This is a genomic window from Aurantimonas sp. NFXS3 (assembly GCF_049132005.1).
Lineage (GTDB): Bacteria > Pseudomonadota > Alphaproteobacteria > Rhizobiales > Rhizobiaceae > Aurantimonas > Aurantimonas coralicida.
Genome location: NZ_JAGDDZ010000003.1, coordinates 113029 through 169583, shown reverse-complemented (window position 1 = coordinate 169583; position 56555 = coordinate 113029). Strand labels below are relative to the sequence as shown.

Here is a 56555-nt window from a genome sequence, read left to right as displayed (position 1 = left end):
GCCGACGATGTCGGGGGCCGGTTCGGGAAGCTCCACCTGCGGATCTGCTGCGGTGTCCGGCTCACCCGGTTTACCCGGTTCGGGCGCCACGACGCGCACGGTCTCGCCGGCCGCGACGAAGCCCTGGCCCACCGAGATGATGCGCAGCTCGTCCGGCAGTCCGCTCACCCAGATGCCGTCGGTCTCGGCGCGCACCAGTTCGATCGGGTGGAAGCTGACGACGTCATCTTCGCCGACCGCCTTGACGCCGAGCGTGCCGTCCGGGCCGAGCGCCAGGAGGGCCGCCGAGATGAAATGCGCCGGCGTCTCGCCGGTGGGGATGCGGACCTGCGCCGAAATGCCGGCCGGGATGTCGCGGTCGGGATTTTCGACCACGACCTCCACCGGGAAGGTCCGGGTGGCGGTATCGGCATTGGCCGCGATGTAGCGCACCGTGCCCTCGCGCGCCTCGCCGGTAATGAAGGTGACGGCGGCCGGCTGGCCGACCCGGACCTTGCCGACATTCTGCTGGGCGATCTGCACGTCGACGGTCAGGGGATCGATGTCGATCTGCTGGCCGACCTCAGCGCTGGCGGCGACGAATTCGCCGAGATCGAGGTCGAAGGCGTCGAGCACGCCGGTGATCGGCGCGCGGATCTCGGTGTCGCCGGTGGTCTGCCGGATCGCTGCAAGCGCCGCCTTGGCGCTGGCGAGTTCGGCCTGCGCGGCCTCGACTTCGGCGGCGGTCGAATAGCCGCGATCGGCCAGGCCCGAGACCCGGTCGTACTCGCCCTGGCGGCGCGACAGCTCGGCCTCGGCCTGGGCAACCTGGGCGCTGCGATCGTCGAGCGCGATCCGGGCGATCAGCGTGCCTTCCTCGAGGAAATCGCCCTTGGCGACGAGCACCTCTTCCACCGTGCCGCCGACCTTGGCGCGCACCGGAGTGATGCGGTCGGGCGAGACCTGACCCTCGGCGGCGACGAACTGGGTCACCGCCGTGGCGTTCGAGGCGAAGGCCTCGACGGTGAAGGGCTGCTGCTGGCGCGCCTGCGGCGCCGTGGCGGTGTCCTCGGCAGGGTAGAGATAGCCTGAGCCCATCCACGCCACGAGGGCGAGAACGAAGAGGGTCGCCAGCCAGCCGGCATAGGACCTTGGTTCCCTGGCGGGGCGCGCGGTGTCGGCGGCCGGTGTCTGCGTCCGGTTTTCGTCGGTGCTGGTCATCGGTCGTCCGGGGTTTGCGCGGGCACAGGCTGATCGGCCAGGCGCGCGGCGATGTCGGCAAAGGCGGAGACCGACGTTTCGAAGAACTGGCGTGCCTCCTCGAGCCGGGCACGCTCGACGGCGGCGTCGCCGGGCAGGGCATCGGCGGTCTCGGCAAGGGTGGCGAGCATGTCCTGCATCCGCGCGATGATGCCGCGCATCATGTTCGCATAAGGGCGCTCGGCGAGGCGGAAGAAGTCCTGGCGCTCGCCCGGCACGGCCATCCGCTCGATCAGCCCCTTGCTTTCGAGGAGCCGGGCATTGGTCGAGATCGAACCGCGGCTGACGCCGAGCGTTTCGGCCAGCGCGCCGAAGCTCACCGGTTCGGGCGCAAGGATCAGATAGCCGAACAGACGGCCCGCAATCCGCGGCAGGCCTTCCACTTCGAGATGGTGGCCCATGCGGTCGACGAAATGCGCGCGTACGGCGCTGCCGTCGTCGGCCGGGACGGACTGGTGATCGAGGACGATGTTCATCCGGCGCAGATACGTGCGCCGGGCCGTTCAATCAAGACTGAACGAAGACAAATCGTTCAGCTATGGCTGAATGTCACAGAAGGGTGCCGATCAGCCTACGGCGGGCTTGCCCGGCCCTGCGGGCACGACCGGAGCGGGCGGCTGGAAGCTCTTCTTCAGCCGCGCGCTCAGATCCTCGAAGGGCTGCTTGCAGGGCCCTTCCTCCGGATGCTGGACAAGATGCTCGTAGACATGCGGCACCAGATCGACGGCCTGGTCCAGCGTCTGGTCGCTGCCCCGCTGATAACCGCCGAGGAGACGCAGATCCCGCGTGTCCTCGTATCGCGAGATCATGCTGCGCAGGCGGCTGACGAGCTCGCGCTCCTGCGGGTTCCAGGCCCGGTCGGCGAGGCGCGAGATCGATTTCAGGACGTCCACCGCCGGGAAACGGCCCTGTTCGGCAATCGCGCGGTCCAGCACGATATGGCCGTCCAGAGTACCGCGGATGGCGTCGGCGATGGGATCGTTGTGATCGTCGCCGTCGACCAGCACCGAGAAGATGCCGGTGATCGAGCCGGAGCCTTCGAGCCCCGGTCCGGCGCGCTCCAGGAGCTGCGGCAGTTCGGAGAAGACGCTCGGCGGATAGCCGCGCGCAACCGGCGGCTCGCCGGCGGCAAGGGCCACGTCGCGGGCGGCATGGGCGAGGCGGGTGACGCTGTCGACGATCAAGAGGACGCTGTCGCCCCGGTCGCGGAAATATTCGGCGACGCTGGTGGCGGTGCGCGGCGCCAGGCGCCGCATCATCGGGCTCTCGTCGCCGGTGGCGACGATGGTGACGACCTTGGACAGATTGCCGGCCATGGTCTCTTCGAGGAATTCGCGCACTTCGCGGCCACGCTCGCCGACCAGGGCGACCACCACGGTGTCGAAGCCCTTGGCGCGCGCCAGCATGCTCATCAGCGTCGACTTGCCGACGCCGGAACCGGCGAAGATGCCTATGCGCTGGCCGCGGACGAGCGGCGTGAAGATGTCGAGGGCGCGCACGCCCGTGGCGACGGGCTTGCCGGTGCGGCCACGCTGCATGGCGGGAAGCGGCGGCGCGTCGGCGCGGCGCGGATCGTCGCCTTCGGTTACCGGGCCCTTGCCGTCGGTCGGCCGGCCGAAGGCGTCGAGAACGCGGCCTTTCCAGCTGCGCGAGGGCGAGACCATGAAGGGCCCGATCTGACGGGCCGGCGCCTTGACGCCGCGCACGAAGCGGTTGGCGAAGGGTTTGACGGTCAGGCTGCCCTGCTCGATGCGCACCACTTCGCCGATCGCATCGCCATCATTGCCCGGGCAGGCGATGCGGTCGCCCAGCCGCACGAATGGCGAGAGGCCCGCGACGCGGAAGGCCTGCGGCGACACGTCGATGATGTGGCCGGTGATCGACAGGCAATGATCGTCGAGCCGGGTCTGGCCGGAACCGGAGGTCGGCGCAGCCGTCACGAGTTCGTCCCGAGCGTCTTGACCGCGTCATCCAGCGTGCGCTCCGAGCTCTGCACGAGGTTGGACGCGTTCTCGAAGGCGCGCTGCAGCGAGATCAGCCGGCTGATCTCGAGCATCGGATTGACGTTCGAGCCTTCCTGGAAGCCCTGAATCACACCGACATCGGCGAATTCGACGATCGGCACGGCGGCGCGATCCGGGATCAGGCCGGAATTCTCGAAGCGCGTCAGCTTGGCGCCGGCCGGCAGCTGGAACAGGCCGACAGCACCCGCCTGGGCGCCGTTCTGGGTGATCATGCCGTCGCGGGTGATGGTCACCGGGCCGGCATTCGGATCGACCTGCAGCGGCGCGCCGCCGACATCGACGAGCGGATAGCCGCTGATCGTCTCGACCATGCCCTGGGCATTGATCCGCATGCGACCGTCGCGGGTGTAGACCGGCCCGTTCGGTCCCTGGAAGGCGAAGAAGGCGTCGCCGTCCACGGCCATGTCCAGCGGGTTGCCGGTCTGGGTCATCTCGCCGGAGCGGGTGGAGAAATAGGTGGTGCCCTCGGAGGCGAAGGAGACCGGCTCGGGCGCGCTGAGCGAGATCAGCTCCTCGAACTTGATCTCCTCGGCGCGAAAGCCCGTCGTGCGCGAATTGGCGACGTTGTGGGCAATGGTGTCGAGGCGCTTCGACATGGCGAGCTGCGCCGACAGGGCGACTGGGAGAGCAGTTTCCATCGTCAGATATCCCGACTGTCTTGGAGGAGACCGGAAGTGGGGGCCGAACCGGCGGACAGGGCCGACCGGTCAAGAACGCGCTCGATGCGGGCCCGTCCGGCCATGCGGACGATGGCGCCGGCCATATCGCGGCGCTTGAGGGTCGATCGGTTGGTTGCGGCCGGCATACGGGCCTCCGGTAGAAGAATGTATGCCGTGAAAATCCGGTCTCACCCTTGCGCCAGCCTGTCGCCACGCGTCGTTCCAGCCCGATCCGCCCGCCAGCGCCGCCGGATTGGTGCGGGGGCAAGGCTCGCACAAGCGGTACTTCCTACCGGTGGTCTGCAACATTCGCATTCGGGGGCCGCATGGGCATTGTAGTCGGACTGATCGTCACCTTGAGCTGCCTTCTCGGCGGCTTCGTCGCCATGGGTGGCCATCTCGGCGTTCTCGTGCAGCCGTTCGAGTACGTCATCATTCTCGGGTCTTCGATCGGAACCTTCCTGGTCGCCAACCCCACCAAGGTGGTCAAGGACACCGGCAAGGCGGTCAAGGAAGCCTTCGCCAACAAGGTGCCCACGCAGAACGACTATCTGAAGGTGCTGGCCCTCCTGCATCAGCTGATGCGCGAGATGCGCTCCAAGTCGCGCGGCGAGGTCGAGGCGCATATCGACGAGCCGAAGGAGTCGCCGATCTTCCAGGCCTATCCGGAGCTGATGAAGGACGAGTCGCTCGTCCACTTCATCTGCGACTATTGCCGCCTCATCATCATCGGCAACGCCCGTCCGCACGAGATCGAGGCGCTGATGGAAGAAGAGATCCAGACGATCTCCTCGGACCGGCTCAAGCCCAAACACGCCCTCCAGGACATGGCCGACGGCCTGCCGGCACTGGGCATCGTCGCCGCCGTTCTCGGCGTCATCAAGGCCATGGGCGCGCTCGACCAGTCGCCGGAAGTGCTCGGCCACCTGATCGGCGCCGCCCTCGTCGGCACCTTCGCCGGCATCTTCTTCTCCTATGGCGTGGTCGGCCCGGTCGCCACCAAGGTGAAGTCGGTGCGTGAGAAGAACATCCGCGTCTTCGTCATCGTGCGCTCCACCCTGATCGCCTACATGAACGGCGCCATTCCGCAGGTCGCCCTCGAATACGGCCGCAAGACCATCTCTGCCTATGACCGCCCGTCCATCGACCAGGTCGAGACCGAGACCATCGGCGGTGGAGCCTGATCCGATGAGCCAGACCGAACAGATCAGCGGTGCGGATGTCGGCGAACGCCTTCGCAATGCCGCCGAATTCGAACCCCGGCGCCTGCCGCGCCTCAAGCACATGGCCGAGACCTGGGCCGCCTCGGCCGCGACCAAGATCTCCGCGATCGCCGGCGCGAGCCTCGACCTGACGCTTCGCGAGGTGGAGTCGGATTTCGGTCCCGAGCTCGACGAGGCCGAAGACGACGGCACCATGTACGCGCCATTGTCTTCGCCGCGTTTTCGCAGCCCCGGCTATGCGATGCTCGACCACGAGGCGCTGGAGGCCCTGATCTCCGCGCTCTTCGCCGCCGAGCCGTCACCGCCGGGAACCCCGCCGCGCACGCCGACCGATCTTGACCGCAGCATCGTCAAGCTGGGGCTGGCGACGATCGCCGACTCCGCATTGTCGGTGTTCGAGATGATCGGCGAGTTGCGTCTGTCGGTGGGCAACATCATCAACGCGGCCGAACTCGGCGAGCAGCTGGCCGGCGAGACCGACCGGTTCATCCTGTTCCGCTTCGATCTGACGGTCGCCTCGCTGTCGACGACGATCACCTTCGCCCTGCCGGGCGCGCTCTTTGCGCCGCATCTCCGCTTCCTGCGCGAGCCGCCGAAGATGCCGCCGCCGGATCGCGAGGAAAGCTGGTCGAACGCCATCAAGGAAAGCTTCGCCAAGAGCGATCTTCGTCTCAGTGCCATCGTCACCAAGAAGAAGATCGACCTGGGAACGATAGCCGGCTTCGCCGTTGGCGACACCATTCCGCTGGATGTCAGCGCCAACAGCCTGATCGCCATCGAATGCGAGGACCAGCCGCTGTTCCGTGCCCATATGGGCCGCTCGCGCGATTCCTACGTCGTCCGCATCGAAGAGCGCATCGACCCCGCCGAGGAGTTTATTGATGATATCCTATCTGCTTGATTTCGCTCTCGTCGTGGCGCTGGTCGTGACGGCGTTCCGCTGCACCCGCATGCAGCGCGAGCTGCGGACCCTGCGCTCCTCGGAAAGCGCGCTTTCCGCCTCGCTGGCTCAGGCCGATGCCTCGATCACCCGCGCCGCCGAAGTGGTCGTCGGGCTGAAGCACGAGGGCGTCGAGACGCTGCGCCGCCTGGAATTCCGGATTGCCGAAGCCGACGACGCCACCGACCGGCTCGACCGGCTGGTCGCCGAGGCGGACGCGCTGCCGCGCCGTGCGGAGGCTAGCCGCGTCCATCGCGTCCTGCCGCCGGCAGGCGAATGGACCGATCGCAGGCTTCACGCCAGTCTGGCCGGTTAAATCGGATTGATCACTCCCGTGTGACACGGCCCTCGCATGATGCGGACGGCTGAAGACCCAAGGACGAAAACGCCATGACCGACGACAACTTCGCCACCAGCAGCGCTGACCTGGGCACCGGCCGGATGGATCTGGACCTGGTGAAGGATCTGCAGGTCACGATGCACATCGTGCTCGGCTCGACCAGCATGACCGTCGCCGAAGTGCTCGACCTGGGTCGTGGCGCGGTGGTCAAGCTGGAGAGCAAGGTCGGAGATCCGGTCGACGTGATCATCAACGGTCGTGTCATCGCCCGCGGCGAGATCGTCGTCCTCGACAACGAGGAGCAGCGCTTCGGCGTTACCCTCACCGAGGTCGCCAAGCCGGGCGCGCGCATTGCCGCCAAGAACCAGCGGGCAGCCTGACGATCATGTCGATGATCGCCGCTTTTCAGGATAACGTTCCGGAACTGCCGGCAAGCGGCAAGGCCCGCGTGGCTGTTCTGCTCCTTACCCTCGGAGCACCCGGCACGTCCCGGTTGCTCAAGCATTTCTCCGCCAGCGAAATCAAGCTTCTGAAGGAAAGCGCGGCCGGTCTGCAATCGGTCACGCCCGAACAGATCGCCGAGCTGGTCGACGAGTTCCAGGACGCCTTCAAGAAGGCGCCGGGGCTGGACGCGCCATCCCAGCAGATGACCAATCTGCTCAAGGAATCGCTGTCGGAAGAAGAATTCGAGACGATCTTCTCGGTGTCGCCCGGCGAAGGCGACGACGGCGCGAAGGCTGCCGAGCGCGATTCCCGCAATGTCTGGGATTCGGTCGCCGAGCTGCAGGGCGAGATCCTCGCGCCGCGGCTGTCGCGCGAGCACCCGCATGTCGTGGCCGTGCTCCTGTCGAAGATCCGGCCCGATACGGCGGCGACCGTCGCCCGCGAGTTCGATCCGGCCTTCCGGCATGACGTCATGCGCCGGGTGCTAACGCTGAAGTCGCTGACGCGGCCGGTGCAGCGCCTGCTCGAGGTCCATCTGCGGCAGGCCTATCTGGCGTCGCCGGACAGGGGCGAGCAGCAGAGCAGCCACACGATCCTCGCCGACATCGTCAACCGCATGTCGAAGAGCCATGCCGACGACCTGATCGTGATGCTCGACCAGACCTCGCCGAAGGATGCCGAGAAGCTCCGCAACCTGCTCTTCGCCTTCGACGACATCGTGGCGCTCGACAAGCGCGCCCGCATGGTGCTGTTCGATGCGATCGACACGGAGGTGATCATCACCGCCTTCGTCAGCGCCAGCGAAGAGCTGAAGGAGGCCGCACTGTCCTCGCTCAGCGCCCGTTCGCGGCGCATGGTCGAGGCCGAGTTCAAGCGCGGCGACGAAAAGCCGGCGGCCGACATCGATCGCGCCCGCCGCCAGGTGGCCAGCACGGCGCTCGAGCTGTGGAGCCAGGGCAAGCTGGATCTGCACGGCGAATCCGAAGCATAGCGGCGCGAAAGCGCCGCGTGTCCTCCACGGCTTTCCCGTCATCGGCCGGGAAAGCCGTTCTCTTCACTGAACGTCAACACCTGCGGAGCTTAATCGCCAGTGTCGGATAGCGAGGACAAATCCTCAAAAACAGAGTTCCCGACCGAGAAGAAGATCAGCGACGCGGTCGAGAAGGGCAACCTTCCGGTTTCGCGGGAAGCGCCTATTCTGGCCTCGCTTCTGGCCATCATGGCGTTCATCGCGCTGCAGGCCCGTGAGGGCGTCCAGCGCCTCCTGCTGTCGCTGCAGACGACGTTCGAGAACCCGCTCCAGTGGGATTTGGATACGAGTGCCGATGCTCTACACGTCCTGCACATGCTGGCCCGCGAGGCCGTCTGGTTCATCCTGCCGGCCGCAGGGCTCTTCGTCGCCGGCGGCGTCATCTCTTCCGTCCTGCAGAATCCGCCCCAGATCAATATCGAGCGCATTCGGCCGAAATGGTCGAACGTGTCGCCGGCATCCGGCTTCACGCGCATTTTCGGCCTGCGCGGGCTGACGGAGTTCGGCAAGGCGGTGTTCAAGTTCATCACCATCGGCGTCGTCGTCAGCATGTTGCTCGTGTCGAGCTTCCCGACGATGATGCAGGCCATGTTCGCGGACCCCGTGCTGGTGCCCGAGCTGATCCTGCAGATGGCGATGAAGCTCTTGTCGGGCATCTCGATCGCCACCATCGTGCTCGTCGCCGCCGACCTGGCCATGACCCGGTTCCACTGGCGCCGCGACCTGATGATGTCGAAGCAGGAAATCAAGGACGAGAACAAGCAGGCGGAGGGCGACCCGCAGATCAAGGCGCGCCAGCGCCAGATCGGTCGCGACCGGGTGCGCCGCCGCATGATGGCCGACGTGCCGCTGGCCACCCTGGTGATCGCCAACCCGACCCATTACGCGATCGCGCTGCGCTACAATCGCGAAGAGGGCGGCGCTCCGATGGTCGTCGCCAAGGGCGCCGATCTGGTCGCGCTGAAAATTCGTGAAATCGCCGAAGCCAACGATGTTCCGGTAATCGAAGACAAGCTCTTGGCAAGGTCGATGTACGATCATGTCGAAATCGATCAGATGATTCCGCCCCAGTTCTTCAAGGCGATCGCTGAGATCATCTATTTCCTCCACTCCCGCACGGGATCCAAGGTAGGAGTTGCTACAGCGTAGCCATGCTGGATATTCGCAAGCACAGGACCTTGTCCCGGGAGCGCGCGCTCGCCGAAGGCATCAAGGAAGTCGCCGCCGAGCTGCGGCTGGTCGAAGTGGTCGATTACATCGCCTTCCTGCGACTGGAGCGCTACGGCAATCTGTCCGACATCGTGACCTCCTCGGCGGAGCTGTTTCTCAAGCCGGGTGTCCTGCGCTTCGCCAATTCCGGCCATGTCCGGGTGTCGTGGGGCACGGTGCCGATCGTCTGCCTGGCGCTGGAATTCGTCTATGACGGCGTGACCGCGCATTTCCAGCTCGAGCTGGGCGCCGCCACCGCGGCCGTCGACATCACCTACATCTCCTTCGACAGCCCGGCCTGCCCCGACGAGGGCGTCGAGCGTCTGGAAAACGCCATCCACGACGCGCATCTGAAGCCGCGCGCGTCCTGATCCGGGCTGTCCGGCGGACCGCTCCGATCCCCCTCCGCAAGTCCCGCACCAGCCCCGCTCCGCGCGCCATGCCGCGGATGCGGGATTATGGCCTCCTGCGGGCAATACTTTCCCCCTGCCGTTTCATTCCAAGTCGTTCCTGCCGATCCATCAAGCTTCGGACAAGCGCCTCGTCCTAAGGCTGGACCCGTCGCAAGTTTTCAGCGCGGATCGTCATGGATAGTCTCTACATCTTCGGGCTCGCATCGCAGCGCACCGCCTATCTGGCCCAGCGCCAGACGGTGGTCGCCGAGAACGTCGCCAATGTCGACACGCCCGGCTACACCTCCAAGGATCTCTCGTCCTTCACCGAGGCGCTCGACGCCACGGCGCTGCGCATGTCGCGGTCGCAGTCCATGCATCTGGCCTCAATGGACAGTGCGGGCGGCAGTTCCGACGTTGTCAACGAGATGCCCTGGAGCGTCAAGCATTCGGGCAACTCCGTCAGCCTGCCGCAGGAAATGCTGAAGGCCGGCGAAGTATCGCGCGAATACGCCCTCGGCACGTCGGTGGTGAAGTCGTTCCACCGCATGCTCATCATGTCCGCGAAGGGATAATCCGATGGCCGATCCACTGCTCTCGTCTCTGAAGATCGCCGCCAGCGGCCTGCAGGCGCAGTCGACGCGCATGCGCATCGTCTCCGAGAACATCGCCAATGCGCAGACCACCGGCACGACGCCCGGCAGCGACCCGTATCAGCGCAAGATGGTCAGCTTCCAGAGCGAGCTCGACCGGGTCTCGGGCGCCCAGATGGTCTCGGTCGACAAGGTCGGCCGCGACGACACGCCGTTCATCCTGGAAAGCGATCCCGGCAATCCGGCCGCCAATGCCGACGGCTACGTGAAGATGCCGAATGTGCGGATGCTGGTCGAGATGGCCGACATGCGCGAAGCCAACCGCTCCTACGAAGCCAATATCCAGGTGGTGAAGCAGGCGCGTGAAATCATCAACATGACCATCGACCTGCTGAGGAGCTGACCATGATTCCTGCTATCGGAGCGAGCCTGCCCCGCATCCAGACCGGCAGCGTGGATGCCGGCCTCGCCACCACCGGCGCAACCGCGACCCCGCAGGGCGCCGGCGCCGATTTCAGCGCCGTCCTGTCGCAGATCGCCAAGGACGCCGTCACCACCGTCCAGTCCGCCGAGGCCACCTCGATCCGGGGAATCAACGGCCAGGCGACCACCCAGGCCGTCGTCGAGGCGGTCATGGAAGCCGAGCGGACGCTGCAGACCGCAGTCTCGATCCGCGACAAGGCGGTCAGCGCCTACATGGAACTGTCGCGGATGGCGATCTGATCCGGCGGTCTCCGCCACCTGAAACTTTCCACGGCGCCCCGTATCGACGGGGACCGGGTACACCGTCCTGAAGGAAGCATCCGATGCGAGCCCTTGCGATCGCCGCGACCGGCATGAATGCGCAGCAGACCAATGTCGAGGTCATTGCCAACAACATCGCGAACATCAACACGACCGGCTTCAAGCGGGCCCGTGCCGAGTTCACCGATCTGCTCTACCAGGTCGAGCGCGCACAGGGCGTCGCAGCCCGCGGCGGACAGGGCGTGGTGCCCGAGGGCGCCCAGCTCGGCCTCGGTACGCGGCTTGCGGCCATCCGCAACCTTCATATCCAGGGCACGCTCAACCAGACCGGCAACAAGCTTGATCTCGCCCTGAACGGTGAAGGCTGGTTCCAGGTCCAGGGGCCGGGCGGCGAGATCCTCTACACCCGCGACGGTGCCTTCAACACCAATGGCGACGGCCAGCTCGTGACCCTCGACGGCCTGCTGGTCGATCCGGCGATCACCGTGCCGGCCAACACCAGCGAGGTCATCGTCAACGAGAGCGGCCAGGTCTTCGCCCGCGTCGGCGGTGCCGCCGATCTGGAAGAGCTCGGCCAGCTGACCCTCGCCACCTTCGCCAACAATGCCGGCCTTGCCGCGCAGGGCGGCAATCTGTTCCGCGAGACCATCGCATCGGGTGCCCCGACGGCCGGCGTGCCGGGCGACGAGGGCTACGCCACCATCCAGCAGGGCTATCTGGAAGATTCCAACGTCGATCCGGTGAAGGAAATCTCCGAGCTGATCTCGGCCCAGCGCGCCTACGAGATGAACTCCAAGGTGATCTCGGCCGCCGACGAGATGGCGAGCGTCGTCTCGAAGGGGATTCGCTGAATCATGGGCGGCGGTACGCGCGATCCCGGCCGGGTCATGGCCGTACTCTACGCCGTGGCGCTGGCGCTCGCGGCCCTCGTCATCCTGTCGGTTCCGGTTCGTGCCCTGGCGGCCGAACTCGAACTGCCGGTGCCCACGACGGTCATCTATCCCGGCCAGAGCGTCACCGCGCCGGGGCTCAACCACAAGGCCTTCTACGTCAAGGACGACAAGATCGGGCTCTATGCCGTCGATGACAGCGCGCTGATCGGTCGGGTCGCCCGCCGCACCCTTCTGCCGGGCAAGGCGATCCGCCTGTCCGACCTGAAGGAGCCGGATCTGGTGCGCGCCGGAGCCGCCGTCACCCTCGTCTACAGCGAGGCGGGCCTCGTCATCACCGGCCAGGGCACCGCGCTGCGCTCCGCTGGCGCCGGCGAGACCATACGCGTCCGCAATGCCGACAGCGGCATCATCGTCTCCGGCATCGTGTCGGCGGACGGCAGCATCAGGATATCGGGATGATCCGCAAGCGTCTGATCCTCGTCGCCGGCCTGGTCGCCGCATTGGTGAACAGCAGTCTGGCGGCCGATTATCCGGGCTCGGGCGGCGGCGTGCCGTCGCTGCCGGCGCCGGTCATCGGCGATGCGGCGAGCGCCCGCGGCAGCGTGCGCATCAAGGACATCGTCGACATCCGCGGCGTGCGCCCCAACCAGCTCGTCGGCTACGGTCTCGTCATCGGCCTGCAGGGCACCGGCGATTCCATGCGTAACTCGCCCTTCACCGAACAGTCGATGCAGTCGATGCTCGACCGCATGGGCGTCAACATCCGCTCGCAGAATTCGCGCAGCAAGAACGTCGCCGCCGTCACCGTGACCAGCGAGCTGCCGGCCTTCATCGGTACCGGCTCGCGCATCGACGTGACCGTGTCCTCGCTCGGCGACGCCACCTCGCTGATGGGCGGCACGCTGGTGATGACGCCGCTCTACGGCGCCGATGGCGAGATCTATGCGGTTGCGCAGGGGTCGCTCGCCGTCAGCGGCTTCGCATCCGAAGGCGACAGCGAGAAGCTGACCCAGGGCGTGCCGACCACCGGCCGCGTGCCCAATGGCGCGCTGGTCGAGCGTGAGGTGCCCGGCGGCTTCAACGACGACGGCAAGCTGGCGATCGAGCTACGCAATCCCGATTTCCGCACCTCGATCCGCGTCGTCGACGTGATCAACGATTATGCCCGCAGCCGCTGGGGCCAGCCCGTGGCGCGCGAGGAGGATTTCCGCACGGTGCATCTCAAGCGCCCGTCCGAGGTCTCCAGCACGCGCTTCATCGCCGAGATCGGCGAGTTGCGGATCGCACCGGACCAGCCGGCACGCGTGGTGATCGACGAGCGCACCGGCACCGTCATCATCGGCAAGGACGTGCAGATCTCCCTCGTCGCCGTGACCCACGGCAATCTGACGGTGCGGATCAGCGAGATGCCGTCGGTGTCGCAGCCGGCCCCGCTCTCGGACGGCCAGACGGTCGTCACGTCGGAGACCATCATCGACGCTCGCGAGGATGGCGGCAATTTCGCCTTCGTCGGCGGCGCGGATCTCGAAACAGTCGTCCGCGGTCTCAACCGCATCGGACTCAAGCCGACCGGGATCATCGCGATCCTGCAGGCGATCAAGACGGCCGGCGCCCTTCAGGCCGAACTCGTGGTGCAATGATGATCCAGGCTTTCCATCCCCGCTGGCGGTGCCTCGCCCTGTTCCTGACCGTCTCCCTTGCCGCGGGTACCGCCCATGCGGTCGAAGCCAAGAAGCCGGTGCAGCCGGACGAACTGCCGCCGCAGGAAGTGCGGGTCGTCGGGCCGAAGGGGGAGGTGATCACGCCGCCCAAGCCCTCGACCGAGGTCGAGGCCTATTGCCTGAGCATCGCCGACAAGGCCCAGGACGCGCGCTATGCCCTCGAGCAGAAGCAGCTGACCGAACTGGAAGCGGCGGTCTCCGAGCAGATCGACGAATTGCAGGCCAAGCGCGAGGACTACAACGCCTGGCTCGCCGAGCGTCAGCGCTTTCTCGACGACGCCTCCAAGATCGTCGTCGACATCTACACCAACATGGATTCCGTCGCCGCCGCGTCGCAGCTTGCGATCGTCTCGCGCAGCGATGCCGCGTCGGTGCTGGTGCGCCTGAAATCGCGCCTGGCGAGCGACATCCTCAGCGAGATGGAACCGAAGGTGGCCGCCGAGATCGCCTCGCTCATCGTCGCCAAGACGTCGGCAGGCAGCACGCAGGGCGCCGAGCAGGTTGCGGAGAAGCGCACGTGAAGCCCTTGATCCTTCTCGCCGTCGCGGCACTCGCCGGCTGTTCGACAGCCGGCAATGACGCGCTGCGCGAGCCGTCGCTCTCGCCGGTCGGCGCAGGGCTCTACGAATATCCGCCGATCATCGCCCAGCCGGCGTCCTTCCCGGCCAGCAAGCCGCATACGTCGCACTCGCTGTGGTCCGACGCCCGGGCCGATTTCTACCAGGACCCGCGGGCCCTCAGTGAAGGCGACATCGTCACCGTCAAGATCCGCATCCGCGACCAGGCCTCGATCGACAACAATTCCGAACGCTCGCGCAAGTCCGGCATCGCCGCCGGTCTCGATCTGGCCGGCAATCTCGGCCAGTACACGCTGCCGACGGTGGGCGCCCAGCTCGGCTCGGACAACAGCTCCGACATGACCGGCAAGGGCAAGATCAAACGCTCCGAGGACATCGACCTGTCGGTCGCAGCGGTCGTCGGCCAGAAGCTGCCGAACGGCAATCTGTTCATCTCGGGCCAGCAGGAAGTGCGGGTCAATTTCGAGGTGCGCGTGCTGTCGATCGCCGGCATCATCCGGCCGCGCGACATCCTGCCCGACAACACGATCAACTACGACAAGATCGCCGAGGCGCGGATTTCCTACGGCGGCCGCGGGCGGATCACCGATGTCCAGCAACCCGGCTGGGGGCAGCAGATCTACGACGCCGTCGCCATCCAGTAGGGGACGCTGCCGTCAAGGCAAGTCTCGCGACAGGCTGAACCGTTAACGCTCGATCGTCGGGCAGGGCTGGACCATGAGGGTCCGTCCGTCGACGAAACAGCGGAAGGGTTCGGCGCATGGCCAGCATTGGCGCATCGGACGAAGAGACCGAAAAGGCAGGGGGTCTGATCCCCACGGCGATCGCAGTGGCGATACTGACGCTCGTGGGCGGCGGCGGCGGCGCGGTGCTGGGCATGATGCTCGCTTCGCCGGAACCCGCAGCGGCCACGACGGCGCCGGCCGAGGCGCCCGGCGCCGAGATCGTCGACATCGAGGCCGGCGATCTGGCCGAGAGCGCGGACAAGCTGCCGCTCAAGCTGATGCCGCTCAAGCCGGTCCTCACCAACATCTATTCGCCGCCCCAGACCTGGCTCCGCGTCGAGGCGGCCCTGGTCTATCGCGACGACGGCTCGGCCGATCCCGAGGTGCTGGCTGCCCAGATCGAGGCCGACACGCTGGCCTTCCTGCGCTCGGTGCAATTGTCCCAGGTCGAGGGCACCCGCGGCCTGATGCATCTGCGCGAGGATCTGCGCCAGCGCGCCAAGCTGCGCTCGCCCGCCGTTGTCGACTACCTCATCCAGACGATGATCGCCGAATGAGAACGCTCCTCTTTCTGGCGGCGCTGCTGTTTGCCGGACCGGCGCTCGCACAGACCGCCCAGACCTCGGGACTGCCCGATCTCGCCAGCCTCCTGCCGGCCGGCGACTCGACCGCCTCCGGCCGCATCGTCCAGCTCTTCGGCATCGTTACCATCCTGTCGATCGCGCCGGGCCTCCTGGTCATGGTCACGTCCTTCACGCGCATCGTCATCGCGCTGTCGATCCTGCGCACCGGTCTCGGCCTGCAGACGACGCCGGCCAACCTGATCCTGATCTCGCTGTCCTTGTTCATGACCTTCTTCGTCATGGCGCCGACCTTCGACCGGGCCTGGAACGACGGCCTGCAGCCGCTGCTGAACAACGAGATCACCGAGGAAGAGGCGTTCTACCGGATCAGCGAGCCGTTCAAGGACTTCATGCTGACGCAGGTGCGGCCGGAAGACCTGACCTTGTTCGGCGACATCGCGGCGGCCACCAGCCGCGAGCGGGTCGAGCCGGAAGAGCAGGGCGCTGCCGACGAACGTGATGTCGATCTGCGGGAGCTGATCCCGGCCTTCATGATCTCCGAGCTGCGCCGCGGTTTCGAGATCGGCTTCCTCATCGTTCTGCCGTTCCTGGTGATCGACATGATCGTCGCCACGCTGACCATGTCGATGGGCATGATGATGCTGCCGCCGACAATCATCTCGCTGCCGTTCAAGATCCTGTTCTTCATCCTGATCGACGGCTGGAACATGCTGGTCGGATCCCTGGTCCGATCCTTCTTCTGACGACGCGATTTTCCGGGCGCGTTCCGCCTGCCGCGTCGTCAGCCTTAACTCCCCATTAAGGTTAACAAACTACCTTCACGACCAATGGGGGCGAGCGCAGGCGGGCCTCCGTGCGTCGCCTTAGCGGAATGCGGGCGAAGTTAGCACCGAGGGTAGAGTGTCATGACCAGCATCAATACCAATATCGCGGCCATGGCGGCCTTGCAGACGCTGCAGGCAACCAACCGGTCGATGGATGCGACCCAGAACCGCATCTCGACGGGCTACCGTGTCGCCGAAGCCAAGGACAATGCCGCCTATTGGTCGATCGCCACGACCATGCGCTCGGACAACAAGGCCCTGTCGGCAGTCGAGGACTCGCTGGGTCTCGGCGCCGCCAAGGTCGACATCGCCTACACCGCGCTGGAAAGCGCCATCGACGTCGTCGACGAGATCAAGGCCAAGCTGGTCGCGGCCAGCGAGCCGGGTGTCGACAAGACCAAGATCCAGTCGGAAATCAGCGAGCTGAAGAAGCAGCTGCAGAGCATCGCGTCCTCTGCCTCGTTCTCCGGCGAGAACTGGCTGCAGAACGACGCCGCGGCCGCCGCCGGCTCCAAGGACATCGTCGCCTCCTTCAACCGCGACTCCACCGGCTCGGTCTCGATCGGCACGATCACCGTCGACGTGTCGGCGATGACCCTGATCGGAACGGACAACGAGACCACCGGCGTTCTGACCAAGACCTATGATTCCGACGCGCTGCTCGCCACGCCAACCGGCACTCCCGTGAACTACCGGCTGATCGACGTGCCGGGCGAGACCACGGCCGCGGCCGGTACGGTGATCGAACTCGATAGCGCGACGACCCCGGCCGAAGTGAACGCCATGGTTCGCGTCGTGGACAAGATTCTGACCGACATGACCAATGTCGCCGCCAATCTCGGCGCGGCCAAGTCACGCATCGAGCTGCAGCAGAACTTCGTCTCCAGCCTGACCGACTCCATTTCGTCGGGCATCGGCGCGCTGGTGGATGCGGACATGACCGAGGAATCGACCCGGCTGAAGGCACTGCAGACGCAGCAGCAGCTCGGCGTGCAGGCGCTGTCGATCGCCAATTCCTCGAGCCAGGCGATCCTGCAGCTCTTCCAGAACTAATCGAAGCAACATTTCGGCGGCGCCCCTCGCGGTACGCCGGCGTGACGAACGAAAGCCGCCCCCTGGGGCGGCTTTTTGCGTTCTGAAGTACGGCGCAGGCGGGCGAGGGGAGGCGGCCTGAAAGCCTCTGTTAACCATGAAAGACAACGGGGCGTTACCGTTAACGCCTCGGAAGGAGCCTGCCGCGATAGTCGTCCTCATAGCGATGCGTTCCACCTTGCAGGTCGGGAACGTAGGGCATGATGCCGTCTCGCTATGCCGGCCAACCCGGACTGTCCCCCCATTCAGTTTTCCGCGTTACGGGACATCATCATGACCTCGATCAACACCAACGTGTCGGCAATGACGGCTCTCCAGAGCCTGTCGATGATCAACAGCAACCTCAACGAGACGCAGAGCCGCATCTCGACCGGCTACCGCGTCAACGCGGCGTCCGACAACGCCGCCTACTGGTCGATCGCCACGACCATGCGATCGGACAACAAGGCGCTTGGCGCCGTCGAGGACGCGCTCGGCCTCGGCCAGGCCAAGCTGGACACCGCCTATACCGGCATGAAGGCCGCCATCGACGTGGTCGACGAGATCAAGGCGAAGCTGGTTGCCGCGCGCGAGCCGGGCGTCGACAAGACCAAGATCCAGGCGGAAATCACCGAGTTGCAGGGCCAGCTCACCTCGATCGCGACCTCGGCCTCCTTCTCGGGCGAGAACTGGCTGTCGATCGGCACCGGCATCGTGGCCGGCACCAAGACGATCGTGTCCTCGTTCAACCGCGCGGCCGACGCCTCGGTTTCAGTCAGCACCATCGGCGTCGACACCACCAAGACCAAGCTGTTCGATACCGACAACACCGATGGCATTCTGGACGTGGGACGCACCAACGGCACCGTCGTCTCCACCTTCACGATCACCGCTGCGACGACGGATCCTCAGGTCTCCGCCATGATCTCGGACGTGGACGAGGCGCTGCAGGCCATGACGACGGCCGCCTCGAACCTCGGCGCCGCCAAGAACCGCGTCGACATCCAGTCGGAATTCGTCTCGACCCTGCGCGACTCCATCGAGAAGGGCGTCGGCACGCTGGTCGATGCGGACATGACCGAGGAGTCGACCCGGCTGAAGGCGCTGCAGACGCAGCAGCAGCTCGGCGTCCAGGCCCTGTCCATCGCCAATTCCTCCTCGGAATCGCTGCTGGCGCTCTTCCGCTAAGACATCACACAGCACTACTGAGACAGACGGGTCCGGCCGCAAGGCCGGGCCCGCTTTACGTTCTGGGGCGGTTGTCCTTCGGGCAGGCAGGGGAATCGGTCGCCTCTCGTTCCGATATCGCGGCTTTCCGAATGCAATCGGATTTCGTAGAAAACAGAAAGCGTTAACCACCTTCCTTAGGTGCTTGGTAGCCAGCTACTGGCATAGTGTCCCTATAGCGAGGTGGCCATTTGTTCTTCGGCCACGGGCATGATGCCGTTTCGTTATACCGGCCGATCCGGACTGTCCCCCTGTTCATTTTACCGCGTTACGGGACACCATCATGACCTCGATCAACACCAATACGTCGGCGATGACGGCTCTCCAGAGCCTCTCGATGATCAACAGCAACCTCGACGAGACCCAGAACCGCATCTCGACCGGCTTCCGCGTCGGTGCGGCATCCGACAACGCCGCCTATTGGTCGATCGCCACCACGATGCGCTCGGACAACAAGGCCCTCGGCGCCGTCGAGGACGCGCTCGGCCTCGGCCAGGCGAAGGTCGATACCGCCTACACCGGCATGAAGGCCGCCATCGACGTCGTCGACGAGATGAAGGCCAAGCTCGTCGCGGCCCGCGAGCCGGGCGTCGACAAGACCAAGATCCAGGCCGAAATCACCGAGTTGCAGGGTCAGCTGACCTCGATCGCGACCTCGGCATCCTTCTCGGGCGAGAACTGGCTGTCGGTCGATTCCACGGCACCGGCCAACGCCACCAAGTCAGTCGTCGCCTCCTTCAACCGTGACAGCGCAGGCGCCGTCTCGGTCGGCACGATCGAGGTCGACACCTCGAAGACTAAGCTGTTCGACGCCGCTACCGATGCTGCTACCGCGGGTACGGGCATCCTCGATGGCGTGTACTCGTCGACGACCGGCGTCTATCAGGCGAACCAGACGACCGCCGGCGGCTTCACGGTCTCGACCCTTGACATCTCGGCCCTGACGGACGCTGCCGCCGACGTGACGACGCTGAACTCCTACATCAGCGGTGTCGACGATGCCCTGCAGCGGATGACGACGGCCGCTTCGAACCTTGGTGCCGCCAAGAGCCGCATGGATATCCAGTCGGAGTTCGTCTCCAACCTGCGTGACTCCATCGAGAAGGGTGTCGGCACGCTGGTGGATGCGGACATGACCGAGGAGTCGACCCGCCTGAAGGCACTGCAGACCCAGCAGCAGCTGGGCGTCCAGGCGCTGTCGATCGCCAACTCCTCCTCGCAGTCGCTGCTGTCGCTCTTCCGCTAAGAGCAGCCACTTCGACACTGAGACAGACGGGTCCGGCCGCAAGGCCGGGCCCGTTTTTGCATGCGCGGACGGGCGGTCAACGGGGCCGGTCGGGATGACGGCTATCGGCGGGAAGATGGTTGTAACTCGCTACGATTTCAAATTCGTTTTCAAAAAGAATATGTTAACCACTTTTTTTAGGCGCTTGGTAGCCAGCCGCTGGCATGTTGCGGGCATAGCGAGGTGGCCGATTGGGCCACGGGCATGAAGCCGTTTCGCTATCCCGGCCAGCCCGGACTGTCCCCCCTGTTCATTTTCCGCGTTACGGGACACCAACATGACCTCGATCAATACCAACGTGTCGGCAATGACGGCTCTCCAGAGCCTGTCGATGATCAACAGCAATCTCGACGAGACCCAGAACCGCATCTCGACCGGCTTCCGCGTTGGTGCGGCGTCGGACAACGCCGCCTACTGGTCGATCGCCACCACGATGCGGTCCGACAACAAGGCCCTCGGCGCCGTCGAGGACGCGCTCGGTCTCGGCCAGGCGAAGGTCGACACCGCCTACACAGGCATGAAAGCCGCCATCGACGTCGTCGATGAGATGAAGTCGAAGCTCGTCGCAGCGCGCGAGCCGGGCGTCGACAAGTCGAAGATCCAGGCGGAACTCAAGGAACTGCAGGGTCAGCTGAGCTCGATCGCGACCTCGGCATCCTTCTCGGGCGAGAACTGGCTGTCCTTCGACGGTGCCGCAGGTACCTCGAAGAGCGTCGTGGCATCGTTCAACCGTAGCGCGGCCGGTGCCGTGTCGGTCGGCACGATCGACATCGTTATCGGCGGTACGAAGCTGTTCGGTGACGACACGGTCGGCGGCGGCGGTGCCAACAACGGCATCCTGAACACCGCCTTCACCACCACGGGCGCCGGCGCTGTCACCGTATCGGTGAGCACGCTCGACATCACCGCGGCGAACATCGACGACACCGACATCAGCGAGATGATCTCGGCCGTCGACGGTGCCATCCAGTCGATGACTACCGGTGCCTCGAACCTTGGTGCCGCCAAGAGCCGCATGGACATCCAGTCGGAGTTCGTCTCCAACCTGCGCGATTCCATCGAGAAGGGCGTCGGCACGCTGGTCGATGCGGACATGACCGAAGAATCGACCCGCCTGAAGGCCCTGCAGACGCAGCAGCAGCTGGGCGTGCAGGCGCTGTCGATCGCCAACTCCTCCTCGCAGTCGCTGCTGTCGCTCTTCCGCTAAGACACGACACCTCGATATTGAGACAGACGGGTCCGGCCGCAAGGCCGGGCCCGTTTTCGTTTGGCCCGGGAAGACGCCTGCGTGACGTTGTCCATCTCCCCATGCGGCAGCAGGAAGCGCTCCGAAGTAAAGCATTAACCATTCTACTTAAGCGAAACGTAGCGATAAGCTGACAGCCTGACGGTATAGCGAAGTGGTCTGCCAGAGTTCCGGCCACAGGCATGATGCCGTTTCGTTATGCCGGCCAACCCGGACTGTCCCCCTGTTCATTTTTCCGCGTTACGGGACACATCATGACCTCGATCAATACCAACGTGTCGGCGATGACGGCTCTGCAGAGCCTGTCGATGATCAACAACAACCTCGACGAGACGCAGAACCGCATCTCGACCGGCTACCGCGTCGGTGCGGCGTCGGACAACGCCGCCTACTGGTCGATCGCCACCACGATGCGCTCGGACAACAAGGCGCTCGGTGCCGTCGAGGACGCGCTCGGTCTCGGCCAGGCGAAGGTCGACACGGCCTATACCGGCATGAAGGCCGCCATCGACGTTGTCGACGAGATCAAGACCAAGCTGGTTGCCGCGCGCGAGCCGGGTGTAGATCGCAACAAGATCCAGTCCGAGATTGCCGAACTGAAGAACCAGCTGACGTCGATCTCCGAATCGGCCTCGTTCTCCGGCGAGAACTGGCTGAATTTCGACGGTGCGGCCGTCACCAAGAACGTCGTCGCCTCGTTCAACCGCAGCAGCGCCGGCGCCGTCTCGGTCGGGACGATCGCCATCGACGCATCGGCGGTGAAGCTGCTCGGCAACAATGGTGCGGGTGTCCCGACACCGGCAGACGACGACGGCATCCTCAACAAGGATGCGCTGATCGGTGATGATGCCACGCAGATCGCCGGCAACGTCATGGACATCGACATCAGCACGGCGGTCCTCGACCAGGCCGCGGTCGATGGCGCCTACACGACCGCCGAGACCGTCGAGACCGTCATCGACGCGATGATCTCGAATGTCGACACGGCGCTGAAGAGCATGACCACCGCCGCGTCCAATCTCGGTGCCGCCCAGAGCCGCATGGATATCCAGTCGGAGTTCGTCTCCAACCTGCGCGATTCCATCGAGAAAGGCGTGGGCACGCTGGTCGATGCGGACATGACCGAAGAGTCGACCCGGCTGAAGGCGCTGCAGACGCAGCAGCAGCTCGGCGTCCAGGCCCTGTCGATCGCCAACTCGTCCTCGCAGTCGCTGATGTCGCTGTTCCGCTAATCCGGAACGCAGCCATTCTGAAGCGAACGGGTCCGGCCGCAAGGCCGGGCCCGTTTTTGCGTTCGGGGCAGGGCGGTTGGTCCAACTCTTAGCATTTGATTCAGGATGAACTTTGAAGCGAAGTTCGGAGCATGTCGTTAACTATCAAATTTAAGTAGTGGGTAGGTGGCGGCGGCGCAAAGTAGCGTCATAGCGAGGTGACGGGCGTAGGGAACGCCGGTCACGGGCATGATGCCGCTTCGTTATACCGGCCGGCCCGGACTGTCCCCTGTTTGAAATTCCGCGTTACGGGACAACACAATGACCTCGATCAATACCAATACTTCGGCAATGACGGCTCTGCAGAGCCTGTCGGCGATCAACAACAGCCTCGACGAGACCCAGAACCGCATCTCGACCGGCTACCGCGTCGGTGCGGCGTCCGACAACGCGGCCTACTGGTCGATCGCCACGACCATGCGCTCCGACAACAAGGCGCTCGGCGCCGTCGAAGACGCCCTCGGCCTCGGCCAGGCCAAGGTCGACACGGCCTATACCGGCATGACCGCCGCCATCGACGTGGTCGACGAGATCAAGACCAAGCTGGTTGCCGCGCGCGAGCCGGGTGTCGACAAGACCAAGATCCAGTCCGAAATCAAGGAACTGCAGGGTCAGCTGACCTCGATCGCGTCCTCCGCCTCCTTCTCGGGCGAGAACTGGCTGTCGATCGGCACGGGCATCACTGCCGGCACCAAGAATGTCGTTGCCTCGTTCAACCGCGCCGCTGACGGCACGGTCTCGGTCGGTACCATCGGCATCGACACCACCAAGACGAAGCTGTTCGATACCGACAATACCAACGGTATCCTGGACGGCCCACGCACCGGCACCACCAGAGTGTCGACGCTGGCGCTGACCGGCGCGACCACCGACGCGGCGATCTCGACGATGATCTCGGACGTCGACGAAGCGATCGGGCTGATGACGACGGCTGCCTCGAACCTCGGCGCTGCCAAGAGCCGCATGGATATCCAGTCGGAGTTCGTCTCCAACCTGCGCGACTCCATCGAGAAGGGCGTCGGCACGCTGGTGGATGCGGACATGACCGAAGAGTCGACCCGCCTGAAGGCCCTGCAGACGCAGCAGCAGCTCGGCGTCCAGGCGCTGTCGATCGCCAACTCCTCCTCGCAGTCGCTGCTGTCGCTCTTCCGTTAAGACACGACACCTCGACATTGAGATCGACGGGTTCGGCCGCAAGGCCGGGCCCGTCTTCGCGTGAGGGAGGGCATATGGCGCCCAACCTTTAGCAATTCATTCAGGATGGCGCACGAAGCGGTCTCTGCTGAAGTCGTTAACCAACAACTTTAAGTAGCCGGTAGCTGATGCCGGCCGATGGTGCCCCCATAGCGAGGTGACCGGCGAACAGATCACCGGTCACGGGCATGATGCCGCTTCGTTATACCGGCCGATCCGGACTGTCCCCTGTTTGAAATTCCGCGTTACGGGACACCAACATGACCTCCATCAACACCAATACGTCGGCGATGACGGCGCTGCAGAGCCTCTCGGCGATCAACAGCAGCCTCGACCAGACCCAGAACCGCATCTCGACTGGCTATCGCGTCGGCGCAGCGTCGGACAACGCCGCCTACTGGTCGATCGCGACCACGATGCGCTCGGACAACAAGGCCCTCGGCGCCGTCGAAGACGCGCTTGGCCTCGGCCAGGCGAAGGTCGACACGGCCTATACCGGCATGAAGGCCGCGATCGACGTCGTCGACGAAATGAAGGCCAAGCTCGTCGCTGCCAAGGAACCCGGCGTCGACAAGGCGAAGATCCAGTCCGAGCTCAAGGAGCTTCAGGGCCAGCTCGGCTCGATCGCCACCTCGGCCTCCTTCTCCGGTGAGAACTGGCTGAAGTTCGATGGCGGCACCGGCTCGAAGAGCGTCGTCGCGTCCTTCAACCGCTCGGCCGCCGGCACGGTGTCCGTCGGCACGATCGACATCGACGTCTCGTCGGTGAAGCTGTTCCGCGACGTCGCGGCAGTCGGAACAGGCGATGGAATCCTCGACAAGGAGACCACCACGGCCAACGGCGCTGGAACGCCGGTGAACGTCACCTACACGGTGTCTACCCTCGACATCACCCTGGCCGATGTCGACGACACGGTCCTCACCGGAATGATCTCGGCCGTCGATACGGCCCTGAAGTCGATGACCACGGCCGGTTCGAACCTCGGTGCCTCCAAGAGCCGCATGGATATCCAGTCGGAGTTCGTCTCCAACCTGCGCGATTCCATCGAGAAGGGTGTCGGCACGCTGGTCGATGCGGACATGACCGAAGAGTCGACCCGCCTGAAGGCGCTGCAGACGCAGCAGCAGCTGGGCGTCCAGGCGCTGTCGATCGCCAACTCCTCCTCGCAGTCGCTGCTGTCGCTCTTCCGCTAAGACACGACACCTCGATATTGAGACAGACGGGTCCGGCCGCAAGGCCGGGCCCGTTTTTGCGTTGATCCGGGCGCGTAATGCAGAAAATCCGGAAGGTTTCATTAGAGCTTGATTCAGGATGCCGCAGCAAAGCCGGATCCGGACCTGATGTTAACTATCTGGCTTAAGTAGCCGGTAGCCGATGCCGGCCGATGGTGCCCCCATAGCGAGGTGACCGGTGAAGCGTTCATCGGTCACGGGCATGATGCCGCTTCGTTATGCCGGCCGATCCGGACTGTCCCCTGTTTGAAATTCCGCGTTACGGGACAACACAATGACCTCGATCAACACCAATACGTCGGCAATGACCGCTCTGCAGAGCCTGTCGGCGATCAACAGCAGCCTCGACCAGACCCAGAACCGCATTTCCACCGGCTACCGCGTCGGTGCGGCGTCGGATAACGCCGCCTACTGGTCGATCGCGACCACCATGCGGTCCGACAACAAGGCCCTCGGTGCCGTTCAGGACGCGCTCGGCCTCGGCCAGGCGAAGGTCGATACGGCCTATACCGGCATGACCGCCGCCATCGACGTCGTCGACGAGATCAAGTCGAAGCTGGTTGCCGCCCGCGAGCCGGGTGTCGACAAGACCAAGATCAACTCGGAAATCAAGGAACTGCAGGGTCAGCTGACCTCGATCGCCTCGTCGGCGTCGTTCTCGGGTGAGAACTGGCTGTCGGTCAACAGCGGTGCTGCGGGCTACACGGCGACGAAGTCCGTTGTCGCGTCGTTCAACCGAGATTCCGGCGGCAACGTCTCGGTCGGCACCATCGGCGTCGACACGTCGAAGACGAAGCTGTTCGATTCGAACGGCGCGGCCGGCATTCTCGACACGGGCCGCACGGGTGGCACGGTCGTCTCTACCTTCACGCTGACCGGTGCAACCACCGACGCGAACATCTCCACGATGATCTCGGACGTGGACGAGGCCCTCGGTGCGATGACCACCGCTGCCTCGAACCTTGGTGCCGCCAAGAGCCGCATGGACATCCAGTCGGAGTTCGTCTCCAACCTGCGCGACTCCATCGAGAAGGGCGTCGGCACGCTGGTGGATGCGGACATGACGGAAGAGTCGACCCGCCTGAAGGCGCTGCAGACGCAGCAGCAGCTGGGCGTCCAGGCGCTGTCGATCGCCAACTCCTCCTCGCAGTCGCTGCTGTCGCTCTTCCGCTAAGACACGACACCTCGATATTGAGACAGACGGGTCCGGCCGCAAGGCCGGGCCCGTTTTCGCGTCTGCCCATGGAAGCCTGCCAGTCTATTTCTCGTCTTTGAACGGTCTTGTTAATCCTTCGTTGAGGATGACTGCGATCCGGGCCGGTCCTGCCCACGCGTTAACCAATGAATTTAAGTAGCCGGTAGTCGATGCCGGCCGATGGTGGCCCCATAGCGAGGTGACCGGTGAAGAGTTCATCGGTCACGGGCATGATGCCGCTTCGTTATGCCGGCCGATCCGGACTGTCCCCTGTTTGAAATTCCGCGTTACGGGACAACACAATGACTTCCATCAACACCAATACGTCGGCGATGACGGCTCTGCAGAGCCTGTCGGCGATCAACAGCAGCCTCGACCAGACCCAGAACCGCATCTCGACCGGTTACCGCGTCGGTGCGGCGTCGGACAACGCCGCCTACTGGTCGATCGCGACCACGATGCGGTCCGACAACAAGGCGCTCGGCGCCGTCGAAGACGCCCTCGGCCTCGGCCAGGCGAAGGTCGACGTGGCCTATACGGGCATGGAAGCGGCGATCGACGTCACCTCCGAGATCAAGTCCAAGCTGCTGGCGGCTCTCGAGCCGGGCGTCGACAAGACCAAGATCAACTCGGAACTGACCGAGCTGAAGAACCAGCTCTCCAGCATCGCGTCCTCGGCCAGCTTCTCGGGCGAGAACTGGCTGCAGAACTCGACCGCGGCCGCTGCAGGCACCAAGAACGTCGTCGCCTCGTTCAACCGCGATTCCGGCGGCAACGTCTCGGTCGGCACCATCGGCCTGGACGTCTCCAGCATGACGCTGATCGGCACGGACAACGAGACCCTGGGTCTTTTGACCAAGGACTACGATGCCGACCAGCTGCTGGCGACGCCGACGGCGACGCCGGACAATTACCGGCTGATCGACGTCGTCGGTCAAACGACTGCGGCCACGGGTACGGTGATTGCCCTGGCCAGCACCACAACAGATGCACAGGTGAACGCCATGGTGCGGGTCGTCGACAAGATCCTTTCGGACATGACCACGGCGGCCTCCAATCTCGGTGCCTCCAAGAGCCGCATGGATATCCAGTCGGAGTTCGTCTCCAACCTGCGGAACTCCATCGACAAGGGCGTCGGCACGCTGGTCGATGCGGACATGACCGAGGAGTCGACCCGGCTGAAGGCGCTGCAGACGCAGCAGCAGCTCGGCGTCCAGGCGCTCTCGATCGCCAACTCGTCCTCGCAGTCGGTGCTGTCGCTCTTCCGTTAATCGGATCGCACAGTCCGAAGGGACCGATCGGGTCCGGCCGCAAGGCCGGGCCCGTTTTGCGTCCGGCGTCCGGTTCGGGGCGAGGGGAGGGAGCGGAACAGATCGGTCCACGAACTGTACGGCAACCTTAGCTTGCTGGCGGCAACCCCAAGAGAATCTTACTGATTTAATTTTGCGAGAATGAACGTCGTGGTCCGATCCGCAAGACAAATGAAAGCAATTTCAGACCAGATGGTGCGGTGACTGCAACGAAGATGCAGCGCATCCCTGACGCAAGCTTCGACGGGCCGACGATAAGAATCCGTTAACCATCGCTCCCCTAATTTCCCATCAGCGTCGTTCCGCAAGCCCGGAGCCGTCGCCGCCGCCCAAGGACGTTCCCGATCATGCAAATGGCCAATCTGAAGATATCAACGAAGATCGCAGCAGCCTTCGCGATCCTCGTCGTGATCGCCGCCTGCATGGGGGCGCTGCTGTTCCAGTCGATGGTCAAGATCGAGACGGCCGCCGAGGACAAGAACAATCAGGTCGCGCTGTCGAACGCCGCGATCGACGCGCGCTTCGCGCTGGCCCGCCAGGAAAACTCGCTGCGCGGCTTCATGATCACCCGCGACACCTATTTCTCCGGCCGGGTGAAGGAGCATTACGCGACCTTCCAGAAGAACGTCGCATATCTCGGCGAGGTCGCCGGTGCCGGCAGCCCGATCGCCGCGCAATTGCCGCAGGTGTCTGCCGCGATGCAGGCTTGGCAGACCGAGATCGCCGACCCGGTGATCCGCGATGCCGGCAACGAACTCACCTATCCGCAGGCGCTGGCGCTGTTCAATTCCGGCAAGGCTGACGCGTTCATCGAGCCGATCGAGACCATTCTCGATGGCGTCCGCGAGACGACGACGGCCGGCGTCGCCGCGGCCAGCAACGCCGAAGCCGCTGCCAATGTCGCCGCCGAGAGCGCTCTTCTGGCCGGCATGGGCGCGCTGATCCTGGTTGCCGCCGGTCTCGGTTGGGCCCTGTCCCGCGGGATCGCCACTCCGATCGTCCAGATGACCGGCGTGATGCGCAAGCTCGCCGATGGCGACAAGACCATCACGGTCCCTGGCGCGCAGCGCAAGGACGAGGTCGGCGAGATGGCCGGCGCTGTCGAGACCTTCAAGCAGGCCGCGATCGAGCGGGACGAACTCGCCGCAACGGCCGAGGCCGCCCGTATCAGCCAGGACGAGGCCAAGAAGCGTCAGGCCGCGCTCGACAACGCCAAGGCCGAGGATCTGCGGGCCTTTGTCGGCGTCGTCGAAGTGGGCTTCGAGCGCCTGTCGGCCGGTGACCTCACCGTGCGCATGCAGGACCGGGTGGCCGAGGAATTCGAGCCGATCCGGGCCAAGTTCAACGCCAGCGTCGCCTCGCTGGAAGAGGCGATCGGCCATGTCGTGACCTCCATCGCCTCGATCCGCACCGGTCTCGGCGAGATCAACACGGCCTCTAACGATCTCGCCCACCGCACCGAGCAGCAGGCGGCGAGCCTCGAGGAAACCGTCGCGGCGCTCGGCGAAGTGACCCAGGCCGTCAACGAGACCGCCGAGGGTGCCGGCAAGGCCCAGCAGGTGGCGTCCGGTGCCCGCGAAAAGGCCCAGAAGGGCGGCGAGGTCGTCGGCAAGGCGGTCGCGGCCATGGGCCAGATCGAGCAGTCCTCGGAGAAGATCAACTCGATCATCTCGGTCATCGACGAGATCGCCTTCCAGACCAACCTCCTCGCCCTGAATGCCGGCGTCGAGGCGGCGCGGGCCGGCGAGGCGGGCAAGGGCTTTGCTGTCGTCGCCCAGGAAGTGCGCGGGCTCGCCCAGCGCTCGGCGGAAGCGGCCAAGGAGATCAAGACCCTGATCGCGACGTCCCGCGAGCAGGTCGGCACCGGCGTCGAGCTGGTCACGGCCTCGGGCAAGTCGCTGGAAGAGATCGTCACCGAGGTCAGCGCCATGGCGGAGGTCATCTCGACCATTGCCTCCTCGGCCCGCGAACAGGCGACGAGCCTGCGCGAAGTCTCGGGTGCCGCCGACCAGATGGACAAGGTGACCCAGCAGAACGCCGCGATGGTGGAAGAGGCGACGGCAGCCAGCCAGACGCTGGCCAACGAGACCGACGAGCTGGCCCATGCCATGGCCAAGTTCAGCACCAGTGCCGGCAATGCCGGTGCCCGCCGCAGCGAAGGCCGGACGCAGCCGCAGCGCCATGCGCCGTCCCGCGGCGTGACGCAGATGCGCACCACCGGTTCGGGCGGCGCCGCCCGCGCCACGCAGGTTCAAGAAGATAGCTGGGAGGAGTTCTGATGGCCCGGAAGCCCGCAACCCGCAAGGCGACATCCGTCGGCTTGCCGGAAGTTCTCGACATCAAGGCAGCCGCGCCACTGGCGGAACAGCTCCTGGCCCTGCGTGGCGGACCGGTCAAGGTCGACGCCTCCAAGGTCACCCGGCTCGGCGGCCAGTGCGTTCAGGTCCTGCTCTCGGCAGCCGCGACCTGGAAGGTCGATGACACGCCGTTCGACCTCGACACACCTTCGGACGCCTTTTTGAGCGGCCTCGAACTTCTCGGGCTGTCGCCCGAGCACATCAGCGACAAGGGAAGCCTCGCATGAGCAGGACAGTTCTGACGATCGACGACTCGCGCACCATGCGCGAGATGCTGCGGGCGACGCTGTCGTCGCAGGGCTTCATCGTGGTGCAGGCCGAAGACGGCGCCCAAGGGATCGAGGTCCTGGAAGGCATGGAAGTCGAGCCGGATGTCATCATCACGGACATCAACATGCCCCGCAAGGACGGCTTCCAGTTCATCGAGGAAGTGCGGGTCGATCCCCGGCGTCGCGCCATCCCGATCCTGGTGCTGACCACGGAGAGCGATGCCGAGAAGAAGCAGCGGGCCCGCACCGCGGGCGCGACCGGCTGGATCGTCAAGCCGTTCGACCCGGTCAAGCTGGTCGACGCGATCAACCGCGTCGCCGCCTAGGCAGAGCGCCCTGTCGGCGGTCGCGCGGCCCGAGCGGGCCGCAGTGACCGCGACGCAGACAGCAGTCCGAGCAGGAACAAGAAGGTAGCGACATGGACGCGATGGCCGAAATCCGGCAGACATTCTTCGAGGAATGTGCCGAGCAGCTTGCAGAGCTGGAAGCCGGGCTGCTGGCGATCGAGAATGGCGAGGCCGATTCCGATACGGTCAACGCCGTGTTCCGGGCTGTCCATTCGATCAAGGGTGGCGCCGGCGCCTTCAGCCTCGACGATCTGGTGCGCTTTGCCCACATCTTCGAGACGACCCTCGACGAGCTGCGCTCCAACCGGCTGGAAGCGACGGACACGGTCATCAAGGTGATGCTGCGTTCCGGCGACGCCCTGGCCGACCTCGTCACCGTCGCCCGCGACGGCGGCGTGGCCGACGCGGCCCGCAATGACGGCCTGGCCGCCGAACTTAAGGCACTGGTCGGCGGCGGCGCGGTCGAGACCGAGGATGCGGCCGGCGAGGACGACAACCAGGGCATGGGCGATCTCGACTTCGTCCCGATCGCCGTGGATCTCGACGATCTTCTCGGCGGCGGCGACGATGCGGACGATGACGGCGAGACGGTTTTCCAGATCTCCTTCAAGCCGCATGAAGGTCTCTATTCCAAGGCCAACGAGGCGGCGGTCGTCCTGCGCGATCTCTGCAAGCTCGGCGAGGCCGAGGTAACCTGCGACACCAGCGAGCTGCCGCAGCTGCAGGATCTCGATCCCGAGAGCGCCTATCTCACTTGGAACATCGAGCTGCGCACCTCCGCGACCGAAGAGGCCGTGCGCGAGATCTTCGAATTCGTCGAGTGGGATTGCGACCTGACGATCGAGGCCGACAAGCCGGAAGGCGACGCCGGCGGCTTCGATTCCGATCTGGCCGAGATCCTGGCCCGCATCCGCGGCGACGTGCCGGCGGAGGCTCCTGAGGAGATCGCCGACGCGCCGGAAGCAGCCGCGCCCGACGCCGAACCCGTCGCCGAGGACGAGACGCCCGCCGCTCCCGCAGCGACCGCCGCGCCCGAGCCGGCGAGCGTTCCCGCAGCAGCACCGGCTCCGGCCGCCAACGCCGTGCCGAAGGCGATGCCCTCCGAGGCCAAGGCGGCTCCCGAATCCGACGGCAAGCCGGCCACGGCGACCACCGCGGCCGCCCAGACCATCCGTGTCGACCTGGAGCGCGTCGACCGGCTGATCGACCTCGTCGGCGAGCTGGTCATCCATCAGGTCATGCTGTCCCAGCGCGCCTATCAGGCGGGCCTTGCCCGCACCTCGGAGCTGGCGGTCGGTCTCGACGAACTCGAGCAGCTCACCCGCGGCATCCAGGACAGCGTCATGGCGATCCGCGCCCAGCCGGTGAAGTCGGTCTTCCAGCGGCTGCCGCGGCTTGCCCGCGAAGTCGCCGAGATCTCCGGCAAGACCGTGCGCCTCGTCACCGAAGGCGAGTGGACCGAAGTCGACAAGACGGTCATCGAGCGCCTCGCCGATCCGCTGACCCACATGCTGCGCAACGCCATCGACCACGGCCTGGAGAAGCCCGAGGTACGACTGGCGGCCGGCAAGCCCGCCGAAGGCGTGGTGAAGGTCGCGGCGATGCACCGTTCGGGCCGCATCGTCATCGAGATCACCGATGACGGCGCCGGCATCAACCGTCCGAAGGTCCAGGAGATCGCCGTCAGCAAGGGCCTCGTCCCGGCGGATGCGAACCTGACCAACGAGGAGATCGACAACCTGATCTTCGCGCCGGGCTTCTCGACCGCCTCCTCGGTGTCGGAGCTTTCGGGCCGCGGCGTCGGCATGGATGTCGTCAAGCGTTCGATCCAGGCCCTCGGCGGCCGCGTGTCGATCACCTCCGAACCCGGCAAGGGCTCGATCTTCACGATGAGCCTGCCGCTGACGCTGGCCGTCCTCGACGGCATGATCGTCTCGGTCGGCGACCAGACCGTGGTCGTGCCGCTGACCGCGATCATCGAGACGCTGCAGCCCAAGCCCGAAGAGGTGAAGAGCTTCGGCGGCGACGCCCGGCTGGTGAAGGTGCGCGACAGCTTCCTGCCGCTGGTCGATGTCGGGCGGGAGCTCGGCTTCACCGATCAGCCGACGGACGCCACCGGCGGCGTCGCGATCCTGGTCGAGGCGGAGAAGGGGCTGCGTTCGGCGCTCCTCGTCGATGCCATCCAGGGGCAGCGCCAGGTCGTGATCAAGAGCCTCGAGACCAATTACGGCAACGTGCCCGGCATCGCCGCGGCCACCATTCTCGGCGACGGTCGTGTCGCCCTCATTCTCGACGTCGATACCGTCGTCGCGACATCGCGGGGCGATATCGCCTTCGCCAGCAACGCCATGCAACAGGCCGCGGAGTAGGATAGATGACGACTTCTCACAACCAGATCGGCAAGCCCGCCCAGAACGACAATCGCGGTGAAGGCAATGGCCGCGAGCTCGTCGCCTTCCGCATCGGCGAGCAGGAATTCTGCGTCGACATCATGTCGGTGCGCGAAATCCGTGGCTGGACCCCGGCGACCCCGATCCCGCACGCCCCGTCCTACGTCAACGGCGTCATCAACCTGCGCGGCGCGGTTCTGCCGATCGTCGACCTGGCCGCCCGTCTCGGCTTCCCGAAGACGCAGCCGACGGCGCGCAGCGTCATCATCGTGGCCCGTTCGCAGCAGCAGCTCTTCGGCCTGCTGGTGGACGCGGTCTCCGATATACTGACGGTGACCGACGACGCCCTGCAGCCGCCGCCGGACATGGCGACGGAGTTCGCCAAGCAGTTCGTGCGCGGCGTCATGGCGCTGGAAGGCCGCATGGTCTCCCTGATCGCCACCGACAACGTGCTGCCGCAGCTGCGCGACGCGGCCTGAGCCGGGCGCAGCACGGTAGGCAACAGCAGACAAGATGACAGAAATGGTGCGATGGAGCCGGGCATGGGATGCCCGGTTCCCGTGCCCGAAGTGGAGTGGGGCGTTTGGCGGCCGGATATCAGCAGGAAAAGCCGGTAGGCAGGCGGCGGGCCGATTCCGCGTCGATCGGAGCGGGCGAGTTCCCGATGACCGAGGCGGATTTCACCAATATCGCGCGCATTCTCTACGATGACGCGGGCATCCATCTGTCGCCCTCCAAGGCGACACTGGTCTATTCGCGGCTGTCCAAGCGGCTGCGCAGCCTCGGCATGGAGAGTTTCCGCGACTATTGCGAGCATGTCGCCGGTGCGGGTGGCGCCGACGAGCGGATGAAGATGCTCGCTTCGCTGACCACCAACGTCACGCATTTCTTCCGCGAGCAGCATCACTTCGACCATCTGCGCAACAACCTGTTGCCGCCGCTCCTGGCGAGCGCCAAGCTGGGCGGGCGGGTGCGCATCTGGTCGGCAGGCTGCTCCAACGGCCATGAACCCTATTCGATCGCCATGACCGTCCTGTCGATGATGCCGGATGCGGCCGATCACGACGTGCGCATCCTGGCCTCCGACATCGACCCGAACGTCGTGGCGACGGGCCGCGCCGGTATCTATCTGTCGAGCGACCTGCAGAACGTGCCGGCCGATCTGCGCCGGCGGTGGTTCCGCCCGGTGCACGGGGCCTCCGGCGGCAAGCGCGGCGCGACCGACGAGATGGCCTTCGAGGTCGCCGACACGATGCGCGATCTCGTCGCCTTTCGCGAACTGAACCTGATCGGCCAGTGGCCGATGAAGGGCATGTTCGACGCGATCTTCTGTCGGAACGTGACCATCTATTTCGACCAGACGACCCGCGAAAAGGTGTGGAACCGCTTCGCCGAGCGCATCCTGCCGGACGGCTTTCTCTATGTCGGCCATTCCGAGCGGGTCACCGGACCGGCGTCCAACACGCTCAGCTACGAATCCAATACCTCCTATCGCAAGGCTGGTGGCTGATCGTGATGGACCGCATCGACCCGAACCAGATTGCGGATTCGTCCACTGGATCCGACCCTCGTGATTCCGGACGGAGCAGAGCACCGATGACGGCACCCGCAACCGTTCTCATCGTCGACGATTCGATGACCATGCGGGCCCTGATCCGCAACGTGCTGCGCAACGATCCGGGCATCGAGGTGGTCGGCGAGGCCGCCAATCCCTTCGAGGCGCGCGAGAAGATGAAGGCGCTCGATCCCGACGTGGTGACGCTCGACGTCGAGATGCCCAACATGAACGGCATCGACTTCCTGCAGAAGATCATGCAGCTGCGGCCGACGCCGGTGATCATGGTGTCGAACCTCACCGCGCCCGGCGCGTCGGCGACCCTCGAAGCGCTGGAGATCGGCGCCTTCGACTGCATCGCCAAGCCCGGCGCCGGCAGCAATACCTTCGAGACCCTGCCGGGCCTGATCAAGGAAGCCGCGCAGGCCAAGGGCCGTTTGGTCAAGCGTCGGGGCAGGGTGGCGGCACCGACGACCCGCACTGCACCGTCGGCGCACGCGCCGCACGAGATCACCTGCTCGCCGACCGGGCCCGAGCTGATCGGCATCGGGTCGTCGACCGGCGGCGTCGAGGCGCTGACCCAGGTCCTGGCCGAGTTCCCGGCCGACTGTCCGCCGACGCTGATCGTGCAGCATCTGCCTGCCGCCTTCACCGGTTCCTTCGCCGCCCGGCTCGACCGCCTGTGCCCGGCCCATGTGAGCGAAGCCAAGGATGGCGACGTTTTGCGGCCGGGCCATATCTATCTGGCCCCCGGTGGCGGCCGGCATATGGTCCTGCGCAAGTCGATGCAGCCTTACATCTCGCTGGTCGCCGACGATCCGGTTTCCGGGCACCGACCTTCGGTGGACGTCCTGTTCGCGTCCATCGCCAAGAACTTCAAGGGCCGCTCCAGCGGCGTGATCCTGACCGGCATGGGCCGCGACGGTGCGCAGGGGCTCCTGGAGATGCGCAAGGGTGGCTCGCGCACCCTGGCGCAGGATGAGGCGAGTTCGCTCGTCTACGGCATGCCGCGCGTGGCCTACGAGATCGGCGCCGCGGAGAAGAGAGTCCCTCTTGCCAGAGTGACACGGCAAATATTTGCCTGACGGACTGATGTTCATCCGACATTGTTTCAAGTCAGCGCAAAATTCGATCCGGATGAGAGAATCTCTTCATAAAATTCCCCTTTAATAGGGATCCGACAAGGATAGACCCCATGAGCATCGCAGACCGGATCAGAGTTCTCATCGTCGACGATCATCGTACCAGCCGGATGCTGATACGAGATGCGTTGGAACAACTTGGAATCAAGCAGATCATCTTTGCCGTCGACGGTGAAGAGGCGCTGCAGACGATGATGACGGCGCCGTGCCACATCATCATCTCGGATTTCAACATGCCCAAGCTGGACGGCATCCAGCTTCTGAAGGCCGTACGCTCCTATGCGCCGACGAAGAAGACGCCCTTCATCATCCTGACGGGGCAGGGCGACCGCGAGCTGGTGCAGCGTGCCGCCCAGTTCGGCGTCAACAACTTCCTCGCCAAGCCGATCACGGTCCCCGTCCTTAAGAAGACCATGGAAGCGGTGGTCGGTCGTCTTCAGTGATGCTGAACCGGTCGGGAATGCAGCGCATCCATGTCATGCAAGGCGAAGCCCGGGTGGCGACGGGACCGGATACGGTCCTGACGACCCTGCTGGGTTCCTGCGTTGCGGCCTGCATCCACGATCGGGTGGCGGGGGTCGGCGGCATGAACCACTTCCTGTTGCCGGGCGCCGGCGACTCGGAGAGCGGCCGGACGGAGAGCTTCGGCCTCTATCTGATGGAACTGCTGATCAACGGGCTGCTGCAGCAGGGCGCGCGTCGCGAGAATCTCGAGGCGAAGCTGTTCGGCGGCGCCCAGACCGTCGATCGCCTGTCGAATGTCGGCTCCAAGAATGCCGTCTTCGCCGAGCGCTTCCTGCGCACGGAGAAGATCACCTATCTGGGCGGCAGCCTGGGCGGGGAATCGGGACGCCGCATCGAGTACTGGCCGCATTCCGGCCGGGCCCGGCAGATCCTGTTCGCGCCGACGGCGATGCCGCAGATCCCGGTGGCCCGTCCCGTCCGCAAGCCCGATGCCATCGGCGACGTGGAACTTTTCTGAAAGGATCGCGACGTACTCTGGCGAGCCGTCTCGAACCACTGTCTCGTTCAATTCTAGCGATCGAAGCGAAGCGCCATGTCGATGAGTTCCCTGTCCGACCTTTTCAGGACCCTCTCCCTCGAGCTGCGGGAACTCGCCAAGGATGCCGAGGCGATGCATGATCTCGTCTGCCCGGACCACGCGACGCAGGACGCCGCCTATGTGCGCGCCGTGCAGCGCATCGACCGCACCCAGCAGACGCTGTGCAATCTCTCCACCTTCCTCGAAGCGGCCCGGGACGAACTGCCGGAGAGCTACGAAGTCGCGCTGAAATCGGCGCTCGAGACCGTGCGCCTGAACGATCTCAAGCTGCGTCTCGTCCCCTCCGCGCACAGCATGGCCGCAGCAATGTCGGACGATTCCGACGGCGAGATGGAACTGTTCTCCCAGGCGTCCTGACCGGCCCCGACATCTCCGACGTTCCGTTCCACGGCGCCGGACACTCGCCCAGATTGCATTCACCGACAGGTTTCTCGCGTTAACCCTTCATTAACCGTGGTCTCGCGCAAGCTTCGACCGGCATGGTCCGCTCGTACTTCGCAGTTACAGTTAAGGCAGGGTAGAGAGATCCATGGCGCTTGCCGTTGGCGGAAAAGCTCAGCAGCTTTTGACGAATCTGACCGCGCTCGGTCCACGCAGGCTCGGAGCACTTGGCCTGGTCGGACTGCTCGTCGTCGCCCTGGTCGGACTGGGCAGCTACTACCTGTCGCGTCCCGACATGGAGACGCTCTATTCGGGGCTCGACCGCACCGACGTGACACGCATCGGCGCGGCCCTGACCGAAGCGGGCATCCCCTTCGACGTAGATTCCAAGGGCGACGCCATCCTGACGCCCTTCTCGCAGACGGCCCCGGCGCGCATGCTGCTCGCCGAAAAGGGCCTGCCGCGTTCCGAGAACGCCGGCTACGAGCTCTTCGACAATCTCGGCTCGATCGGCCTGACCTCCTTCATGCAGGAGATCACCCGGGTTCGCGCCCTGGAAGGCGAGATCGCCCGCACCATCCAGACCCTGCGCAACGTGCGCGCCGCCCGCGTCCACATCGTCCTGCCCGACAAGGGCTCGTTCCGCCGTGAACAGCAGAAGCCCTCGGCCAGCGTCGTCGTGCGCACCGAGAACGGCAATGATTTCGGGTCCGCCCAGGCGATCCGCTCGCTGGTCGCCTCGGCGATCCCGTCCATGACGCCGGAAGAGGTGACCATCCTCAATGCCGACGGCACGCTGCTGGCGTCCGGCGACGAAGGTGTTTCGGCCGCGCCCACCAAGCTCTTCGGCATCGAAAGCGTCGTCTCCAAGGACATCGAGCAGTCGATCCGCCGCACGCTCGCGCCCTATCTCGGCATCGGCAACTTCCAGACCAGCGTCGTTGCCCGCCTCGACACGGACCGCAAGCAGATCAGCGAGCGCATCTTCGATCCCGAAAGCCGGGTCGAGCGCTCGACCCGCACCATCCGCGAGAACAACCAGTCGGCCAACCGCGCCAGCGAGACCCCGGTGGGCGTCGAGCAGGATGTCCGCGAAATCGACGCGCCCCCGGCGGGCGGCGGTGGCGGCGAGCAATCGTCGGAAGAGACCGAGCGTCGCGAGGAACTCACCAACTACGAGATCAACGAGAAGACCATCTCCACGACCAGCGACGGCTACCAAGTCGAGCGCCTGTCGGTGGCCGTGGTCGTCGACCGCAAGCGCGTGCTCGAAGCCATCGGCGAGAACCCGACCGACGCCCAGATCGACGCGCGGATCGGCGAGATCAAGGCTCTGGTCGCTTCGGCGTCGGGCTTCTCGGCCGATCGCGGCGACCAGATCGAGGTGACCGCCGTCGACTTCATCGCCTCCGACGACGCCCTCGAGCCGATCCCGGCCCCGAGCCTCGGCGAGATGTTCATGCGCCAGTCCGGCACGCTCATCAACGCTCTCACCATCCTCGCCGTGGCGATCATGCTGATCTGGTTCGGTCTCAAGCCGGCCGTCCGCGCCATCGCCGCCATGCCGGCCGCCGAAGGGACCACCCTGGCCGCACTGGACGACGACGAGATGCCGGAGCTGGACGACGATGCCCGCGCCCTGTCGGAAAGCCTCCTAGAGAACCTGAACTACGATTCCGATCCGGCCGGCGGCTCGGGCAACGAGATCGGCTTCCTCGACGACCTCAACTTCAATGTGGGCAATTCGCCGAGGGCCCGCCTCGAGCGGCTCCTGGACCACAACGAAGAGCATGCCGCCACCGTCATGAAACAGTGGCTCAACCAGAAAGAGGCGGCCTAAGCCATGATCTCTCTCGCTCAGTACCTGCCCGAGCTGGACGCCGATACCGACATGCCGGACCGCCCCGGGGCGCCGGCCCGCGAGGCGACAGTCTTCGAACCGCTGGCGCTCGTGGCCGCCAACCAGGCGCGCCCCGCGGCCCAGACCAAGTCCTCGCCGATCCCCGAGATTGAGATCGAGGAAGAGGACGAGGCCGAGACCGGCGCAGCCGATATCGACTTTGCCGCGCAGTTCGCCGGCGAGGACGATGGCGAGACCCCGGCACCGGCCGGCATGCTGCCGGACTTCTCCGCGCTCGACCTCGATGACGACGAGGCTGATGGCGCCGCCGGCGGTTTGCCGGATCTCGGCAGCTTCGATGCGCCGGACTTCGATCCCGATGCGGCGATGAATGGCTTCGGCGACGAGGCCGAGGCCGGTCTGCCGGACCTGGCAGCGGCACCGTCGGGCGAACTCGATCCGCTGGAGGCCGCCCGTGAGGCGGGCATCCAGCAGGGCAGGGCAGAAGCCGAGGCCGAGGCCGCGGCGGCGCTGAACGAGGCGCGCGAGACGGCGGAAGCGGCGAAGGCTGCGGCCGTCGAGGCGGCACGCGGCGAATGGGCCGGCGAGGAGGGCGAGCAGATGGGCGCGCTCCTGACCGATCGGCTCGACCGGATCGAGACCATCGTGCGGGCGTCGCTGTCGAGCGTCCTGAAGCCGATCGCGCTCGATGCGCGCCGGCGCCAGACCGTTCTGGAACTGGCCGACGCGGTCCACATGCTGATCGGCGACGGCAAGGCCCTGAACATCCGCGTCACCGGCCCGGCCGATCTGCTCGAAGCGCTGGAACAGGCGCTCGGCAAGCGCAAGGCCTTCATCGTTTGTGAACCCGACCCCGACATGGTCGAGGTGAAAATTGAATGCGACCAGACCGTCGTCGAGACACGACTGATGGGCTGGCGCACGGCACTGGAAGAGGCGCTCGCGTGACCGATCAGTCCGGGGCGGGGCATCTGGACCGTCAGGAAATCATTATCGTGCGCCGCCGCGGCGGCAACGGCGAGGAAGCCCATCACGGCGGCGTCTGGAAGATCGCCTTCGCCGACTTCATGACGGCAATGATGGCCTTCTTCCTGGTGATGTGGCTGACCCAGGCCTCCGACATGGCGACGCGCAAGCAGGTCGCCCAGTATTTCAATCCGATCCGTCTCAACGACGCGTCGCCGGCGACGCGCGGCGTCGAGCAGTCCGACGACGGCGCCTCGCGCGACGAGAACGAGAACGGCATCAGCAAGGCCGACACCAACGGCGATCCCCACGGCAAGCCGCTGGCCGGCGACCAGGAAGGCGGCGAGGAAGAAGCGCTGTTCCGCGATCCCTATGCGGTGCTCGCCGAGATCGCCGCCGAGGGCGCGTCCGAGACCACGGGCGAATTGCAGGGCAAGCCGGATGGCACGGGCCTGCCGGGCCTGAATGGCGGCGACGCCTATCGCGACCCGTTCGATCCCGCCTCCTGGCAGCTCGCCCCGAACGCCACCGAAAGCGCGGCCGTCATCGACGAGGCGCCGCCGAGCGAGTTCAAGACCGCGGTGCTGCCGAACGACATGTCGGACGAGCCGGTGCCGGTGGATGCGGAGACGCAGGCCGAGGCGGTCTCCGAGGCCAAGGCTGAGGCCGAAGCCGAGACCCCTGAAGCCGGAGAGGCCGAGCTGGCCGAGGCCGATGCGGACGCCGAGCCGGCGGATGGCGAAGCCGTTGCGCAGGCCGACCGGGCCGACGAGCTCAAGGCCGAGATCGCCGCCGAATTTGCCCGCCAGGGCGAGCCCCTGCCGACCAATTTCGAGGTCGTGCCAGGCGAAGGCGGCGTGACCATCTCGATCGCCGACGACATGATGTCGGGCATGTTCGAGGTCGGATCGGCCCGGCCGACGCCGCAGGTCGTCGCCATGATGGAGCGCATTGCCTCCGTCCTGTCGAAGCAGCCCGGCAACGTCTCCATCCGCGGCCATACCGACTCCCGGCCGTTCCGCAGCGCCCAGTACGACAACTGGCGCCTGTCCACCGCCCGCGCCCACATGGCCTACTACATGCTGGCCCGCGGCGGCCTGGAAGAGGACCGCGTCAAGGCGATCGAGGGTGTCGCCGACCGCGCGCCGAAGATTGCCGACGATCCGGAAGCGGCAGCGAACCGCCGGATCGAGATCCTGCTGACCGAGCCGGCGCAATGAGAATGGGTTGCTTGTCCACCGAACGCCGGCTGGGGCTGGGCGTGATCGCCTGCGCCCTGATGCTGACGACCGCCTTGCCGGTGGCATGGGCGGCCGGAGAGAGCGCATCGGAGCCGGCCAGCGTCGCCGAGCGGGTGCGCCAGGCCGGTGAGGATGCGATCCGCTCCGAAGGCGGTCCTGCGGTCGAACCCGAGGCCCATGCAGGCGAGGCCGCAAGCGAACATGCGGAGGTCGCGACGGATGGCGAGGCCGACGCGCATGAGGACGAGAACGGCGACGGCACCGGGCCCTGGCCGCGCGAACGGGCCCCGATGCCCTACGAGATCGTGCGCTCGGTGCAGTTCCTGCAGGACCAGGTGGCCCGCGGCAACGGCGCGGCGATCCGCGTGCAGGCGCAGCTCCTGCGCCGCTACGGACCGACCTTCCTCGAACAGCCGCCCGAAGTGTGGACCGACCCGCGCAACCTGCGCGCCGCAGCCCTGTTCGTCCTGAGCGGAGGGCCGCCTGCGGTCCTGCGCGGCATCCTGTCGACTGCCACCATCGATGGCGACGAACGGGCCCTGCTGGACGGCGCCCTGGCCTATGTCGAAAACCGTGCGCGGGACGCCCGCGCGGCCCTGGTGCCGATCGACGTATCGGAGATGGACACCGCCCTTGCGGCCCAACTGAACCTGGCGGTCGCGCAGCTCCAGCAGAAGGACGCCCCGGCCGATGCGCTGCACCGGTTGGAGCAGGTCATGCTGGCGGCGCCCGGCACGCTTCTGGAAGAGGCGGCGCTGCGAATGGGCGTGCTGCTCGCCGAGGGCATCGGCTCCCACAAGGCCGCCGATCGCTATGCGCGGCAATATTTCGACCGTTTCGCCGATTCCGCCTATGCCGGCAATTTCCGCGCCCGCTTCTCGGCGGTCTACGCGGCACGGCCACCGGAGACCAAGGACGCAACGGTCGCCACGATCGACAACGCGACCGCCCGTATCCCGGACGACCAGCGGCTGGCGATCTTCCTCGCCGTGGCGCGCCGCGCGCTCGTCGGCGGCAATCTGCCGCTCGCCGCCGCAATGGCGACCGAGGCGCTGGAGAACGGCAATGCCGCTCCCGCCGACAGCCAGCGCGCGCTGCTCTACAAGACCGCCGCCACGCTGACGACGGGCAATCCGGTCGAAGCGCGTGTCGCGCTGGAAGCAATCGACGTTGCCACGCTCCATCCCGCCGATCGCAAGCTGCACGAGGCCGCCTACGAGGTGCTCAGCGAGATGCGCAAGCCGCTGATGGCCGCCAATATCGACCCCGCCGAACGCTACGGTCCGCAGCCGCCCGTCGAGCAATCCGCCGTTCTTACCCGGGGAGCCGCGCTCCTCGACGCCGTTCGCGGCGACCTGAAGAGAGCCATGCCGTGACCGCATCCGTCAGCACCTCCGTCGAAATGCGCGCTCCGGCGACCCGTGCGCCGACCGGCCGTGGCGCGGAAAGCGCCACTGAGGCGCGCGATGCCTTCGAAAGCTTCGTCAAGGATGCCGAGCAGGCTCCTAAGGCCTCGCGTTCCGACAGCGAGAGCCGGGACACCCGCGAGGCCGAGACCGACGAGACTAGGGCTGAAGGCTCCGAGGACGCCGCCGAGACGACGCAGGCCAGCGACCGCGACGCGGACGCCGCACCGGCCGGGCGGCCGCGCGACAACGGTCTCGCCGCAATCCTCGCCGACATGGACCGCCTGCTGCGCTCTGGAACCGCGACCGCCGCGACCATGGCCAACGCGGCCGATGGCGAGGCGGGCTCCGCGACTGATGCGGCTCTGGCCAGGACGGCCATGGGCAAGGACGAGAAGGTTGCCAATCCCCTTGCCCGGTTCGCCGCAAACGATGCTGACGAGACCGTTTCGCGGATCGCGGCAGCGACAGGCGAGGCACTTGGCGCCAACAAAACGGCGAGTGCCAGCTCGGCGCAGACCGCCGGTGAACAGGCGCGTGCGCGGGTCGACCTCGTCTCGCAGCGCACTGATTTCGAACCGGCGACCACCGCCGCTGGCGCATCAGCCATTGCCGCAGGCAAGCCGGGCGGCGCGGCCACCACGAACATCCGCCAGTTGCTGGCATCCGTCGACATGCGCGCCGGCAACGGCGCGACGCCGGACGGCGAGGGCGGATCGGCTGTCGACGGTGAAACCGGCGACGTCTTTGCCGCTGGCGAAGGCAACGAGACACGTCGCGGCCGCAGCGAGCCGAGGGGCGAGCGCGCGGCCTTCGATCGCAATCCGCGTGCCGACAGTGACGGCACCAGGAACGGCGCGGCCGGCGTGAGCGTCAAGGTGAGCGAAACCGCGGCGACCGGTATGGCCGCTGCGGGTGCGACGTCGACCATTGGCCGGCAGGTCGCCGACGCCGTGACCACCTCGCTCACAGGTTCGCCGCTGCCGACGGGTGATACCGCCGAAGCCGCACGCGTGCAGATGCGGGCCGGCGGTGCAGCGCTCAAGACCATCCAGATCCAGCTTCAGCCCGAGCAGCTGGGCAAGCTCGACGTCACCATGCGTCTGATCGACGGCAAGCTCGCGGTCCACATCGTGGCCAGCGAAGCCGACACGGCACTGCGCATCAAGGACGACGCCGAAGGCCTGAACAAGCTTTTGACCAAGGCTGGTTTCTCGGTCGACGAAGCCGCGATCAGCATCGGTGTCCGTGACGCCGGCGCGCCGCGCGGCGGCATCGCCAATGCGCAGGGTCAGGCCGATGGCCAGGCATCGACGGGTCAATCGCAGAATGGCGCGGCCCGTGACGGCGCCGCAAGCTCTGGCGGCGAGGGTTCAGCGCGCCAGGGGGGGAGGCGACCGGAGCAGGCCATGACGTCAACGCCCGCCGAGGAGACCGGCGCGCCCCGCCGCGAACTCGATCCCTCCGTTTATCTCTGAGACCTCACGGTCCGACTGGACTAGATCGCGGCGACGCGTTTGGCCGACCATGGCGCAATCATGGCGGCGATCGGGCCGTTAAGACTTCGTTAACGAAAAAAATTCGTGAGTCGGATTCGTGACTTAGTCCGAAAATGAACGGCATGGTTAACGGATCACTAAATTTCAGGATAGGCGCAAGTTCGGGGTCAGTTTAACTCTCTGTTCACAGACAAACGGCGGACCGAGGGTGACGGAAATGATCGTTGTAGTGGACAACCGGGAACTCGTGACGGACGGCTACGAGTCCATGTTCGGTCGCGAAGGCGTGTCGGCAGCGGGCTTCAAGGCCGACGAATTCCGCGACTGGGTCGAGACCGCGCCGGAGTCCGATCTGTCGGCCGTCGAGGCTTTCCTGCTCGGCGATTTCGATGACCGCACGATCTGCCCGCGACTGATCCGGGCCCGTTCCAAGGCGCCGATGATCGCGCTGTCGGAAGGCCGCAACCTGGATGGCACGCTCGACCTGTTCGCCGCCGGCGTCGATGACGTCGTCGCCAAGCCGGTCCACGTCAAGGAAATCCTCGCCCGGGTCGGCGCCATCCGCCGCCGCAACGAGACCGAGGACGCCCGCACCGTCGTCGGAGAGATCTCCGTCTACCAGGACGGCCGCGACGCTGAAGTCGCCGGCAAGCCGATGGCCCTGCCGCGCCGCGAGCGCCGTATCCTGGAATATCTGGTTGCCAACCGCGGCCGCCGCGTTTCCAAGCAGCAGCTGTTCAGCGCGATCTACGGCATCTTCGACGAGAACGTCGAGGAGAACGTCATCGAGAGCCACATCTCGAAGCTGCGCAAGAAGCTGAAGATGCGCCTCGGCTACGATCCGGTGTCCTCGAAGCGCTATCTCGGCTACGGCATCGGCGTCGACTGACACAAACTGGTTAACAAGTTCCTAAGAATAGAGGCCTCGCCGTTAGTTCGGCGGGGCCTTTTATTTCGCCGGTATACTGCAAAAGCTGGTTCCTGACAGTTCGGCGCAAGCTTCACTCCGTATTGCGGAAGAGAGATCTACGCCACGGAGTACCAGGCAATGAGCATCAACGGTGTCTTCAGGACCAGCGTGTCCGGCATGAATGCACAGGCCAACCGGCTGTCCACCGTGTCGGAGAACATCGCGAACTCCAGCACGAACGGCTACAAGCGCAATTCCACCGAATTCGCCTCCCTCGTCCTTGCCCAGGGCGGCGGCGAGTACAATCCGGGGTCGGTGAAGACCCAGGTTCGCCAGTCGATCAGCCAGCAGGGCAGCATCGCCGCCACCTCGTCGGGTTCGGACCTCGCCATTCAGGGCGACGGGTTCTTCGTCGTGCAGGATACGGCCGGCCGCGAATTCTATACCCGCGCCGGTTCCTTCGTGCAGCGCACCGAGACCGTCGGCGGCAAAGAGACCACCTTCCTGGTCAATACAGCCGGCTACCGCTTGACCGGCACGCCCGTCGGTGGCGGCGCCGCCGCGCCAATCGAGCTCCCGGTCGGCGCGATCGTCGCCCCGCAGGCCACGAACGCCGGATCCTTCTCGATCCAGTTCCCGGAATCAGCCGCTGTCGGCGACACCAAGAAGTCGTCGATGGTTGTATATGACAAGATCGGTAAGGCGATCGAGGTCCCGGTCGAGATGGAAAAGACCGGCGCTAACACTTGGGACATCACAGTGGGCGGCGGAGCGCCGACGACAATTGTCTTCGACCCGAATACCGGTCGGCCGACGGCCGCTCCGGCCAACATGACCTATACCCCGGTGAACGGCGACGCGATCGACATCGAGTTCGAGTCGCTGACCGAGTATGCCACCGACTTTTCGGCCAAGCTGGTCGCCAACGGCAACCCTCCCGGCAGCTTCACGGGCTTTGCCTTTGCCGACGACGGCACGCTGAGCGGCGTCATGAACACCGGCCAGTTGATCCCGCTCTACGAGATGAACCTCGCGCGTTTCGCCAGCCCGGACCAGCTTCAGGCCTCCGCCGGCAACGTCTACAGCGCCACCGCCTCGTCGGGCGTCGCGGCCCTCGGTGGACCAGGCACCAACGGCTACGGCTCGCTGGTCTCCAGCGGTCTGGAGCAGTCGAATGTCGACCTCGCCTCGGAACTGACCAGCATGATCGAGTCCCAGCGCAGCTACAGCGCGAACTCGAAAGTCTTCCAGACCGGCGCCGAGATCCTCGACGTCCTCGTGAACCTGAAGCGATAGGCGCGAGCCCGCTCTTTGCTGCGCACTGGATAAGTCCTCATCATGTCACTTCTGTCAGCCTTCTCCAACGCAACGGCGTCGCTTTCGAGCGTCGCCAGCCAGTCGGCGCTCGTGTCGCGCAACATCGCGAATGCGGACAGTCCCTACGCGACCAAGAAATATGCCGGCCTCACCGTCGGCCAGACCGGCGGCGTGCGGATCATGTCGATCGCCCAGTCGGGCGACCAGGCCCTGTTCCGCTCGCTGATCACGACCAACTCCGCCCTCGGCTCGGCCAGTGTCAGCGCCGAGTCGCTGAACCGGATCCGCGAGGTCATCGGCGACGTCGATTCACCGACCTCGCCGGCTGCGACCCTGTCGTCGCTGAAGGCGGCGCTGTCGCAGTTCGCAGTCTCCCCGGAGAACGGCCAGACCGCCGAGGCGGCGGTGAACGCCGCCCGTGACATGGCGCTGAGCCTCAACCGTGCCACCAGCGCGGTGCAGTCCGCCCGCAAGGACGCGGACGACCAGCTCGATCTCGCCGCCAAGGACATGAACCGCCTGCTCGGCGAGTTCGGTACCCTGAACGCCAAGATCATGGCCGGCAGCGCGAGCGGCTCGGACGTCACCGACGCCGTCGACCGGCGCGACCAGATCGTGCGCACCCTGTCGGGCTATGTCGGCCTGAACGTGCAGGTGCGGGCCGGTAACGACATGGCCCTCTACACCGACTCCGGCATCACGATGTTCGACAAGACCGCGCGGTCGGTCGAGTTCACGCCGCAGCCGGCCTACGACGCCACCGTGGCGGGCAACAGCTTCAAGATCGACGGTGTCGTCGTCGCCGGCGCCTCTTCGCCCATGCCGATCAAGGGCGGCAGCGTCTACGGCCTGATCACCCTGCGCGACGAGACCGCCGCAACCTTCCAGGGCCAGCTCGACGGCATCGCCTATGCGCTGGTCCAGGCCTTTGCCGAGACCGATCAGCGGGCCGCCGGCGATCCCGGGTACATGCCCGGCAGCTATGCCGGCCTCTTCACCGATGGCGGCAGCAATGCCATCCCGGCAAGCATGGCCGGCGCCAAGGGGCTTGCCGGCACCATCCAGATCGCGGCCGGGGTCGATCCGACCAAGCCCGGCGGCGAGCCGGCCCGTCTGCGCGACGGCGGCATTGCCTTCGCCGGCACCGCGAACGAGCAGTATTTCAGCTACAACGCCAACGGCTCGAGCGGCTTCACCGGCCGCCTGAACGACCTGATCGCCGGCTTCTCCACGCCGCGCAGCTTCGATGCGGCCTTCGGCGCCGGCAGTTCGGCGACCCTGACCGAATACACCGCCTCGTCGATCGGCTGGTTCGAGGGCCGCCGCGCCACGGCGAACGACGCCTCGTCCTACCAGACGGTGCTGCTTTCGCGGACCCAGGAGACGCTCTCCGACGCGACCGGCATCAACATCGACGACGAGATGACGCGCCTGCTCGACCTGGAGCGCTCCTACCAGGCGTCCAGCAAGCTGATTTCCACGGTCGGTCAGATGATCGACTCCCTCCTTGCGATCGCCTGAACGGACCATCGATGAGCAACTTCCTCGTCTCCAGCTTCTCGCTCTCGTCGGCGCCGCGCTCCGCCGTCTTCCGCATCCAGGATGAGCTGCGCAACGCGCAGAAGGAGGTCACGACCGGCCGCTTCGCCGATGTCGGCCTTACCCTCGGATCGCGCACCAACCAGACCGTGTCGCTGCGCGTCGAACGCGAGAGCGCCATCCGGATCCAGGAAGCCAACACCCTCATCGGGCAGCGCTTCGACACCATGCAGACGGCCCTGGAATCCATCGCCAAGACCGGCGAGAACCTTCTGGCGTCGCTGATCTCGAACGGCCCTGCCGATGCCGGCATCTCGGCCAGCGTGCAGCAGGCCAAGGCGGGGTTGCAGCAGTTCATGGGTGCGATCAACGCCGCTTCGGGCTCGCGCTTCCTGTTCTCGGGTGCCGCGACCGACCAGCCGGCGCTCGCCTTCAGCAAGGTCGGCGGCGGTGTCGCTTCCAGCTACGAGGACAATTCGACCGCCAAGAAGGCCGTGAACGACGCATTGACCGCGGCAGCCCCGGCGAGCGCGGTGGATCTGGAAGCCTTCCTCGACGGCGCGTTCAACGACCTCTTCAAGGTCCCTGAGCCCAGCGACGGCACCGGCTGGGATATGTGGTCGAAGGCGGATCCTTCGCCGGTGGTCAACCGGATCAGCGATAGCGAAACCCTCGATGTGTCCTATCCGGCCAGCGACGAAGCCTTCCGCAACATCGTGAAGGCCTACGTCATGATCAGCGATCTTGGCGCGAAGACCATGGACGAGGAGCAACGTCAGCTTCTCACAAGCCGGGCAGTGGAAACTCTGAGCCTGGGCCTGTCGCAGCTGACCGAAATCCGGGCGGAGATCGGCGGCAAGCAGAGCCGGCTGGAGATCACCAACGAGACGCTGGGAACCCGCAAGAACGTCCTGACCATGTCGATCTCCTCCTTCGAGGATGTCGACGCCTACGAGGCATCCACGCGGGTGACCACACTGACCAATCTGCTTGAGGCTTCCTACGCGCTGACCGCCCGCATCTCGCGGCTCAGCATCATGAACTACCTGTAGTTTCAGCGGGCGCCGGACCCGAAATCCTCCGGCAACCGAGCGATCGGCCGGCGTCGGGGACTGTCGGCCGGGCACATGAAAACGACAGGTCGCAAGGGTCGGTCCGGGGCGCTGCCAAACCGATCTGACGATCACAAGGGGATGGAATGTATCAGTTCTCATACGCGGAAGTGGCGCAGGACATCGAAGTCGATGCCCGTGAGCGCGAGCGGCAGGCGCTCGATCATTCGATCGAGCAGCTGAAGAAAGCCGATGCCGAGGGGCCACGTTCGCGTGCGGCGATCGAAGCGATCTACACCACCCGCAGCCTCTGGGCGCTGGTGATCGAGGATTTGGCCAGCGCCGACAACGGCCTGCCGGAGGCGCTGCGCGCCGAGCTGATCTCGATCGGCCTGTGGATCATGCGCGAGGCCGAAGCCATCCGTCTCGGCAAGTCCGAGAACTTCAAGGGCATCATCGAGATCACGACCCTCATCCGCGAAGGCTTGAAATAACCATGGCAAGTTTGCGCATCACCCTGCGGGCAGGTGAACGGATCTTCGTCAACGGGGCCGTCCTGAAGGTCGACCGCAAGACCACGCTGGAATTCCTCAACGACGTGACCTTCCTCCTCGAAAGCCATGTGATGCAGGCCGAGGATGCCACGACCCCGCTGCGCCAGCTCTACTTCATCGTCCAGATGATGCTGATCGAGCCGGGCAGCGCCGAGGCCGCCCGCGAGCTCTTCGGCACCACCCACGCGGCGATGATCGGCACCTACCGCAATCGCGACATCATCGAGGGCCTCATCGAGATCAAGGAACTGGTCGGCCGCGAGCGCAATTTCGAGGCGCTCAAGGGACTGCGGACGCTGATCCCGATCGAGGACGGCGTCATCCAGGGGCAGGGCGAGGCGCGCGCGCCGGTCGTCCCCCACACACCCGAACTGCGGCTTGCCGCCGGAGGAATGCGATGAACGTGACCGGTGTCGGCGCTACCAGCGCCACCGCGGCCCAGAACGGCATCAGCGCCGCGACCCAGCAGACCGGGATGGATTACGACGCCTTCCTGAAGCTGCTGGTCGCCGAGATGTCCAATCAGGATCCGCTCAACCCGACGGATTCCACCGAATATGTCGCCCAGTTCGCGTCCTTCTCCAGCGTCGAGCAAGCCATCCAGACCAATAAGAAGCTGGACTCGATGATGACGGTCTCCGCGCTGACCCAGGCGAACTCGCTGATCGGTCAGACGGCGACCTCGGCGGACGGCTCGCTGTCCGGCAAGGTTGCCGCGGTACGCGCGGTCAATGGTGTCGTCGAGGCCATCCTGGAGAGCGGCGACAGCCTGCCGCTGATCTCCGGCACCACCGTGGGGTAGAAGACATGAACGAAGCGGACGCACTCGATATCGTCCAGTCCGCGGTCTGGACCATCGTCGCCGCCTGCGGGCCGGCCGTCGGCGCCGCCATGTTCGTGGGTGTCCTGATCGCACTGTTTCAGGCACTCACCCAGATCCAGGAGGTCACGCTGACCTTCGTCCCGAAGATCCTGGCGATCTTCGTGGTGATCGCGCTGACCGCCTCCTTCACCGGTGCGCAGGTCTACGCCTTCACCCAGGAATCCTACTCGCGCATCGAGAACGGCTTCCGCTGAGCGCACTGGTGCCGTCACTCACCGTTTCCTGTTCACGCAGACCGGTCAAACCCTGTAGGTTGACCCCGCGTGACAGGAGCGATGCCCGGCCGGAAGGCCGCGTCGCAGACGGAAAGAGGGCAGGCAGGTGGCGTTCAGGACCAGTCGAAACCAGACATCGTATGGAATGCCGCGCCGTCTCGGCGGCGCCCTTAGCGCCGGCCTGCGTCGCGGCTTTGCCGTGCTGGCAATGCTCGCTGCGCTGTTCGCTCTGCCCGCCGCCGCCTTCGAGACCACCGCGCCGACCGCCATCCTGGTGGATTATGGCACCGGCCGCGTCCTTTACGAAAAGGACGCCGATACCGAGATTCCACCGGCCAGCCTCGCCAAGCTGATGACCATCGCGGTTCTGTTCGACGATCTGAAACAGGGCAGGGTGCAGCGCGACGACCGCTTCGTCGTCTCCGAACATGCCTGGCGCACCGGCGGTGCATCCTCCGGCGGCTCGACCATGTTCCTGCCGCTGAATTCCGAGGTCGCCGTCGAGGATCTGATCCGTGGCATCATCGTCCAGTCCGGCAACGACGCGACGATCGTCGTCGCCGAAGGCCTGTCCGGCTCGGTCGAGGCCTTTGCGGGACGGATGAACGCCGAGGCCGAGAAGATCGGCCTGACGCATTCCCACTTCACCAATCCGCATGGACTGCCGGACCCTGAGCAGCATGTCAGCGTGCGCGATCTCGCCCGCCTTGCCACATACCTCATCCGCGAATTTCCCGAGGATTACCCGATCTTCGCCGAGGAGAGCTTCACCTATAACGGCATCAAGCAGCAGAACCGCAATCCGCTCCTGGATCTGGGCGCCGACGGCCTGAAGACCGGCCATACGTCGGCTGCGGGCTACGGTCTGGTCGCCTCCGCCGAACGCGACGGCCGGCGCATTGTCCTCGCCATGAGCGGCATGAGTTCGACTGCCGAACGGGCGAGCGAAGCCCGCCGGCTGATGAATTTCGGCCTGCAGGACTTTGAGGAAGTGGTGCTGGTGACCGCGGGCGAAACCCTCGGCAACGTGCAGGTGCGAGGCGGCGTCGCCGAGACCGTCGGCATGGCCGCGGCCGAGGACCTGCGTATGCTGGTGCCGCGCGGCAGCCTGGCCGACGTCGAGCGCGAGGTGGTCGAGAACGGTCCCTTCGTGGCGCCCGTCGCCAAGGGCCAGCGGCTCGGCTGGGTGCGGTTCGGCCGGGGCGACGAGAGCCTGCGGCAGGTGCCGCTCGTGGCCGAAACGGCGGTCGAGGAGGCGGGGCTGTTTCAGCGCATCGCCGACACCTTGGCCCGGCACCTGACATGGGGCGGCGCACAAACGCCTTGACGCGGCGCACCTAAACGCCGATATGGAGCCTGCACGCCGTGATCGCGCAGCGCCTGCTTGTTTCCCGACATCTGACGGAATTCTTAGCCAGCGCCATCGGACCGGCCCGCAGCTTCTGAAGCTTGCGGGGTCCCGCGTTCCGACACGGCCCGCCGAACCGTCCGCCAGCGCGAAGACGATCGGCATCTCAAGCGGACCGACAGTGTCCGCCTTCCGCAAGGCATATCTTGACCCATACCGATTTCAAGGCGTTCGGCCTCGCCGACACGCTTCTTTCCGCGCTTGCGCGTCTCGACATCACCCAGCCGACGCCGATCCAGGCCCAGGCGATTCCGGCGGTCATGAAGGGCCGCGACGTTCTGGGTATCGCCCAGACCGGCACCGGCAAGACCGCGGCCTTCTCGCTGCCCGTCATCGACGCGCTGATCGCCAAGGGCGGTCGCCCGGCTCCGAAGACGCCGAAGGTCCTCGTCCTGACCCCGACCCGCGAGCTCGCCTCGCAGATCGCCGGCAACGTCAAATCCTACACCGCCGGCACCAAGCTGACCCATCACGTGATCTTCGGCGGTGTCTCGATCCGTCCGCAGATCGAGGCGATGCGCCGCGGCGTCGACATCGTCATCGCGACGCCGGGCCGTCTGCTCGACCTGTTGAACCAGCGTGCCCTGACGCTGTCCGAAGTCCACCACGTCGTTCTCGACGAGGCCGACCGGATGCTCGACATGGGCTTCGTGAAGGACGTCATGCGCATCGTCGCGCAGCTGCCGGCCGACCGCCAGTCGCTGCTGTTCTCGGCCACCATGCCGCGTGCGATGGAAGAGCTGGCCGCCAAGATCCTGACCAATCCGGTTCGGGTCGAAGTGACGCCGGAAGTCGTCACCGTCGAGAAGATCAACCAGAGCGTCTATCTGGTCCCCCAGAAGGCCAAGAAGCTCTGGCTCATCGAGCATCTGGCCAAGCCGGACTTCGAGAAGACGGTGATCTTCACCCGCACCAAGCACGGCGCCAACAAGCTCGCCGCCGATCTGGAGAAGGCCGGCATCGACGCCCGCGCGATCCACGGCAACAAGAGCCAGGGCGCCCGTCAGAAGGCGCTGGGCGAGTTCCAGACCGGCACGGTCAGCGTGCTCGTCGCCACCGACATCGTGGCCCGCGGCATCCATGTCGACGACATCTCCCATGTCGTGAACTTCGACCTGCCGGAAGAGCCGGAAAGCTACGTGCACCGCATCGGCCGCACGGCCCGCGCCGGCAAGTCCGGTATCGCGGTCGCACTGGTCGATCCGTCGGAGCGGTCCAAGCTGCGCCAGATCGAGCGTCTGACCGGCCTGAACTTCGACCTGCAGCAGACCGATTATTCGGCGCATGTCGACCTGAACGCACCGGAAGAGAAGCGTCCGCCGCGCGGCGCCCCGAAGCGCTTCGGCAACAAGCCCCAGGGCGCCGGTCGCCGTGGTGGCGGTGGCCAGGGAGCGGGCGGCCAGCGTTCGGGCGAGGGCCGTGGCCAGCGCACCGAGGGTGGCAAGCCCGGTGGTCGCAGCAGCCGTCCGCGGCGCAGCGGCACCTCGAACCGTTCGGCGACCTACGCCTGACACGGCCCGCCGTCCCCTCGAAAGAGCGGGCCGGCACGGCAGACGACATCGACAGGGGGTGGCCTTACGGGCCGCCCCCTTTTGCGTTTCAAGGCGTCTGGCACGGGGTCCCCGTGAACGGCGCCGGAGCCGGTGGCTGGCGTGACCGTTGTCTGGCGACGGCTGTGTCGCCATATGAGGCGCAACGAGACGAGGAGCTATTCATGGCCGAGACCATCAAGGTGGACATCCCGCACAAGCTGACCCGCGAGACCGCGCGCCAGCGCATCGATGACGGTTTCGACCGCGTGCGTCAGGACATGCTGGGGGGCATGGTCAAGTTCGAGGACACCTGGACGGGCGACCATCTGGATTTCACCGCGCGGGTCATGGGCCAGCGCGTCACCGGCCGCCTCGACGTTCTCGACGAGTCGGTGCATCTGGAGATCGACCTGCCGAGCTTCCTCGCCGCCATCGCCGAGAAGCTGAAGGGCCGCCTGCGCAAGGAAGGCCAGGTCCTGCTCGAAAAGAAGTAGGAGACGGCGCTCAGCTGCGGAATGAGGTCCTATTCTTGTAGGATCATCCAACCCTCGCGTCGGATAGTTTCGGCGACGATAGATTTAACTACCTGCGAGCTCGTCGATTGAAACTCTCGACGGCTTCGTTGTACGTGTCCAGCGCTCTCTGCTTGTCGCGTGAAGCCTCGTCGATCCCCTGTTGCGCTTCCCGGTTTCGGCACGACATGTAGTTTTCTACGTCCGCCTGATAGCTTTCAATCTTATTCTTGCATCGATCAAATTCGTACTGGTCGGAAAAGCCTGAGAAACTGGATGCGCAGTATGGCGCCGACGGATCGAAACAGTATGCGAGGGCGGGAGAAACTGCAGCTACAGCCGCCGCCGCCCCGAAAAGGGGGACAGCTGCGAACCTAGTGCACTTGGTCAGTGGCAATGCACCGACCCTGCGCTTCGATCCATGTGGCAGCAATCGCCGGGAGGCGAACTCTTTCGGCATCCTCCCCCATGAGCACTCGCTGCCGATACGCCCAAAACCATTGCCAACAGCGCGACTACAAATGTCTTCACGTGTATTCCTCTGACCTAGATCGGCTTGTGGCTTGATGCACACCCTAAGATTGCGATTCGCAATAAAAGCTAGCCTGACTGTCAGCCTCAGGTAGCAATGGTGCGTTTCGGAATGCAAGGCCCGCATATGATTGTGCGGAGGTTCCGCACCGGTTTAGACAACGTCCGGGCACTAGAGTTAGCGCGAACTATAGACGGGAGCAGGATAGCTGAGTCTAGGCATCCATAGCCTATGCGGCAAAACGCCAGCAGCTATTTCAGGACGCCCGTCAGCGTTGCCTTCTCGGTCTTGACCTTGCCGCCGTTGCGGCCGGATTCGATGGCGAGGATGCGGCCGAGGCCGGGCACCTGCGAGCCGACGCGTACGCGCCAGAGTTCGCCCGGCGAGGCCAGATGCGCCTCGGCCTGGAAGACCATGATGATCTGGAAATCCTCGGGCTTCAGCGGCACCGCCCGCACCACGGTGGACACCGGCATGGCATCGACGCCGGGCGCATCGCCCTTGTCGGTCGATCCGGTCTCGATCGGGTCGATCGCATCGTCGCGCATCGCCGACAAGAGCAGCCGGTCGAAATAGCCCGGATCCAGCGACGAGATGGCGTTGACGCCGCCGAAGAAGAGGATGGACAGCGCAAAGAGCGTGCCGCCGAGGAACCCGATCCGGTCGGAACTGGATTCGTCCGCAGCTTTCCTGCGACCGGCGTCGGAAGATGGGGAACCTGACGCGGACAAGGCGACCTCGACGAAGGCTGGATTTCGGGGAGCCAGCCGCCGGAACTGGTCCGGAGCTGGATTGCCCATCCAACATCGCATCGAACGGTTAATGCTTTCTGCGCCGCCGGTGCGGCGGGCTCAGGCAGCGCCTTCAGGATTTGTTCGGCTTGTGCAGGCTATCATCGGGCATGGCCGGACCCCCGAATCCCGACAGTCACGAAAGCCGGATGGCATCGCGCCGCCGCACGCGCCTGCGCCCGGTCAAGCTCGTCACGGTCGCCGGACGGTTCATCGAGGACGGAACCGCCATCGACGTGTCGGAGACCGGCTGCCGCATCCGGCGGTTCGGCACCGGCCGGGTTCCCGGGCGGCTGGCGGTCTATGACGAGGCGGACAACAGCTTCCGCCTTGCGCTGGTGATCTGGTCGCGGGGACCGGAGATCGGCGTGCGCTTCGTCGGCACGCCGCGCGCCGGCACGCGGGCCGACGTCCACCGCCTCACCGGACGCTTCTACGCCGTCACCGGATGACGGCGCGGGGTGCTTACCCCGGCCGTCCGTTGCGGATGTCGTCCTTGGCGATGTAGTCGAACTGGTCGACCAGGATCTCCTTGACGAGTTCCTCGCTGTAGCGGGCGTTCACGGCGTCGCGAATCCCGTCGGTCAGCGAACTCAGGTCGAAGCGCGTCGGCTCGTCGAAGTCGAAGCCGTCGGTCGTGTAGAGCCGGCGGAAGGCCTCGTCGAGGATGAACGGGTCCGGCGGCACCTTGAGCTGGGCCACCGTCTTGCCGTCGATCGTGTAGACGAAGCGCGCCAGGATATAGCCCCGGATCGCCGAATCCTTGATCATCGGGATCGTGATGTTCTCGGTCTTGCGGTAGTCGAGCCCTTCGAAATAGTCCGGCTCCGCCACCTCGCTCGGGGCGGAGTTGATCGACGCCATGACGTAGCTCGATCCGAGCGTCACGGCACAAACCCACAGACCGACCGCGAGAAGCTTGATCACCGTGCGGCTGCCCGGCGGCCCATCTGGGCGCTATAGGTGCCGTCGGATTCCGCTTCGGTCATGGAGCGCGAGATCATTTCGGAGACTTCGTGGCTGGCCGTGACGTGGAGCTCCAGCGTCCGGCGGTTCTGCTCGAGAAGCCCGGCCAGACGCTTCAGGCGGTCGCCGAATTCCGGCTCGACATCGTCGCGCGCCGGCATGCGGCGGCTGAGGCGGCTGAACTCCAGAAGGCTCTGGTTCTTGCGGGCCGCGATCTCGCCGAGATCGATCGGCGTGCCGCTGGCCAGGGCGCCGGTTTCGGCGGTGAGGACCGCTTCCAGGCGGTCGACGGCTTTGCTGAGGGCGAGGTCCACGATGTGCAACTCCTATTCTGCGATGTTGTCGCGCATGGCGCCGGCGCGGGCCAGATCCGCCTGCCGCAGCATGCGCTCGAGGCCGCTGGTCGCCGACACGGCGCCGTTGTCCGAGGCGAGGCTGGTGGTTTCGCGGCTGCGGATCGAATCGGCGATGCCGATGCCGCCGTTCTTGGCCAGCTCGTTGCCGATTTCCTCGGCCATCATCGAGCGCCAGACTTCGCCGGCCGTGCCTTCGCCGAAATAGTTCGAGGCTTCGGTCGGCAGCATGGATTCGACGAAGTTGCGCAGGACGAAGCCCTCGAACTGTTCGAGCGGCGAGATCTCCCGGGAGCGGTGCTTGACGAGCGGAACGATGGG

The 56555-nt window shown here is 65.7% G+C and carries 61 protein-coding genes (2 of these 61 only partly in view); 53 read left to right on the top strand and 8 right to left on the bottom strand.

Annotation, left to right across the window (positions count from 1 at the left end; genetic code table 11):
* The 4 genes from J3367_RS11080 to flgF form a co-directional block, all read right to left on the bottom strand.
* Positions 1–1200, bottom strand: partial view of an efflux RND transporter periplasmic adaptor subunit gene (locus tag J3367_RS11080; RefSeq protein WP_421461017.1) — the 5' portion only. It extends 333 nt beyond the left edge of the window; the window shows 1200 of its 1533 coding nt (coding positions 1–1200); it begins with the start codon at positions 1198–1200; its stop codon lies off the left edge, out of view.
* Complete coding sequence (locus J3367_RS11075; protein ID WP_421461014.1) at positions 1197–1715, bottom strand: GbsR/MarR family transcriptional regulator; 519 nt, start codon at positions 1713–1715, stop codon at positions 1197–1199. The genes J3367_RS11080 and J3367_RS11075 overlap by 4 nt, the downstream gene beginning before the upstream one ends.
* Positions 1716–1805: 90 nt before the next feature.
* Positions 1806–3179: a flagellar protein export ATPase FliI gene (gene fliI, locus J3367_RS11070; RefSeq protein WP_421461011.1), complete on the bottom strand. Its 1374-nt coding sequence runs from the start codon at positions 3177–3179 to the stop codon at positions 1806–1808.
* Positions 3176–3901 (bottom strand): flagellar basal-body rod protein FlgF, encoded by a 726-nt coding sequence (gene flgF / locus J3367_RS11065; RefSeq protein ID WP_009210361.1) that lies wholly within the window; start codon positions 3899–3901, stop codon positions 3176–3178. Before flgF ends, fliI begins: the two co-directional genes overlap by 4 nt.
* 347 nt (positions 3902–4248) lie before the next feature.
* Between flgF and motA the strand changes: the two genes are divergently transcribed.
* From motA to J3367_RS10805, 52 genes are all read left to right on the top strand, one after another.
* The gene (gene motA, locus J3367_RS11060) at positions 4249–5106 is read left to right on the top strand and encodes a flagellar motor stator protein MotA (RefSeq protein WP_024350303.1); all 858 of its coding nucleotides are present in this window, start codon (positions 4249–4251) and stop codon (positions 5104–5106) included.
* Between the two features lie 4 nt (positions 5107–5110).
* A complete protein-coding gene (locus tag J3367_RS11055; RefSeq protein WP_024350304.1) occupies positions 5111–6046 on the top strand; it encodes a FliM/FliN family flagellar motor switch protein in 936 nt (311 codons plus the stop codon).
* Complete coding sequence (locus tag J3367_RS11050; protein WP_421461008.1) at positions 6027–6401, top strand: hypothetical protein; 375 nt, start codon at positions 6027–6029, stop codon at positions 6399–6401. The genes J3367_RS11055 and J3367_RS11050 overlap by 20 nt, the downstream gene beginning before the upstream one ends.
* A gap of 74 nt (positions 6402–6475) precedes the next feature.
* Positions 6476–6805, top strand: a complete 330-nt coding sequence (gene fliN / locus J3367_RS11045) for a flagellar motor switch protein FliN (RefSeq protein ID WP_228239722.1) — start codon at positions 6476–6478, stop codon at positions 6803–6805.
* A gap of 11 nt (positions 6806–6816) precedes the next feature.
* Positions 6817–7860 carry a FliG C-terminal domain-containing protein gene (locus J3367_RS11040; RefSeq protein WP_024350307.1) on the top strand — a complete coding sequence of 348 codons (1044 nt, stop codon included), beginning with the start codon at positions 6817–6819 and terminating at the stop codon, positions 7858–7860.
* A 99-nt stretch (positions 7861–7959) separates the two neighbouring features.
* Positions 7960–9048 (top strand): flagellar biosynthesis protein FlhB, encoded by a 1089-nt coding sequence (gene flhB, locus J3367_RS11035; protein WP_024350308.1) that lies wholly within the window; start codon positions 7960–7962, stop codon positions 9046–9048.
* Between the two features lie 29 nt (positions 9049–9077).
* On the top strand, positions 9078–9479 hold the full coding sequence (locus J3367_RS11030; RefSeq protein ID WP_228239723.1) for a hypothetical protein: 402 nt from the start codon (positions 9078–9080) through the stop codon (positions 9477–9479).
* A 215-nt stretch (positions 9480–9694) separates the two neighbouring features.
* Positions 9695–10075 (top strand): flagellar basal body rod protein FlgB, encoded by a 381-nt coding sequence (gene flgB / locus J3367_RS11025; protein ID WP_024350310.1) that lies wholly within the window; start codon positions 9695–9697, stop codon positions 10073–10075.
* A 4-nt stretch (positions 10076–10079) separates the two neighbouring features.
* Positions 10080–10496 (top strand): flagellar basal body rod protein FlgC, encoded by a 417-nt coding sequence (gene flgC / locus J3367_RS11020; RefSeq protein ID WP_009210354.1) that lies wholly within the window; start codon positions 10080–10082, stop codon positions 10494–10496.
* Positions 10497–10498: 2 nt separating this feature from the next.
* A complete protein-coding gene (locus J3367_RS11015; RefSeq protein WP_024350311.1) occupies positions 10499–10816 on the top strand; it encodes a flagellar hook-basal body complex protein FliE in 318 nt (105 codons plus the stop codon).
* A gap of 83 nt (positions 10817–10899) precedes the next feature.
* Positions 10900–11688, top strand: coding sequence for a flagellar basal-body rod protein FlgG (gene flgG, locus J3367_RS11010; RefSeq protein ID WP_024350312.1), 789 nt, complete (start codon positions 10900–10902; stop codon positions 11686–11688).
* A 3-nt stretch (positions 11689–11691) separates the two neighbouring features.
* On the top strand, positions 11692–12189 hold the full coding sequence (gene flgA / locus J3367_RS11005) for a flagellar basal body P-ring formation chaperone FlgA (protein ID WP_024350313.1): 498 nt from the start codon (positions 11692–11694) through the stop codon (positions 12187–12189).
* Complete coding sequence (flgI, locus tag J3367_RS11000; protein WP_230784673.1) at positions 12186–13370, top strand: flagellar basal body P-ring protein FlgI; 1185 nt, start codon at positions 12186–12188, stop codon at positions 13368–13370. Before flgA ends, flgI begins: the two co-directional genes overlap by 4 nt.
* Positions 13370–13972, top strand: coding sequence for a MotE family protein (locus J3367_RS10995; protein WP_155898448.1), 603 nt, complete (start codon positions 13370–13372; stop codon positions 13970–13972). Before flgI ends, J3367_RS10995 begins: the two co-directional genes overlap by 1 nt.
* A complete protein-coding gene (flgH, locus tag J3367_RS10990) occupies positions 13969–14673 on the top strand; it encodes a flagellar basal body L-ring protein FlgH (protein WP_009210349.1) in 705 nt (234 codons plus the stop codon). Before J3367_RS10995 ends, flgH begins: the two co-directional genes overlap by 4 nt.
* A 116-nt stretch (positions 14674–14789) precedes the next feature.
* Positions 14790–15311 (top strand): flagellar basal body-associated FliL family protein, encoded by a 522-nt coding sequence (locus J3367_RS10985; RefSeq protein WP_024350316.1) that lies wholly within the window; start codon positions 14790–14792, stop codon positions 15309–15311.
* Entirely contained in the window at positions 15308–16081 is a 774-nt protein-coding gene (gene fliP / locus J3367_RS10980) for a flagellar type III secretion system pore protein FliP (protein WP_024350317.1), read from the top strand. Before J3367_RS10985 ends, fliP begins: the two co-directional genes overlap by 4 nt.
* A 162-nt stretch (positions 16082–16243) precedes the next feature.
* Entirely contained in the window at positions 16244–17215 is a 972-nt protein-coding gene (locus J3367_RS10975; RefSeq protein WP_024350318.1) for a flagellin, read from the top strand.
* Between the two features lie 312 nt (positions 17216–17527).
* Complete coding sequence (locus J3367_RS10970; RefSeq protein WP_421460999.1) at positions 17528–18421, top strand: flagellin; 894 nt, start codon at positions 17528–17530, stop codon at positions 18419–18421.
* Positions 18422–18743: 322 nt separating this feature from the next.
* Positions 18744–19706: a flagellin gene (locus tag J3367_RS10965; RefSeq protein WP_421460997.1), complete on the top strand. Its 963-nt coding sequence runs from the start codon at positions 18744–18746 to the stop codon at positions 19704–19706.
* A 316-nt stretch (positions 19707–20022) separates the two neighbouring features.
* Positions 20023–20952: a flagellin gene (locus tag J3367_RS10960; protein WP_421460995.1), complete on the top strand. Its 930-nt coding sequence runs from the start codon at positions 20023–20025 to the stop codon at positions 20950–20952.
* A gap of 293 nt (positions 20953–21245) precedes the next feature.
* The gene (locus tag J3367_RS10955; RefSeq protein WP_421460993.1) at positions 21246–22223 is read left to right on the top strand and encodes a flagellin; all 978 of its coding nucleotides are present in this window, start codon (positions 21246–21248) and stop codon (positions 22221–22223) included.
* Between the two features lie 300 nt (positions 22224–22523).
* Positions 22524–23417 carry a flagellin gene (locus J3367_RS10950; RefSeq protein ID WP_421460990.1) on the top strand — a complete coding sequence of 298 codons (894 nt, stop codon included), beginning with the start codon at positions 22524–22526 and terminating at the stop codon, positions 23415–23417.
* Between the two features lie 299 nt (positions 23418–23716).
* Positions 23717–24649 carry a flagellin gene (locus tag J3367_RS10945; RefSeq protein WP_188075602.1) on the top strand — a complete coding sequence of 311 codons (933 nt, stop codon included), beginning with the start codon at positions 23717–23719 and terminating at the stop codon, positions 24647–24649.
* Between the two features lie 313 nt (positions 24650–24962).
* The gene (locus J3367_RS10940; RefSeq protein ID WP_009210341.1) at positions 24963–25862 is read left to right on the top strand and encodes a flagellin; all 900 of its coding nucleotides are present in this window, start codon (positions 24963–24965) and stop codon (positions 25860–25862) included.
* A 323-nt stretch (positions 25863–26185) separates the two neighbouring features.
* Complete coding sequence (locus tag J3367_RS10935; RefSeq protein WP_188075601.1) at positions 26186–27154, top strand: flagellin; 969 nt, start codon at positions 26186–26188, stop codon at positions 27152–27154.
* 386 nt (positions 27155–27540) lie between these two features.
* Positions 27541–29472, top strand: coding sequence for a methyl-accepting chemotaxis protein (locus tag J3367_RS10930; protein ID WP_421460986.1), 1932 nt, complete (start codon positions 27541–27543; stop codon positions 29470–29472).
* Positions 29472–29777: an STAS domain-containing protein gene (locus J3367_RS10925; protein ID WP_024350327.1), complete on the top strand. Its 306-nt coding sequence runs from the start codon at positions 29472–29474 to the stop codon at positions 29775–29777. The genes J3367_RS10930 and J3367_RS10925 overlap by 1 nt, the downstream gene beginning before the upstream one ends.
* Positions 29774–30145, top strand: coding sequence for a response regulator (locus tag J3367_RS10920; protein ID WP_421460984.1), 372 nt, complete (start codon positions 29774–29776; stop codon positions 30143–30145). The genes J3367_RS10925 and J3367_RS10920 overlap by 4 nt, the downstream gene beginning before the upstream one ends.
* Positions 30146–30237: 92 nt before the next feature.
* The gene (locus tag J3367_RS10915; RefSeq protein ID WP_421460982.1) at positions 30238–32535 is read left to right on the top strand and encodes a chemotaxis protein CheA; all 2298 of its coding nucleotides are present in this window, start codon (positions 30238–30240) and stop codon (positions 32533–32535) included.
* Between the two features lie 5 nt (positions 32536–32540).
* Positions 32541–33035: a chemotaxis protein CheW gene (locus tag J3367_RS10910; protein ID WP_009210336.1), complete on the top strand. Its 495-nt coding sequence runs from the start codon at positions 32541–32543 to the stop codon at positions 33033–33035.
* Positions 33036–33220: 185 nt separating this feature from the next.
* Positions 33221–34066 carry a CheR family methyltransferase gene (locus J3367_RS10905; RefSeq protein ID WP_246716080.1) on the top strand — a complete coding sequence of 282 codons (846 nt, stop codon included), beginning with the start codon at positions 33221–33223 and terminating at the stop codon, positions 34064–34066.
* 86 nt (positions 34067–34152) lie between these two features.
* Positions 34153–35196 (top strand): protein-glutamate methylesterase/protein-glutamine glutaminase, encoded by a 1044-nt coding sequence (locus J3367_RS10900; RefSeq protein ID WP_421460979.1) that lies wholly within the window; start codon positions 34153–34155, stop codon positions 35194–35196.
* Between the two features lie 110 nt (positions 35197–35306).
* The gene (locus J3367_RS10895) at positions 35307–35696 is read left to right on the top strand and encodes a response regulator (protein ID WP_009210333.1); all 390 of its coding nucleotides are present in this window, start codon (positions 35307–35309) and stop codon (positions 35694–35696) included.
* Positions 35696–36235, top strand: coding sequence for a chemotaxis protein CheD (locus tag J3367_RS10890; protein WP_024350332.1), 540 nt, complete (start codon positions 35696–35698; stop codon positions 36233–36235). Before J3367_RS10895 ends, J3367_RS10890 begins: the two co-directional genes overlap by 1 nt.
* A 75-nt stretch (positions 36236–36310) precedes the next feature.
* Entirely contained in the window at positions 36311–36673 is a 363-nt protein-coding gene (locus J3367_RS10885; RefSeq protein WP_187390846.1) for a hypothetical protein, read from the top strand.
* Between the two features lie 172 nt (positions 36674–36845).
* The gene (fliF, locus tag J3367_RS10880; RefSeq protein ID WP_187390847.1) at positions 36846–38537 is read left to right on the top strand and encodes a flagellar basal-body MS-ring/collar protein FliF; all 1692 of its coding nucleotides are present in this window, start codon (positions 36846–36848) and stop codon (positions 38535–38537) included.
* A 3-nt stretch (positions 38538–38540) separates the two neighbouring features.
* Positions 38541–39506 carry a hypothetical protein gene (locus tag J3367_RS10875; protein ID WP_421460976.1) on the top strand — a complete coding sequence of 322 codons (966 nt, stop codon included), beginning with the start codon at positions 38541–38543 and terminating at the stop codon, positions 39504–39506.
* The gene (locus tag J3367_RS10870; RefSeq protein WP_187390849.1) at positions 39503–40744 is read left to right on the top strand and encodes a MotB family protein; all 1242 of its coding nucleotides are present in this window, start codon (positions 39503–39505) and stop codon (positions 40742–40744) included. Before J3367_RS10875 ends, J3367_RS10870 begins: the two co-directional genes overlap by 4 nt.
* 11 nt (positions 40745–40755) lie before the next feature.
* A complete protein-coding gene (locus J3367_RS10865) occupies positions 40756–42141 on the top strand; it encodes a hypothetical protein (RefSeq protein ID WP_421460974.1) in 1386 nt (461 codons plus the stop codon).
* Between the two features lie 305 nt (positions 42142–42446).
* A complete protein-coding gene (locus J3367_RS10860) occupies positions 42447–43649 on the top strand; it encodes a flagellar hook-length control protein FliK (RefSeq protein WP_421460972.1) in 1203 nt (400 codons plus the stop codon).
* Between the two features lie 238 nt (positions 43650–43887).
* Positions 43888–44559, top strand: a complete 672-nt coding sequence (locus J3367_RS10855) for a response regulator transcription factor (RefSeq protein ID WP_009210327.1) — start codon at positions 43888–43890, stop codon at positions 44557–44559.
* 159 nt (positions 44560–44718) lie between these two features.
* Entirely contained in the window at positions 44719–45876 is a 1158-nt protein-coding gene (locus J3367_RS10850) for a flagellar hook protein FlgE (protein WP_187390852.1), read from the top strand.
* A gap of 42 nt (positions 45877–45918) precedes the next feature.
* Entirely contained in the window at positions 45919–47418 is a 1500-nt protein-coding gene (gene flgK / locus J3367_RS10845; RefSeq protein WP_421460968.1) for a flagellar hook-associated protein FlgK, read from the top strand.
* An 11-nt stretch (positions 47419–47429) separates the two neighbouring features.
* A complete protein-coding gene (locus J3367_RS10840; protein ID WP_421460966.1) occupies positions 47430–48488 on the top strand; it encodes a flagellar hook-associated family protein in 1059 nt (352 codons plus the stop codon).
* A gap of 146 nt (positions 48489–48634) precedes the next feature.
* Positions 48635–48982, top strand: coding sequence for a flagellar biosynthesis regulator FlaF (flaF, locus tag J3367_RS10835; RefSeq protein WP_009210323.1), 348 nt, complete (start codon positions 48635–48637; stop codon positions 48980–48982).
* 2 nt (positions 48983–48984) lie between these two features.
* Positions 48985–49443 carry a flagellar biosynthesis repressor FlbT gene (gene flbT / locus J3367_RS10830; RefSeq protein WP_024350343.1) on the top strand — a complete coding sequence of 153 codons (459 nt, stop codon included), beginning with the start codon at positions 48985–48987 and terminating at the stop codon, positions 49441–49443.
* Positions 49440–49844, top strand: a complete 405-nt coding sequence (gene flgD, locus J3367_RS10825; protein WP_024350344.1) for a flagellar hook assembly protein FlgD — start codon at positions 49440–49442, stop codon at positions 49842–49844. The genes flbT and flgD overlap by 4 nt, the downstream gene beginning before the upstream one ends.
* Before the next feature lie 5 nt (positions 49845–49849).
* Positions 49850–50119, top strand: coding sequence for a flagellar biosynthesis protein FliQ (fliQ, locus tag J3367_RS10820; protein ID WP_024350345.1), 270 nt, complete (start codon positions 49850–49852; stop codon positions 50117–50119).
* A gap of 166 nt (positions 50120–50285) precedes the next feature.
* Positions 50286–51467, top strand: coding sequence for a D-alanyl-D-alanine carboxypeptidase family protein (locus J3367_RS10815; protein ID WP_421460962.1), 1182 nt, complete (start codon positions 50286–50288; stop codon positions 51465–51467).
* A 227-nt stretch (positions 51468–51694) separates the two neighbouring features.
* Entirely contained in the window at positions 51695–53059 is a 1365-nt protein-coding gene (locus J3367_RS10810) for a DEAD/DEAH box helicase (RefSeq protein WP_024350347.1), read from the top strand.
* A gap of 203 nt (positions 53060–53262) precedes the next feature.
* Positions 53263–53574 (top strand): polyhydroxyalkanoic acid system family protein, encoded by a 312-nt coding sequence (locus J3367_RS10805; protein ID WP_188075584.1) that lies wholly within the window; start codon positions 53263–53265, stop codon positions 53572–53574.
* A gap of 801 nt (positions 53575–54375) precedes the next feature.
* Here J3367_RS10805 and J3367_RS10800 read toward each other — a convergent pair.
* A complete protein-coding gene (locus J3367_RS10800) occupies positions 54376–54855 on the bottom strand; it encodes a hypothetical protein (RefSeq protein WP_421460958.1) in 480 nt (159 codons plus the stop codon).
* Positions 54856–55064: 209 nt separating this feature from the next.
* Between J3367_RS10800 and J3367_RS10795 the strand changes: the two genes are divergently transcribed.
* Positions 55065–55367 carry a hypothetical protein gene (locus tag J3367_RS10795; RefSeq protein ID WP_024350350.1) on the top strand — a complete coding sequence of 101 codons (303 nt, stop codon included), beginning with the start codon at positions 55065–55067 and terminating at the stop codon, positions 55365–55367.
* A 13-nt stretch (positions 55368–55380) separates the two neighbouring features.
* Here J3367_RS10795 and J3367_RS10790 read toward each other — a convergent pair whose 3' ends face one another.
* The 3 genes in view from J3367_RS10790 to J3367_RS10780 are tightly spaced (at most 12 nt apart) and all read right to left on the bottom strand, a layout consistent with a single transcriptional unit that may run on beyond the window.
* Complete coding sequence (locus J3367_RS10790) at positions 55381–55842, bottom strand: hypothetical protein (RefSeq protein ID WP_024350351.1); 462 nt, start codon at positions 55840–55842, stop codon at positions 55381–55383.
* A complete protein-coding gene (locus J3367_RS10785; protein ID WP_040325827.1) occupies positions 55839–56195 on the bottom strand; it encodes a hypothetical protein in 357 nt (118 codons plus the stop codon). The genes J3367_RS10790 and J3367_RS10785 overlap by 4 nt, the downstream gene beginning before the upstream one ends.
* 12 nt (positions 56196–56207) lie before the next feature.
* A protein-coding gene (locus J3367_RS10780; RefSeq protein WP_024350353.1) for a rod-binding protein crosses the window boundary here: on the bottom strand, positions 56208–56555 show its 3' portion. 165 nt of this gene lie beyond the right edge of the window; 348 of the gene's 513 nt are visible here — the last part of the coding sequence; its start codon lies off the right edge, out of view; it ends in the stop codon at positions 56208–56210.

Bases quoted from the DNA above. Each gene is read 5' to 3' on its own strand.
- flgF (WP_009210361.1), bottom strand. From the start codon at position 3,901: ATGGAAACTGCTCTCCCAGTCGCCCTGTCGGCGCAGCTCGCCATGTCG.
- J3367_RS10945 (WP_188075602.1), top strand. From the start codon at position 23,717: ATGACCTCCATCAACACCAATACGTCGGCGATGACGGCGCTGCAGAGC.
- fliQ (WP_024350345.1), top strand. From the start codon at position 49,850: ATGAACGAAGCGGACGCACTCGATATCGTCCAGTCCGCGGTCTGGACC.
- J3367_RS10815 (WP_421460962.1), top strand. From the start codon at position 50,286: ATGCCGCGCCGTCTCGGCGGCGCCCTTAGCGCCGGCCTGCGTCGCGGC.
- fliN (WP_228239722.1), top strand. From the start codon at position 6,476: ATGACCGACGACAACTTCGCCACCAGCAGCGCTGACCTGGGCACCGGC.
- J3367_RS10895 (WP_009210333.1), top strand. From the start codon at position 35,307: ATGAGCATCGCAGACCGGATCAGAGTTCTCATCGTCGACGATCATCGT.
- J3367_RS10970 (WP_421460999.1), top strand. From the start codon at position 17,528: ATGACCTCGATCAACACCAACGTGTCGGCAATGACGGCTCTCCAGAGC.
- J3367_RS10905 (WP_246716080.1), top strand. From the start codon at position 33,221: ATGACCGAGGCGGATTTCACCAATATCGCGCGCATTCTCTACGATGAC.
- J3367_RS10875 (WP_421460976.1), top strand. From the start codon at position 38,541: ATGATCTCTCTCGCTCAGTACCTGCCCGAGCTGGACGCCGATACCGAC.
- J3367_RS10855 (WP_009210327.1), top strand. From the start codon at position 43,888: ATGATCGTTGTAGTGGACAACCGGGAACTCGTGACGGACGGCTACGAG.
- J3367_RS10805 (WP_188075584.1), top strand. From the start codon at position 53,263: ATGGCCGAGACCATCAAGGTGGACATCCCGCACAAGCTGACCCGCGAG.
- fliF (WP_187390847.1), top strand. From the start codon at position 36,846: ATGGCGCTTGCCGTTGGCGGAAAAGCTCAGCAGCTTTTGACGAATCTG.
- J3367_RS10885 (WP_187390846.1), top strand. From the start codon at position 36,311: ATGTCGATGAGTTCCCTGTCCGACCTTTTCAGGACCCTCTCCCTCGAG.
- flbT (WP_024350343.1), top strand. From the start codon at position 48,985: ATGGCAAGTTTGCGCATCACCCTGCGGGCAGGTGAACGGATCTTCGTC.
- flaF (WP_009210323.1), top strand. From the start codon at position 48,635: ATGTATCAGTTCTCATACGCGGAAGTGGCGCAGGACATCGAAGTCGAT.
- J3367_RS10955 (WP_421460993.1), top strand. From the start codon at position 21,246: ATGACCTCGATCAATACCAACGTGTCGGCGATGACGGCTCTGCAGAGC.
- flgD (WP_024350344.1), top strand. From the start codon at position 49,440: ATGAACGTGACCGGTGTCGGCGCTACCAGCGCCACCGCGGCCCAGAAC.
- flgI (WP_230784673.1), top strand. From the start codon at position 12,186: ATGATCCGCAAGCGTCTGATCCTCGTCGCCGGCCTGGTCGCCGCATTG.
- J3367_RS10910 (WP_009210336.1), top strand. From the start codon at position 32,541: ATGACGACTTCTCACAACCAGATCGGCAAGCCCGCCCAGAACGACAAT.
- J3367_RS10975 (WP_024350318.1), top strand. From the start codon at position 16,244: ATGACCAGCATCAATACCAATATCGCGGCCATGGCGGCCTTGCAGACG.
- J3367_RS10915 (WP_421460982.1), top strand. From the start codon at position 30,238: ATGGACGCGATGGCCGAAATCCGGCAGACATTCTTCGAGGAATGTGCC.
- flgG (WP_024350312.1), top strand. From the start codon at position 10,900: ATGCGAGCCCTTGCGATCGCCGCGACCGGCATGAATGCGCAGCAGACC.
- flgA (WP_024350313.1), top strand. From the start codon at position 11,692: ATGGGCGGCGGTACGCGCGATCCCGGCCGGGTCATGGCCGTACTCTAC.
- J3367_RS10940 (WP_009210341.1), top strand. From the start codon at position 24,963: ATGACCTCGATCAACACCAATACGTCGGCAATGACCGCTCTGCAGAGC.
- J3367_RS10965 (WP_421460997.1), top strand. From the start codon at position 18,744: ATGACCTCGATCAACACCAATACGTCGGCGATGACGGCTCTCCAGAGC.
- J3367_RS11075 (WP_421461014.1), bottom strand. From the start codon at position 1,715: ATGAACATCGTCCTCGATCACCAGTCCGTCCCGGCCGACGACGGCAGC.
- J3367_RS10925 (WP_024350327.1), top strand. From the start codon at position 29,472: ATGGCCCGGAAGCCCGCAACCCGCAAGGCGACATCCGTCGGCTTGCCG.
- J3367_RS11055 (WP_024350304.1), top strand. From the start codon at position 5,111: ATGAGCCAGACCGAACAGATCAGCGGTGCGGATGTCGGCGAACGCCTT.
- J3367_RS10860 (WP_421460972.1), top strand. From the start codon at position 42,447: ATGGACCGCCTGCTGCGCTCTGGAACCGCGACCGCCGCGACCATGGCC.
- flgK (WP_421460968.1), top strand. From the start codon at position 45,919: ATGTCACTTCTGTCAGCCTTCTCCAACGCAACGGCGTCGCTTTCGAGC.
- J3367_RS10920 (WP_421460984.1), top strand. From the start codon at position 29,774: ATGAGCAGGACAGTTCTGACGATCGACGACTCGCGCACCATGCGCGAG.
- J3367_RS11040 (WP_024350307.1), top strand. From the start codon at position 6,817: ATGATCGCCGCTTTTCAGGATAACGTTCCGGAACTGCCGGCAAGCGGC.
- J3367_RS10935 (WP_188075601.1), top strand. From the start codon at position 26,186: ATGACTTCCATCAACACCAATACGTCGGCGATGACGGCTCTGCAGAGC.
- J3367_RS10900 (WP_421460979.1), top strand. From the start codon at position 34,153: ATGACGGCACCCGCAACCGTTCTCATCGTCGACGATTCGATGACCATG.
- J3367_RS10840 (WP_421460966.1), top strand. From the start codon at position 47,430: ATGAGCAACTTCCTCGTCTCCAGCTTCTCGCTCTCGTCGGCGCCGCGC.
- J3367_RS10960 (WP_421460995.1), top strand. From the start codon at position 20,023: ATGACCTCGATCAATACCAACGTGTCGGCAATGACGGCTCTCCAGAGC.
- flgB (WP_024350310.1), top strand. From the start codon at position 9,695: ATGGATAGTCTCTACATCTTCGGGCTCGCATCGCAGCGCACCGCCTAT.
- flgC (WP_009210354.1), top strand. From the start codon at position 10,080: ATGGCCGATCCACTGCTCTCGTCTCTGAAGATCGCCGCCAGCGGCCTG.
- fliP (WP_024350317.1), top strand. From the start codon at position 15,308: ATGAGAACGCTCCTCTTTCTGGCGGCGCTGCTGTTTGCCGGACCGGCG.
- J3367_RS10890 (WP_024350332.1), top strand. From the start codon at position 35,696: ATGCTGAACCGGTCGGGAATGCAGCGCATCCATGTCATGCAAGGCGAA.
- J3367_RS11015 (WP_024350311.1), top strand. From the start codon at position 10,499: ATGATTCCTGCTATCGGAGCGAGCCTGCCCCGCATCCAGACCGGCAGC.
- J3367_RS11050 (WP_421461008.1), top strand. From the start codon at position 6,027: ATGATATCCTATCTGCTTGATTTCGCTCTCGTCGTGGCGCTGGTCGTG.
- J3367_RS10950 (WP_421460990.1), top strand. From the start codon at position 22,524: ATGACCTCGATCAATACCAATACTTCGGCAATGACGGCTCTGCAGAGC.
- J3367_RS10930 (WP_421460986.1), top strand. From the start codon at position 27,541: ATGCAAATGGCCAATCTGAAGATATCAACGAAGATCGCAGCAGCCTTC.
- J3367_RS10985 (WP_024350316.1), top strand. From the start codon at position 14,790: ATGGCCAGCATTGGCGCATCGGACGAAGAGACCGAAAAGGCAGGGGGT.
- J3367_RS10995 (WP_155898448.1), top strand. From the start codon at position 13,370: ATGATCCAGGCTTTCCATCCCCGCTGGCGGTGCCTCGCCCTGTTCCTG.
- J3367_RS10795 (WP_024350350.1), top strand. From the start codon at position 55,065: ATGGCATCGCGCCGCCGCACGCGCCTGCGCCCGGTCAAGCTCGTCACG.
- motA (WP_024350303.1), top strand. From the start codon at position 4,249: ATGGGCATTGTAGTCGGACTGATCGTCACCTTGAGCTGCCTTCTCGGC.
- J3367_RS10850 (WP_187390852.1), top strand. From the start codon at position 44,719: ATGAGCATCAACGGTGTCTTCAGGACCAGCGTGTCCGGCATGAATGCA.